We start from the raw sequence: 51822 nt of genomic DNA, 5'->3' as shown, positions 1-51822 counted from the left end.
CTAAGCCGCTTCATTCTGCTGTTCATTAGCTAAAATACTTTCTCTATATACATTCATTGGTTTTTTATAGTCCAGGGTTTCATGAAACCGTTGATGATTATAAAACTCAATATAGTCATCAACATCTTCTATTAACGCTCTAATTGAACCATATTCATTTAAATAAATACGCTCACATTTTGCACTTCGCCAAAACCGTTCAATACAAATATTATCCGTTGCTCGTCCTTTTCCATCCATAGAAATAGTAATGCCTTTGTTTTTTAGTCGTTGGGTATGAATTTCACTGGTGTATTGACTGCCTTGATCCGTATTAAAAATTTCAGGTGTTCCGTAGAGAGAAAGCGCTTCATCTAATACATCCATAACTAAAAAAGAATCCATTGTGTTTGATATTTTATGGGCGAGCACTGCTTTTGAGTGCCAATCAATAATCGCCGCTAAATAAACCATCCCTTCTTTGGTTTTAATATAGGTTATATCTGTACTCCAAACTTGGTTAGCGTGTGATATATCAAGATCTCTAAGCTTATAAGTATATTTTTTATGTTCTTTTATGGGGATCGTTGTATTGACTTGTTTTACCGCTAATACGGCTTTCAAGCCCATCTGCTGCCGATAACTCGCCACCGTGTTTAAACTGACTTTAAAACCACCTTCAAGCAACTGCTGGTGTACTTTAGCCGCACCATAAATAGGGATGTCTTTAAAAATGTGATTAATCTGAGTTTTGATCTCTTCTTTCTTTTTATTCTCTCTTTTTTTGTAATAGAGATTGCTTCTATTTAATCCTAATAATGCACACTGCTGTGTTAGAGGTAGAGTGTTAAGCTTGGGCTCAATCAACTGTTTTCTATCAGATGAGTCCAAGCTTTTTAGCTTTTTTTCGAGCCACTCCTTTTCAACCGTCATTTTTCCTACGATTTTTGTGAGCATCTCATTTTGTTCTTGAGCTGCTAATAGATCCTCTTTGTAATCTTTAACGGCTTTGGAGGGCTCCATTGCTATTTCTGCATTGTCTAAGAATATTTTTTTCCAGTTTTGTAGGTTCTTAGGTGTGATGTTATTTGCACTGGCAATTTCTTGCAGTGTTTTTTCATTCTTTAAAACTTCTAATACCAACTTGCTTTTAAATTCAGCACTGTAGACCGTTCTTTTTCTGCTCATTTAATACTCCAATTTTTTACAAAATAGTAACTAATTTGGAATAAGAGTCTACGTGCTGATTTAAAAGCAAGTTGGTATTAGAAGTTTTAAAGATGAAAAAACACTGCAAGAAATTGCCAGTGCAAATAACATCACACCTAAGAACCTACAAAACTGGAAAAAAATATTCTTAGACAATGCAGAAATAGCAATGGAGCCCTCCAAAGCCGTTAAAGATTACAAAGAGGATCTATTAGCAGCTCAAGAACAAAATGAGATGCTCACAAAAATCGTAGGAAAAATGACGGTTGAAAAGGAGTGGCTCGAAAAAAAGCTAAAAAGCTTGGACTCATCTGATAGAAAACAGTTGATTGAGCCCAAGCTTAACACTCTACCTCTAACACAGCAGTGTGCATTATTAGGATTAAATAGAAGCAATCTCTATTACAAAAAAAGAGAGAATAAAAAGAAAGAAGAGATCAAAACTCAGATTAATCACATTTTTAAAGACATCCCTATTTATGGTGCGGCTAAAGTACACCAGCAGTTGCTTGAAGGTGGTTTTAAAGTCAGTTTAAACACGGTGGCGAGTTATCGGCAGCAGATGGGCTTGAAAGCCGTATTAGCGGTAAAACAAGTCAATACAACGATCCCCATAAAAGAACATAAAAAATATACTTATAAGCTTAGAGATCTTGATATATCACACGCTAACCAAGTTTGGAGTACAGATATAACCTATATTAAAACCAAAGAAGGGATGGTTTATTTAGCGGCGATTATTGATTGGCACTCAAAAGCAGTGCTCGCCCATAAAATATCAAACACAATGGATTCTTTTTTAGTTATGGATGTATTAGATGAAGCGCTTTCTCTCTACGGAACACCTGAAATTTTTAATACGGATCAAGGCAGTCAATACACCAGTGAAATTCATACCCAACGACTAAAAAACAAAGGCATTACTATTTCTATGGATGGAAAAGGACGAGCAACGGATAATATTTGTATTGAACGGTTTTGGCGAAGTGCAAAATGTGAGCGTATTTATTTAAATGAATATGGTTCAATTAGAGCGTTAATAGAAGATGTTGATGACTATATTGAGTTTTATAATCATCAACGGTTTCATGAAACCCTGGACTATAAAAAACCAATGAATGTATATAGAGAAAGTATTTTAGCTAATGAACAGCAGAATGAAGCGGTGATATGTAAGCTTATGCAGAGAAGTAAGGCGTTAAATACGCCTGCTGACTGGCTAGTAAGAGCCAGGCATAACCGTAAATTATCAGCGGATGAAACACTGTGGGATAGCGTCGATAAGCAAGAGGTTATGAGTCGCGTTAGTTTTATTAAGCCACGAAAAAAAGGCGAAAAATCGCGACAAGTTCAGCAAGAAATTAAAGTGTTACGCTGCACTTTCCCCGTAAAAGGGAAAGAAGGTATTGAAGTAACTTTGGTTCAGGCAAAAGAAATCAACCCGCCTAAAGGGAAGTCACCGCTCATATGGCGCTTATTAAGCAATCGAAGGGTAGAAAGTGAAGATCAAGCCTGTGAGTTGATTGACTGGTATCGCTGTCGCTGGGAAATAGAAATGTTTTTTGATATTTTGAAAGTGGGCTGCAAGGTTGAAAAGCTTCAATTATCCAGTAAAGAGCGCATTGAAAAAGCCTTAGTCATGGCCATGGTTATTGCTTGGCGGGTGATGTATCTTATGCGCTTAGGTCGCATCTGTCCTGACTTGCCTGCTGAATTAATCTTTGATCCTTTAGAATGGAAATCATCTTATGGTTTATTGGACAAAAAGATACCCAAAAAAGTGCCTACACTGAATGCCGTGTTAAGAAATTTAGCGACATTGGGTGGTTTTTTAGGGCGTAAATCAGATGGTGACCCTGGTGCGAAAAGTATTTGGATCGGTTTTCAGAGGATTCAGGACTGCGTATATGGTATTCAAATGGCCAGAAAGCTAAAAGGCGTATTTTAGGACTTGTGTGTAAGGAGGTGGTTTCAACGGCTTGTTTGGCTAGGTCTAGTAATTTTTTTGATTCGGTTTTAAGTTTAAAGGAAGCCTTTATTTTTTGTTCTATTTGGATTTGCAAGTCTAAATCTATAATAGGAATAAGTACTTCTTCTATCTTTGAAGGTTTCCAATGTTTAATTATTGATCCACCAGCATCTCGTTCGCTTTGCATTTGTACAACTAAACTATTTAAAACCAGTGTTAAATATTCAGGGCGTACATCATCATTTTTTAGTGTTAAATGCAGTAACGCGCCTGATGTAATAATATTAGTTTCATCTTTAACCGTATAAGCAATACCTACCGTATAAAGAGTATTTTTTTGCTTACCCTGAAGATTTTGGTTTGTCGGCTGTTGAGTGGGAGAGCGATGCTTTAAAAACACGCGCCCGACATCCAGCGTTTGAAATTATTTTTGTTTATTGTGAAGAAGATGGGTCATTAGATATTTATGCGCCTAAAAATACCAAAGCTGTACCTGAGTTGCAGAGAATATTTGCTAGAACAATTCTTAATTTAGAAACGCTCAGTAACGGTAGGATAGATAAGAGGGTTTATGATTTAGATCCTTTGGGGGATGCTGAATTTACCTTTCAAATTGCGCCTGAATCGGGTATTGAGCAGATAACGGTCACTCAGTTACGGCTTACATTAAAGCATGGTAGTAAACGGCGTATTTCTTTAGAAGCAGATACTAAAAATAATCCTCAAGCGGTTTATGTCTTATTGGAAGAGCTGAATCCACCCGCTTATTTTGTGACTCAAACCCGTGTAAAGGTTATTTTTGAACCCACAGTAGGCAGGCGCACCAAGACACGCACCTTTAATATTACTTACCCTAATTCCTGTGCGCTAGGGCATGATGGCGATGATTTAAAAATTCGTGAGATATTGGAGAAGTCGGGTATTGAGCCGCAACCCTAATAGCCAATATTCGTTATGACATTTAATGATGTTTTACTGGAGTTATTAGCGCACCTACGCGCAGAAAATAAGCCAATTATCATTAGCTGGAATACTATTCAAAATTGGCCTGATGGAACATTAGAGTTGCTCTTAAAAGTAGGGCTTCTTATACGTACTTCTGCGACTCAGTCTATTGAGTGTCATGCGTGTGAGAATCGTTGTTTTATGGATATTATCACGCTTATTCATGATGATCCTGCTTTAAGTTGCGCATTTATTGTTTGCGATGATGCTGAGATGCAAAGCCAAATGGGGCGGGTGCAGATTCCTTTGGTGCAGTTACAGCAATGGCAAGCCGATGTTAATCGGCTGTCTAAGGTAATTGCGGGATTGTTAGGGTTAAAAGATAAAATTACCTTCACAGTCAACCAACCTGTGATTAAGTTGGGTATGCTAAAAACGGCTAGAGGTCGGCGCTGGGTGACTTTGAATAGTTTAGATTTCTCGCTGGAAGTCAATCAGCATACTGTTCCTGTTGAAGAGGTTTTATATTTTGAGGGAGAACAGCTTTTTATTGACCAAGATGCTATTGATGATTTGCTCAATCGTGAGCCATTAAGGCAAGGTAAAAGCTATATCCCATTAACTAATAAGCGTGAAGCTCGTAAGCTTGAAACTCAAACGATGTATCAGGACTGGCAAGATGCGTATGTACAGCTTAAAAAACAGAACCCTACTAAATCTAATAAGTGGTGTTCACTTCAAATCGCTAAAATGGATATTGCCAACGCTAGGGACGCTGAAACTATTCGTAAAAACATGGTTAAGTAACAAAGTTGGGCGGAATTTTTGCGCCCAAAATATGAGTTATTAAGTTGTTGTTTTATTTGTAGTATTTATTTTATCTCAATAATTCTATTCTAAATTCAGTTCCCTTGCCTTAACTCAAAGCTATCTTGAAAATCTATATCTTATTGTTTTGTAATCAATATCCCAATTGAGTATTGGGCGGTAACTGGAATTTTATCGCCCAAATCGCCCAGATATTCTCTCTTTTCCATTAATCGTTTAAGAGAGCCAAACATGTCACACAAAATAGTAAGACTTCCCATTGTTAAAGATAAATCAGGTTTATCACGTAGCACTATCTATTTACGCATTTCTAAAAATGAATTTCCTGCTCCTATTTCTCTAGGAGGCAGGGCTGTTGGCTGGATAGAAGAGGAGGTAGATGATTGGGTAGCGGAGAAAATAAAAGCTAGTCGTTGTGAAAAGTAATGGCTAAGCGTCTTAATCCTAATCTGGCAAAAATCCATCGTAATTATACGGTGGAGGAGGTCGCTAATTTATTTTCTGTCCATAAAAACACGGTGCGTTTATGGGTTAAAGAAGGGTTAGAAACTAATGATAATAAACGTCCTATGTTAATTCTTGGTTCTGAATTAAAAATTTATTTACAGGAAAAAAGAAAGAGCAATAAGCGGAAATGTCAGCCGTTTGAAATTTATTGTGTACGTTGTCGAGTGCCTAAGATTCCTGCTGAAAATATGGTTGACTATGAGCCGATAAATCACCAACTTGGGCGTTTAATTGGTCTCTGTCCATCGTGCGGTGGGATTATCAATAAATACTTCAATATCGCCACATTAGAGCAAATTCAGGATAAATTAGACATCACATTACCGAAGGCACTAAAACACATAAACGAGAGTGTTAAACCCCTCTTAAACAGTGACTTTAAAAAGTGAGTTAAAACGATGATAAAACACAATGCAAATAATGAGCGTATTAAGCGTCAATATTTTATATTTCTTAAAGAAGCTAAGCGACAAAATGAGGCTTCAGTTGATGCGGTCGCTAAGGCAGTTAGTCGCTTTGAGTCTTATACAAAATACCGTGATTTTAAGACATTTCATTTTGAGCAGGCGGTAGGATTTAAAAAACATCTTGCCCAGCAAAAAAATCAGCAAACAGGTAAGGAATTAAGTAAGGCAACACTAAATTCTACCTTGAGGCAGTTGAAAACTTTTTTTCAGTGGTTAGCTATGCAAGCAGGGTATAAGTCGCGTATTAATTATACTGATACGGAATATTTTAATTTATCAGAAAAAGAAGTTCGTATTGCAACGGCGCGTAGGGAAACGCCAGTTCCTACAATGGAACAAATTAGGCATGTTATTGAGACTATGCCAAATAATTCAGATATAGAGCGACGCAATCGTAGCCTTATTGCTTTTGGTATTTTAACAGGTGCTAGGGATAGTGCTATTGCTTCTATGAAATTAAAGCATGTTGATATTATAGGTAATAGTGTATTTCAGGATGCGCGAGAGGTGAAAACTAAATTCAGTAAGACTTTTACAACGTTCTTTTTTCCTGTTGGGGATGATATTCAGAAAATTGTAATTGATTGGGTGCATTATCTCAGAGAGGAGTTGCTTTGGGGGAACGATGATCCCTTGTTTCCTAAAACCAATGTGATTACAGGTGATGATAGAACCTTTAAAGCATCGGGGTTTAAAAAAGAGCACTGGAGTACTGCTTCCCCTATACGCACAATTTTTCGTGATGCTTTTGAATCATCTGATTTACCTTATTTTAATCCGCATAGTTTTCGTAAAACTCTGGTTACTCTTGGCCAAAAGCTTTGCCAAACACCTGAAGAGTTTAAATCCTGGAGCCAGAATTTAGGGCATGAAGATGTTTTAACAACCTTATATAGCTATGGTGAAGTACAGCAACATCGGCAGGGGGAAATTTTTCAGCAATTAAAGGCTCCCCGCGTATCTGCTAATATTAACCCTAATGCTGATGATATTGCACAAGCTGTTATTAAAGCGTTGGCAGGTCAAGCAGAGGCTAATTTAGGTGATGTGGCATAATCGACTATTTTAAGTCCTTTTTTTCCCGCCAAACTCATATTGCCCGTGGCAGCTTTATCAATATAATCACTCCACCAAATCATAACAGGCTTTCTGCGCTCAAGGTAGTTGGCTCTGTTATAAGCGTTACGTACTTCGTTCTTGCCAGTATGGGCTAATGCGGCTTCAATTACATCAGCATCAAAACCTTCTTCATTAAGTACGGTGCTGGCTAGTGATCTTAGTCCATGTGCGACTAATTGTTTGTCAAATCCCATTCGTTTTAGTGCCATATTGGCAGTTTGGGCGTTGGTGTGTGTTCTTGGATTTCTATCTGAGGGAAAAATGAATTCACTACGAGAGCTAATAGGGTGCATAACGTCTAGTAATTCTAAACATTGCGGGGTTAGTGGGATAGTATGTGCCTTCTTTTGTTTCATACGCTCTATGGGGATATTCCAAAGCCCATTTTCAAAATCAATTTCATCCCAGCGTGTGCCAGCTGCTTCACTGGGTCTAACCATTGTACGTAATTGCCACTCAATAAGGCATCGTGTTGTTAATTTGATACTTGCTTGAGATATTGTTTTCATTAGCAAGGGGAGTTGCTCAGGTTTCAGGGTCGGTAAATGCTGTTTTGTGGGTAACTGAAAGGCTTTGCTTATACCCGTTAGTGGGTTACTTGAAATAATGCCTGTATTGACAGCGTAAACCATTATTTCATTGAGTCGTTGGCAGAGGCGTTTTATCGTTTCTAAACTACCTTTGGCGGCAATAGGTTCAAGGATTTCAATGGTTTTTATCGCAGTAATTTTATGTATAGGTATTTTGCCTAATTCTGGGAATATATGAAGTTCTAGTGAACGCCAAGTATCTGTTGCATGATTTTGAGTGACAGTTGTTTTTTTTACAGCTAGCCATTTTTCGGCGATATGTTCCAGTGTATTGTTATGGGCTATATCATTTAAACGGTTGGCATCTTCGCGGTGTTCTTTTGGGTCAATCTCTTTTGCGAGTAATTCTCTTGCTGTGGCGCGTTTGTTTCTTGCATCTGCTAACGATATGGCGGGATATGAGCCAAAGCTTAAAGAGGTACGTTTTTTTGTGTAGGGTCTAAAGTAGTTAAATATCCATAATTTAGATCCGTTGGGTTTTACTCTGAGAGCAAGCCCATCACCATCAACTAAATTAAATTCCTTTTCTTTGGGTTTTGCTTGTTTTACTTCTGTATTGGTAAGTGGTTTAGTAACTCTAGCCATTTTAGTAACACCGCATCTAATGAAGTTAAGGTGATGTTACTATGGATGTTACTAAAAAGCTAAGATTTTATGAAACCTTATAGGACTCTATAGGCAATAAAAAACCCGATAACCTAGGATTAACAAGGTGTATCGGGTCTTTTGTGAATCTTGTAAAACATTGTGTTGGTGGAGACGGGGGGAATTGAACCCCCGTCCGCGAGCACTCCGCCTTTGGATCTACATGTTTATTCCGCACTTTGATTTAACTAAAAGCTACCCGTCGAACCAAGATACTTTTAGCGATTTCGATTAGGTTTAGCGAGTCAGAACTCCGAACAAAGGTCTTAACGCGATCTTATGTAAAGTGACTCCTGGATGCCCCGAAAGACTCTACACGCATAAGCACATGTAGCCAAGAGAATGGTGCTGGGTTTAAGCAGCTAAAGCCATTGAGTAGTTTTCGTCATTTGCGAATACTTTAAGTTCAGTAGATTTTACGAGGTGTACTGTCCTCGACATGCACCTAAGGTTTTGCTACCCACGTCGAAGCCAGGTCGTCCCCTTTGGAGTTTTATTATAATAGATTTTTAATGGTAAATATGCTTTTTTTATTTAAAGTGTTAACTGGTTGGCATTTTTCAATGCTGTAGCTTTTCAGTGTACGCTAGTATTTGGTTTTATGCGCTTGGGTGGGGGAGGGCTTTTTTTTAAAAGTCATAATGGAGTTAATTTGAAGAATGGCAAAAGTATTAGTGTTTGGCTATGGAAATCCAAGCCGTGGTGACGATGCTATAGGGACTTTAATGATTGAGTATAAGGTGCGCCATGCTACCTCACGAAATTCTGGGACTCCTGTCGCCATAATTCGTTCACCTACGCAGCGGATGGGAGATGCCCTGAACGCCCTGCGTCCGCAACGACTACGCACAAAAGCCGCTTCGTCATTACTACCTCACTGGCTGGACGGCTATTCGGAATGCAATTCTTGCTCCTCTCGCGTGCTGCTAGCACACGTCGAATCAGCGAATTGCCCTGTCGCCTATCAGGGACTAAAAATCACCACTTCGCTAAGCTCCGTTTCCATGATTTTCAGCGATTGAACAAAACTATCAGTTCGATGGGCTGGAACTAACCCCCCGTGTCAGGATAGTTTTCGCCTTATTTGAAAAATAATAACTCAAACAAGGGGCGGAAAAATAAAACCATGATAACTCAATACCCAAAAGAAAGAAAGATGCCATCATTAACAAAACTGAAGTTTCCCAATAATTATTTATGGTAAAATTGAAACTATGCTACAACTATATGAAAAAAATAGTCTTTTCATTCGTTTCAAATGCTATTGCCTAAGGGGAATTAAGTGGGGGTTTGCTATAAACATCATCAGTGTTCCCCTATCAATTGATGCCGTGAAACTAACCTCGCCACAAGAGAGCTCATAAAGCACTGTAAAGACATTCCTGTTATTATTGCGTTTTGAACTGCCCGAATGGTATACGAGCTGATACGAGATATTCTTGCCTGGAAAAATAATGGATTCACAAAACGATCTCGTTTTTGAGCCTGTTGCTGCCTTATCTCCAGAGCCTCGCTATATTTTTTATCCGATGGATGAATCAATTCTGGCTGTTGTGTTTTTGAAATCTCTTCAAACACGCGCATTAAATTATAGCTCATTGCAGTCAGGCGCATTTGATCTTCAAGTGAGCGGGTATTGGAAGACCAAGCTTTAGTTTCCTTGAAATTACTTTTACTCGATGTTCAAGTTTTTCCATCCCATTGCCATCAAACTCTTACCTTCACCCAGCAGAACAATACTTTAATGATGGTGTTGGCTCTAAGCGCCCTAAATCTCTGCCAATCATATGTTTTCCTGATGGCATCAGCTGAAACACATCCTTTATTAATTCACCTAACTCTTTCAGCTTATCACCAGGATCTGGAAACTCTAGCAATGACGTGATGAACTCAAGCAGTACATCCACTTGAGACTTGCGCTGTAAGCTTCCTACGGTATACGCAGGTAGTTTGCTTTCAATGCGGGCTATTTGCTCTGGGTGAAGGAGAAGGCAATGGTCAAACAAAAGACTCAGAATCAGGCCACGGCTTGATCCCTCTTCATCTAATTGTTTGGCCTCACGCCCCCATCCTTCATAAAGCTTCCAGTCCTCAAAGAAAACCTCAATCAGCCATCTCAACGTATAGGCTTGAATAATATCTTGTGTGCGCCAAGTCAGGTCTGTCGCCACTAAATAGCGATAGTCGTTTTCACCGTCATATTTTAAGGCAATGACAAAGCGCTTTTTACTGTGAGAACTCACCTTTAATCGTGCACTGCTGACAGTCACTTTAATCTCTTTGCCGCCACGTACACGTATTATCTGATCAATGCCTTTGTTAATCGAATTAAAGTAGCTCTCGACTGACCTTATTCTACCTCTATATTCAATTTTTTGGTTTTTACGTAATTGGCTAATCACCTGCGAGCCTCCAGATTCTTTAGCGGCTTCGTCCATAAAGGCTTTTTCACCATACAGCGCATCAGCCAGTACGCCTTTAATTTTAATCAGGCTATGCGCAACTTTAAACTCTTTTAATAAGCCTAATGCAATCTCTGTTTTGGTCGGGTAGGCACTGTCACGTTCAGGCTTAATAGGCCGATCTTTTTTTGCTATACCGCTCTTTTTCAACCGTTTATCTTCTTTATCCCACTGCTTTAAGGCTGGATCCGGCATATAAAAGAAAAAACCGACAGGCACTGTAATGGATGAGGTAACTAGCAGCAATAATACTATCGTTTGTCCATTAACATACCCGCCGGAGCCTTTGTGTTTCTGCTTGTAAACCTTATAAATACGTTTTGTAGACTTAGATCGTGCTCGGTCTGATTCATCAAAGGCCAACACACCAAACAAGTGCCCAACCAAGCGGCTTGAATCCGTGTCAAAGCGGCTCCGGGTTTTAGCTGATTGAGCGCATCATTTAAATCGTCAATATAGCTTTGGATAAAGGTGGCTGGGGCATTCATTAACATGGGCTTACACCGATAAAATTACAACAACCTCAGAATACCTGATTTTACCTTCTCAATATCAAAAACTTGAACATCGAGTTTTAGTGTTATTGAATGTCTTTTCAATCGTCCATCGCTTGAAATACAGCATGGCAATGGTTCCAGGGTTAATAGTCATTGGCAAGGTTGTCACAAACCGGTGAAGTTTTCCGGTTTCTGGATCACGGTAATCCACCACGTTAAATTTGATGCCCTTGTTTTCGTACACACTGTATGCTTCAACCCCTGTATTGATCTCATGGCGGGAGTCAAAAGGGATAGACTCAACCAGAGTCGCAATTGAATTTTCTTTGTAACTACTCAGCGTAATTTAAACTCATAACAGATTGATTTAAAATAATAATTAATGTATCTCTCTGAATTTTAGTCCAATTTTCACCCCTTTTTAAAGGTGAAAATGACTAAAGTCAGGTTAAATTAAAATATATTCATTTGATTTTAAAGTTAAAAAACACGCTGAGTAGTTACTTTTCTTTTAGCATTGAAATCATGTAATTAGCATGTCGTTTCTGCCGATCCCACCAGACAAAGTCGGTGACGGCTTTATCGTAGACATAGAGATGTCTCTGAGAGCTGTTATTTCCCTTGTTTTGCTTTTCAATATGATTTCGTAACACAGGTATTTCTTGATGTCTCTGAGTTCCGTTTGTCACCAGACAAAGAAATCTGAGCAACCCACTTCTGAGATTCAACGCGTAAATCCCCCCGGCCGCATAAACTTTCCCCTTGCTGTTTTTTTCAGTATGGCGGGCATGATCAATAAAATGTCCATCCGCTGCTTCTATGGTGTATTCGTCAAGTTCCGGGAATGCTTTAACCTATCTTCGTCACTTTTATCTCTTCCGCTGGAAATCATGGAAACGGAGCTTAGCGAAGTGGTGATTTTTAGTCCCTGATAGGCGACAGGGCAATTCGCTGATTCGACGTGTGCTAGCAGCACGCGAGAGGAGCAAGAATTGCATTCCGAATAGCCGTCCAGCCAGTGAGGTAGTAATGACGAAGCGGCTTTTGTGCGTAGTCGTTGCGGACGCAGGGCGTTCAGGGCATCTCCCATCCGCTGCGTAGGTGAACGAATTATGGCGACAGGAGTCCCGGAATTTCGTGAGGTAGCATGGCGCGCCTGTCTTTGGCGTTGCCTTGATACGTTGTTTGGGTTTGAGATCAAGAATAAGCGCTTTTACACTTTCATGGCTTCTTCAACTTTGCCGTGGGCTGGGCTGTGGAAAACTATCTGGGAGCTGATTCCGTCTCCTGAAACAGATGGGCGCATATTGGTTGCACTGGATGACTCCATTATCACTAAAGTAGGCAAAAATATCTTCGGCTGTGAAGCCATTTTTGACCACGCGGCCAAATCGAATCAAAGCAAATATCCATGGGCACAAAATATTGTGTCGGTAGGGTTGCTGAAACAGGTCAAAGGTCGCTGGGCGTGCTTATTTTTAGATTTCCGATTTTATCTGCCCTTAAAAACAATTCAGGCAAAAAAAGAAACCGCCACGATAAGAGGGGAAGTAGTTCCTTTCCAGACCAAGATGACTCAGGCGGCTCAAATGCTGATTGCAATTGCAGAACATTTTTCCACCGCTCCGATATTGACAGTCACTGATAGCTGGTTTGGCAACAATGGCCTATGGAAGCCGGTTTACAAAGCTATCGGAAGCCGGTTTAATATTCTCTCTAGGTTAAGGTGCAATAATGTACTGTACGATCGTCCAGAAAAAAGAAAACCCAAGCAGAGGGGGCGGAATAAAAAGTACGGGCAGCGTCTGAGGTCAGCCACAGACATGGCAAAAACAGTACAACAAAAGGCCCGATCGTATACCGTGAATCTCTATGGAAAACAGCGTGAAGTCAGGGCTTATAGTCGCGTTGTCATGCTGACAACATTGAAACGACCCGTTCAGGTTGTCTGGGTGTTTCGTCGCACACAGTGGATTGCTTTGTTTACGACCGATCTAAGTTTATCCGTCACACAGATTATTGAGTATTATGGTGCGCGATGGAAAATCGAATCCGAGTTCAAAGAGCTCAAGCAAGACATAGGGAGTCAGAAAAGTCAGTGTCGAAATGCGCAGGCAGTGACCAACCATTTGAACTTCTGTATGATGGCAACAACGCTGACGTGGATTTACGCGGATCGTTTAAAAACCGATCCGGAACGTCGGCACAAAGTGAAGGGGCGAGCCAGTTTCGCATTTTCAGATATCCGCCGCATCATTGCCGAAGCGGCTTTGGATCCGGATTTTGAAAGGGTTTGCCCCAAATACAGCAGCTCCCCTGTAAATTCGGTGGTAGCCGTTTTATTACGAATGGTTGCTTGATGAATTTCTAAGAAACTTCAGTTTTATATGTGCAGAGCAGCAAAATAAATTTGTCCGTATAATATTGCCTAACTGAAGTTTCCCAATTATTGAGTAGCTGAAATACACAATGCTGGTGTATCGAGGTTTATTTTAGGTGGTTTTGCCATGTTTATAGCAAACCCCTACGTAATTCCCCTTAGGCAATAGCATTTGAAACGAATGAAAAGACTATTTTTTTCATATAGTTGTAGCATAGTTTCAATTTTACCATAAATAATTATTGGGAAACTTCAGTTGCCTAATAATCCTGAGAAATACTTAAACGCGGAATCAATAGCTTGTTAGTTGTCGCGTACGATCGAATTTCTTGGGATAATCTAGTGAACTAACTTTAGGCTACCCAAAAACGACTATGAGTATGCGTTCTGCAAATATAATGGATAAATTTTTTTATTGGTGGAGTACGCGTGTGCTTCGCTTTGCATGGCTGTTGATTGTTTTTTTTGTGCTCTTATGTGCGACCAGCCTGCATTACACGATAAATAATTTAGGCGTTAATACCGATACATCCACGCTGCTATCCCAGGATTTGCCCTTTCAGAAAAACCGCATACGCTGGGAGAATGCGTTTCCGCAAGATGCTGCAACTATTCTTTTCGTTGTGGAATCACCTACCGCAGAGCAGACGAGCATGGCGGCAAATACCCTGGCGACGCGTATTGCTGCGAATCAGCAGTTGTTTGAGTATGTATATATCCCTGATGATAATGCTTTCCTAAAGCAGCAAGGCTTTCTTTATCTGACTCCCGAAAAACTAGAAGATTTATCAGCTAAATTGATTGATGCTCAGCCTTTTATTGGCTATTTATCGCAAAACTATCACCTGCAAGGCTTACTGGAAATACTGGGCAAGGCTTTAGATAATACGGATGATAATTTGCCGATGAATCTGGATCCTTTACTGGAAGGAATAGAACAGTCTTTAGTCGCTGTGCAGCTTGAACAGCCTTTTGCTTTATCCTGGCAGAAATTACTGGACTTTAATCAAGCTAGTGATAGAAATACCTTGCGCAGTATAGTCAGTGCGCGTCCAATTGCTGACTTTAATAGTATGAAGCCGGTAGAAAAATCATTGAATTTTGCACGCGAAATAGCACGCGAGATCCAGGCAAAAGACCCGCAAGTCAGTATTCGCATAACCGGAAAAAAGGCACTCGAAGAGGATGAAATGCGAGTGCTTGCAGAAGATACTGTCTATTCGGGATTACTTGCACTGTCGCTAATTATCATCGTGCTATTTATTGGCTTGCGCTCGGTTAAGCTGGTCTTATGTACCTTGATCGTGCTGATTATGGGCTTAATTCTAACAGCGGGATTTGCTACGATTTCGGTAGGGCATCTGAATGTATTATCTGTTGCGTTTGCGATACTCTATATTGGTCTGGGTGTCGATTTTGCAATACATATCTGTTTAACCTTTCGAGAATGCTGGGAAAACAATATGTCCAGCGAAGATGCGATAAAAAAGAGCATTATCATGCTGGGCTTTTCGCTGTTTCTATGTGCACTAACGACATCGATTGGTTTTTTTGCCCTTATACCGACAGATTATGAAGGCGTGTCTGAGCTGGGGTTAATTTCCGGTGGGGGGATGTTTATAGGTCTGCTTGTGTCATTAACCTTATTACCTGCCTTACTGAAGGTATTTTCAATTAAGCAGCTAAGGCATCAGCAGGTAACAAGCCTGCCCGACTGGGTGAGTAGCTTTCCATTTCGTCATGCACGAAAAATTCGCTATGCATCTATTTTCCTGGCTATTTCCGCGTTATTTTCATTGCACTATGTTTATCTGGACTCAAACCCGGTAAATCTTAGAGACCCTAATAGTGAATCTGTGGTCGCTTTTAAAGATCTATTGAAGTCGAAAACCCGCTCTCCTTTTGTACTGATTGCATTAAGTGACTCATTAGCAAATGCAGAAAAATTAGCGAGTGAAATTCAGGCACTTGATACAGTCAATAAAACCATTACGTTGCAAAGCTTTGTTGCCAAGGATCAGCAGGAAAAGCTGGAAATCATAGAGGATTTAAGTCTGGTGATGGGGCCAGAATCAAATAGCTTTGATCGTCCACTAGAAGCCGCAGACTCACGTCAGGCATTGCTGGAGCTGCAAACAAAGATTGGCACCGCACTTGCGCATCCTACAGGTAAAGCATCTGTAGAGTTACTAGAAAAATTACACCGACATATTACCGAGTTTATTGTGTTTGCCGATGGTGGTGAATTATCCTCAGCTAAATACCAGCAATTTGATGCGAGCGTGTTGGGCTTATTCCCATATACCATGCAGCGATTAAATACTGGTCTACAAGCGTATGAATTTGGTTTGGATGATATTCCAGACTATATAAGTAGCAACTGGCTAAGCCCATCAGGTGTGTATAAAATTATTATTGACCCTAAATATGACTTGAACAAAGCTGAAAACCTGAAGGCTTTTGCTATTGAAGTACAGAGTATAGATGATTCTGTAACCGGGCTTCCTGTTTCTGGTCTAGCTGCCGGAGATGTGATAGCTGAAGTGTTTATTCAGTCATTTACTACGGCAATCCTGGTTATTTTTCTGGTTTTACTTATTATTCTGAAAAGCTTTCGCAATACCCTATTAGTTATCTGGCCCCTAATTCTTGCGGGCTTGCTAACCGCCGCAACTAATGTGCTGCTGGATAATCCATTTAATTTCGCCAATATTATTGCTTTGCCATTATTGATGGGTATGGGGGTTGATAGCGGGATTCATATTATGCATCGCTTGCATGCAGGTTTAGGCCCCAGTGAGCACTTACTGCAAACCAGTACGGCGAGAGGGGTGTTCTTTAGTTCCTTGACCACACTGCTTAGCTTTACCAGTCTGGCATTTACTAATCACCAAGGGATTGCAAGCATGGGACTGTTGCTAGCTATAGGTATTTCTTTTACCCTGATTTGTACACTAGTTGTCTTGCCTGCCTTTAGCGTTAGACGAGTACCGCTTTAGCGGCATTGAGAGTAAGTCTTATGAGTAAAAATAACCCCTATCAGCACCCTGTTAATATTATCTGCCTGGAGAGAATCAGTTGAAAATCGTTTTTGTTGCAGATAATGTAGATGGAGAAAAATCAGGTGGTGTGGTTTCAACTAGGCGGTTTATTGATTACTTTAAAAAAACAGATGATTTAACCGTTGCTAGTACCGGTAAAGCGGAAAAGAATAAAGTTGTTTTTCCTGCTTTTTATGTGCCATTTGCCAAGCAGCAGATGCAGGAAATGGACTTTTTATTTGCCTGGCCAAATAATAAAAAACTTGCTGCGGTGATTAAAGATGCAGATTTAGTGCATATACAGTTCCCGTTTTTCCTCGGCTATCAGGCGTTAAAGATCGCGCGCAAGATGCATAAGCCGGTGGTTTTTGGCTTTCATGTGCAGCCGGAAAATCTGATGTGGAATATAGGTCTGGATTACGAATGGCTGAATGCTTTTTTGTATCGTTTTTTTATAAAGACTTTTTATAATAAGGCAGACCTGGTGATGTCACCTAGTGTTTTTGGCAGACAGATGCTGGAGAAATTTTCTATCCAGGTGCCGGTAGAAATTATATCTAATGGCCTGCCAGAGCATTTTCGCCCCAGAGAGTGCGTTAGAGAGGCCGAATTTGCGGATAAGTTTGTTATTTTAATGGTTGGTCGACTAGCAAAGGAAAAGCGCCATGAATTAGTGATGCAAGCGATTAAGCAATCCAGGTTTAAAGATAAAATTCAGCTAGTAGTTACGGGGCAGGGGGCTTTGCGAGCAGAGTTGATCGATTTGGGTAATACTTTGCCTAATCCTGCTTTTTTTGAATACGTCAGCCAGGAAAAGTTGATTTCGCTGTTTAATACTGCTGACTTATTTATTCATGCCTCAGAGATAGAGTTAGAAGGTATGGCTGTTTTAGAAGCGATAGGTTGTGGCTTGCCAGCTTTGATTTCAGATGCCGAGCACAGTGCTTCAGCTCAGTTTGCATTAAATGATGACTTTTTGTTTTCTGCGGGTGATCTGGCAAACCTGATCAGTAAGCTGGACTACTGGATAGAGCATGAAGCTGAGTTAAAAGCATCAAAGCCAGCCTATCTGGAAAAAGCGCAAACCTATGCTTTTGATGCCAGCGTTCAAAAAGCTAGATCACTTTATCAAGGGCTGGTGGATAGCAGCAAAACCAATACCTGAGTATTCTGTTATTCTATATAACCGTGTTCTCTAAACCATAGTACAGAATCTCGATAGGCTTCTTTAACGGGAGTCGGTTGTAAGCCTAGCTCATTGATTGCACGGGTATGGGTGCCATATTTTCCGCAATTTAATAATCGAATAGAATGATAGTTAAAGCGTGGGTAAACATGAGGAAAAAACTTGCGCTCAATCCAGTCCTTAACTACGGCAATCTTTTGCATAATAAATGTCGGAATTACCAGTTTAGGTTTTTTTACGCCGGTAAACTCTTCCAGCCAGCCTAGTGTTTCACTCAGGCTATGTTGCTCACCAGTTAATAAATAGCGCTCGCCTATGATACCTTTTTCCATGGCTAAAAGGTGTCCTTGTACGACATCTTGAACAGGTGTAAAGTCAAATCCACCAGGAACCGATGCACGCATCTTTCCCTGAGCAAATTCGATGATGGTTTTACCTAATAGGGACGGTTTGAAATCCCAGGGCCCAACAATACCACTTGGGTTAACAATCACTGCTTGCAAGCCGCGTACCACTTCTTTATAGACTTCCAGCTCGGCAAAGGTCTTGGAAATTTCGTAGTCAGTGGTCATTTCATAAGGACTCACTGCCCATTTCTCATTGGACGCTCCGTCTGGGTTATTGCCGACTGCACCGAATGAGCTGCAGTGTACAACGCGTTTAACATCTGCGTGGCGGCAAGCCTGCATTAAGTATCGAGTGCCGAGTACATTGACGTCATACAGTTCATCACGCTCGCCATCACGAATGCTGACAAATGCAGCCAGATGGTAAACATAATCACAGTTCTTGACCGCATTGATAATTGAAGGCTCATCTCGAAGGTCGCCGTAGGCATATTCTACATTCAGACCATCTAATGCAGTATTATTACTGCCTTTACGTATAAGCACGCGAACCTGTTCACCGCGATCTAAGAGTGTGCGTACCAGATTTGCACCCAAATGCCCCGAAGCACCCGTTACCAGTGTTGTCATTATTGTGTTGATGGGTATGGGGGGTAGGTTATAGCCTATCCCCGGTTGTTAGGAAGTCTGTTTTTTATCATGGATAAATAATAGAGCTGAAGTTTCCCAATAATTATTTATGGTAAAATTGAAACTATGCTACAACTATATGAAAAAAATAGTCTTTTCATTCGTTTCAAATGCTATTGCCTAAGGGGAATTAAGTAGGGGTTTGCTATAAACATGGCAAAACCACCTAAAATAAACCTCGATACACCAGCATTGTGTATTTCAGCTACTCAATAATTGGGAAACTTCAGATAATAGAGTATTTTCTGCTAATCTTAGAAGCTTCAAAGTACTTGCAATTCATCCAGGGACGTTGGTGCTGTTAGGATTGCATTTCTAGCTCTTTGCTTTCCTCAAGCATTCGATTATACTCCTGTAGCTCTTTTTTAGTCAGTCCTGCACCCGGGAATATGTATCGCTCTTTTGAGTCCAGCTGCTTTTGTTTACGTAAGGCTTCTGTATGGATATACTCATTCCATTTTTTAATACTTAGCTTCTGGAATCCACCAACGATGGGGTTAAATTCAAGGTGCTGTATATGCGGATGACGTTCCTGTCCGAGCATTTCTTCCTGAAGAATAAACACATCTTCTTTAAGCAGTGGCACGATATAGAAGAAATTAGCGAGGCGAATAACTGTTTTGCGTAAAAACTTGGGGACTGGTTTGTTGATAAATGGAATTTCCAGTGGGCCGAGTAGGAACACGAAAAAACAGCGGGTGGTTTTTTCGTCTATCGGAGTCATAAATAACCAGTGTAAATATTTATCCGCAGTATTCGAGCCCTGATATGGGTAGTGATACCAGAGGGTCATGTCTTCAAGGCCTTCACCTTTCTTTTCGCCAGCTGTTTTAACCGCGCTACTCTGGCTCATGTCAGTTTCATAATCTACATAGATTATGTCGCCTTCGTGACGGGTGCCTAATAAGTGAGGATCAGTAAATGGCTTAAATTTACGGTGTAAAAATGCATGGTTAAAGTCACATACATTTTCTAAAATCATGCTGAAGTGCGCCTTTAAGGTAAAATCTAGCGGCACGAATTCCCATGGGTTTTCCTGTGTAAGCTGAGGGACTTCCGGGATATGGACTTTATCAGCCAGTGCTGGATCGCCAGGGAAAACCCAGATCAGGCCATATTTTTCCTGCACGGGGTAAGAATTAACCTTGATATTAGGCAGGCTATCTTTAGCTTTGCCTTTGCCCAGTTCGTGTGAAATACCTGTGCATTTGCCACAGCCGTTAAATGTCCAGCCATGATATTGGCAGGTGATTTCATTACCCTGAACGATGCCGGATGTTAAGCGTAACTGGCGATGTGGACAGCGATTTTCTATGGCGAAGACTTTGCCATCTTCACCGCGATATAGGGCGATAGGACTTTTCCAGAATATGACTTCTACAGATTTACCTTTTTTAAGCTTGGAGCTCATTTCCATGGCATACCAGTAATTACCGCTTTGTCCAATTGCACGCACTTGTTCGCGGCGACTTTTAGGTTGTTGTTCTTCAGTATTCATATTAATCCAAAAATAATAACGCAATATCTATGTGGTTATTGTAGCAGAAAACGACAGAATTACTTGTTAAATATAGCGATACGTACCATCATTAAAAAGCCCTTTAGCTTTTGCAGCAGGCTGGCTTCGGGGCGTATTTTCTCATGACCTGGAAGCGGGTGGCCTTTTGCCAGTTTGCCGATTTTTTCTTTAACAGCGGGATCCAGTTTGCCTGCCGCAGCCAGTTCAAAAAACAGTGCCTTGGTGTTACCTAAGTCAAAGAAATCTCTTTGCCATTCCCATTTGTAGTCACCACCATAACGAAACCAGGAGCCACCAATACCCTCGACTGTATAATGAGTGCCGTCTTCGCGTTTAGCTGGAGAAACCTGGGTCCATAGCCCGATCACCTCTCCCTGCTTTTCATCAATCAGAATACGGTGATAGGGATACTTCCATTCTTCGAAGCCTTCCATTTGCTCGCCTAAAGCCCACTTTTCAATTTCTTCTCGGTTACGCGCGACAAACTCTTCATTTGGGCCAATATTCCAGCGGTATTCGGCATCATCGATATACATGGCACCAAGGTGCTTTGGCCAGTTGCCATCTTTTTCAGCCTGGCGATTAGCCTCTAGCCAGCGCTCCACCATTTCTTCCATTTCTGCTCTTGGGTATGCAGCCATATTGATTCCTTAGTCCTGATTGATTTTTATTGCGCTGGTGGGACAGTATTTTGCTGCGGCCTGGGCTTTTTTAAGCAGAGTATTGTCCGGCGCTTCTTGTAATACCGTTAATAAGCCTTTGTCATCGACCTGGAATATCTCCGGTGCTTCCGCCATGCAGTTAGCATGTCCCTGGCATAAGTCATAATCAACCTCTACTTTAAAGCAGTTTGGTTTGCTCTCAGTGTTGGCCGCGCTGTTTTCATTTATTGTGGCGGCCTTATCTTGCTGGATATTAGTGCGTTTGGTATAGCGTACCATGCAAGGTGAACCCGGCTGTGCCACCATTTCCGTATAATCATCTTGATAACTTTCAGGCGATTCGACTAATTCAAAGTTATAGCGGCGTAAAAGAATCGCATAAATGGCTTTTAGCTGTAACATGGCAAACGCATTGCCGCTACATTTATGACGACCGCCACCGAAAGCAACCCAGCTAAAGGGCTGTGCATCTTCCTGGCGTTCTTTGGTAAAACGGTCGGGATCAAATTTTTCCGGGTCAGGAAAGATTTCAGCAATACGATGCGACACGCGAGGAGAAACACAGACATATTTGCCTGTTTTAATCACATAGTCCTTAAAGTGCAGGTCTTTGGCAACTTTACGAATTAGCATGATTAACGGAGGGTGCAGGCGCAATACTTCTTTAATCACGCGCTCGAAAATAGGAATTTCTCGTAAAGACTGAAATGTTACTTCACCATCATGGCCGTATAATTGGTCAAATTCTTCCAGTACTCGCTCCATTTCTTTTGGGTTGCGTGCCAGTTCCAGAGTAATCCAGGCGGCTGTACCTGCAGTCGTATGATGCCCAGCGAATAACGTACCTATCAGTAAGCCAGTAATTTCATGCGGAGAGAGCGGAGTACCATCATCATAACGCGTATCAATCAGCATCTGGAAGGCATCATCGCTTTTTTCTGTTTTTCTGGCGCGTTTTTCGATAATCCCGGTAACCAGCTCCTGTAGCCGAATGCGTGCTTTGTCGCGGCGGCGTAAAATAGGGATAGGCAGGTAGGGAAAAATAAATGCAATCGGGTGCATGCCCTTTTCCAGGTCATGATATAGCTGGGAGAATTCTTCATTCAGCTCATAACGGAATTCATTGCCCAGTAAGCAATGACTGGAAGTATAAATGGTCAATTGCTTCATAAAGTCTAGTAAATCGATTTCGCCCGTCTCTCCCCAGCCTTTAATAGCTTCTTCGACTTCCTGAACAATTATTTTTGAGTAGGTGCGCATGGGTTTGTCGCGCAATCCCGGCATCAGCATTTTTAGCTGCTGATCTTTAATATGTGGCGGGGCATCAAATACCACGCCTTTACCAAAAATAGGCGTCATTACCTTATAGGCTTCATTCTGGTCTAGCTGGGCATCTGGCGCGCGGAAGAAAGCTTCATTGCCCTCGGGTCCCGTGAGTAGAATCATTTGCTGATGAAATAAGCGAAATTCCCCAATTTCCCCGAGCTTGCTTCTAAGCATGTTCATATACTCGTAAGGATTTTTTCCGAATTTAAGCATATTACCTATTAGAGGTAGGGCGCCTGGCATTTTTGGGGGCTGTTTGCTAGTCGAAGATTGCTGTTCAGTCATAAAAGGTTTCGCTGGTCAGGATTTTGAAACAGATAAGATGCAGATCAAGATCTAAGCCGTTTCATCACGTTATGAGATTTTTTATTATAAATCTTGTTGATTTTACGCTGTGCTTGCATAATGTACAAACAATCTTATAGAGAAAAATAGGCAATATTTAAAATAGCCTTATACTATATAGGGTATTTTTGAAAAGATCATCAGGCTTAACTAATAGAGGTAATCGATGGATAAGGCAATATTTGAGGAAAAAAGAAGAAAGAAGTTTTTAATTCAATCTGTTATCTGGTTTGTTTTTTTGCTTTCACTAAGCTATTTTTTACCTGCATTAATGTTATTTTATGTGCTTTGTGGCGCTTATGATGTCAGTCGAAATAGCGATATAGATGGTAGGTTATTATATCGATACTTCTTTGGTAATGGTGTTCCAACCTGGGCCTTGTCACCGTTTAATATTTTAATGGATATCGTGACGTTACCGTATATCAACAAGAAAATTTATCAGTTACAAGACTTGCCGGAAGAATGTCAGCCGGAGATTAATGAGTTACTGGAAATCGTTAAGCAAGAAAAAGTGGTAGATGAGCTGGCCAGTCGTGCTGAAAAAATCAGACGCAGCATGATCTTCTTTAAATGGTATGGCAACAATATTGACAATTTCTATAATGTACCGGGATTCCATAAAGACTTTAAATATATTCGTACTATTGGCGTATCCGTGTTTAACAAGAAAGAGTCGACTGATGAGCACTTTGGGCCTTTACGCACCACTTTAAGAGTGCTTTACAATATTAATGATATTACCAGTAGGGACACTTATATTAAGGTACGCAACCATGAAAATCACTGGTGCGAAAGTAAGATGTTTATTTTTGATGATACCTTGCAGCATCGATCCCTAAATGAAACTGATGAGCCACGCTACTGCTTGTTTGTGGATATTGTGAGGCCGAGTAAGTGCCATTTTGTGATGGATTTATTTGTTAAGCTAGTGGCGGTCATTATGCAAAAAATGAATCATATTTTTTACAGTAGCTGGGTACCATTAAACTGAAGTTTCCCAATAATTATTTATGGTAAAGTTGAAACTATGCTACAACTATATGAAAAAAACAGTCTTTTCATTCGTTTCAAATGCTATTGCCTAAGGGGAATTAAGTAGGGGTTTGCTATAAACATGGAAAAACCACCTAAAATAAACCTCGATACACCAGCATTGTGTATTTCAGCTACTCAATAATTGGGAAACTTCAGATGGGTAGTTGTTGCTGACTAATATGCAATCTCAGTAGTGTGAGGGCGATGAAAATAATAAGCCTATTAATTCAATAGGGTGCGACAAACTGTCGCGCGTCAATATGCCACATTTTCAGATAACTTTAATCTGGATAGAATAGCGGCAACTCTTAAATATTTAAATCTTACCTCCATATGATTTTGTTGAGTTCTTAATGCATTTGGCTACCAAACTAGTCAAGTGCATTTTTTTTGCCCGCCACTTTCACTTTCTGTGATGATTTGCAGGGGCTATTAATTGACATTAGGTTGCTACACGGTAAAATTACGAGTTGTTCAATTTAAGCTAGGAAGGCTGGTGCTACAAGAGTACTTAAATTAAGTACTCTTAAATACAATATTATTTTACAAAAGTAGGAAGCTATTAAATGAGTCATACCTTATACGAAGCAAATGCGCAGCGCGTACATCGTTGTGAATTAGCTGTTCCTGGGTCAAATCCAGAAATGTTTGAAAAAGCATTGAAAAGTGGCGTAGATGTTATTTTTCTTGATCTTGAAGATGCGGTTGCACCTGATGATAAATTGCAAGCGCGTAAAAATGTTATTCAGGCGATAAATGATCTGGACTGGGCTGGACATGGAATTACTGTTTCCATACGCATTAATGGTCTAGATACGCAATATATGGTGCGTGACATAGTCGATTTGCTTGAGCAGTGTGGTGATAAAATAGATACAATACTGATCCCTAAAGTGGGTGTGTATAGCGATGTTTATATGGTTGAATCCATGCTTAACCAGCTGGAAATGCAACAGGGTTTAACTAAGAAAATAGGCATTGAATGCTTAATAGAAACAGCTCTAGGTATGGCAAATGTTGAAGATATTGCCAAGCAAGGAGCGATAGGCGGCCGTCTGGAAGCATTACATTTTGGCGTTGCCGATTATGCCGCGTCCAATCGTGCAAGAACTACAAATATTGGTGGTTTAAATCCGGACTACCCAGGGGATCAATGGCATTTTGCGATTAGTCGCATGACAGTTGCCTGTCGTGCTTATGGATTGCGCGCCATCGATGGACCTTTTGGTGATTTTAAAGACCCTGAAGGATTTAAAGATGCGGCAAGAAGAGCGGCAGCTCTTGGCTGTGAAGGTAAGTGGGCGATTCATCCATCACAAGTAGCTCTGGCAAATGAAGTATTTACTCCACCTGCTTCAGAAGTAGAAAAAGCCCGACGAATATTAGCAGCTTTAAAAGAGGCAGCAGCACAGGGTAAAGGTGCTGCGGCTTTAGATGGTCGACTAATTGATGCTGCTTCTGAAAAAATGGCAAATAATGTAGTCAGTACGGCAGCGGCTATTGCTGCAAAAGCATAACATATAGAGAGCTGATGAAAGGTCGCTATTGCGGCCTTTTTTATTGGATAAATTAGATCGTTTTTATAGAGGGTCCTATGGATATTCATGAGTATCAAGCGAAGGAAATCTTGGCTGGTTACGGTGTCAAAATTGCTGAAGGTGGGCTGGCGTATAGCCCCGAGGATGCAGTTCAGCGCGCCCGTGAAATTGGTGGTAATGTCTGGGCGGTTAAGGCGCAGATCCACTCCGGTGCTCGTGGGAAGGCGGGGGGTGTGAAAATTTGCTTTAGCCATGAAGAGGTTGAGGCGGCCGCTGATAGCATGTTGGGCAAACGCATGGTAACGCACCAGACTGGTCCCGCAGGGAAAGTATGTTCGCGTTTATATATAGAAGCCGGAACAGATATTGATAAAGAACTGTATTTTAGTTTTCTGGTGGATCGTGCGCATGAGCGTATAGTCATGGTAGGCTCTGCAGAAGGCGGCATGGAAATTGAAGACCTAGCGGAGAATAACCCCGATGCAATTAGAAAGATCCATATTGACCCAGCCGTGGGCTTGCTGGATTTCCAGGCGCGTAAAATGGCGTTTGCTCTAGGGCTGGAGGCTACACAAATCAGTCATGCAGTGAAGTTTATTCGTGGCTGTTATTGTGCCATGTGTGAACTCGATGGCAATATGTTGGAAATAAACCCACTGGTTGTTACTAAGAGCGGTGAGCTAATTGCCCTGGATGCCAAGATGGGCTTTGATGATAATGCGCTGTTTCGTCGCCAGAAAGTATCTGAATTGCGCGATAAGACGCAGGAAGATCCACGCGAAATGGCTGCTGCTGATCGTGGTTTAAGCTATGTAGGCCTGGATGGTGATATCGGCTGCATGATTAATGGTGCAGGCCTGGCAATGGCAACTATGGATATGATTGAGTTGGCTGGTGGGGAACCTGCGAACTTCTTGGATGTAGGCGGTGGCGCATCATCTGAGCGTACTGAAAAAGCATTTCGTCTAGTGTTGGCGGATGGTAATGTTAAAGCCATGCTGGTGAATATTTTTGCCGGTATTAACCGCTGCGACTGGATTGCAGAAGGCGTGGTGCGTGCGGTCAAGAAAATTGATATGCAGATTCCACTCGTTGTGCGCTTGTCAGGAACGAATGTAGAGGCAGGGCGTAAAATTATCGCTGATAGCGGTTTACCGATTATTACTGCTACAACTTTGGCGGAAGCGGCTGAAAAAGTAGTGCAGGCACGCAATGAGCAAGTAGCAAAAGAAGAGGCAGCATAATGGCGATTTTGATTAATGTGGAAACGCGTATTATTGTGCAAGGTTTTACCGGAAAAATTGGTAGCTTCCACGCCCAGGACATGATTAATTACGGCTCTAATGTAGTCGGTGGTATTACACCGGGCAAGGGGGGGCAAACACATTTAGGCCTGCCGGTATTTAATACTGTTAGAAAGTCTGTGGAACAGGTTGGTGCCGAAGCGAGTATTATCTTTGTGCCGCCTGCCTTTGCTGCTGATTCCATTATGGAAGCAGCGGATGCAGGAATTAAATATTGTGTGGCGATTACAGATGGTATCCCGACCCAGGATATGATGAAGGTTAAGCAATACTTGCGCAAATTTCCTAAAGGTGAGCGTATGATTCTGACCGGGCCTAACTGTGCAGGAACAATTAGCCCGGGGCAGGCGATGCTGGGTATTATGCCTGGACATATTTATCAGCAAGGGGTGGTAGGTATTGTAGGACGCTCAGGTACATTGGGGTATGAAGCGGCTGATCAAATGAAAGAGTTGGGTATCGGCATTTCAACTTCGGTAGGTATCGGAGGCGATCCCATTAATGGTAGTTCGCACCGTGACATCTTTGAAAAGTTTGAACAAGATGACGATACCAAAGTGGTGCTGATGATCGGTGAGATTGGTGGCTCGCAGGAAGTTGATGCCGGTAAGATTGCCAAAGAGCACATGAGTAAGCCTGTGGTCGCTTATATTGCCGGCTTATCGGCGCCAAAATGGCGTCGTATGGGACATGCTGGTGCGATTATTTCCGAGGCTGGCGAAGGCGCGGCTGAAAAGGTGGAGATGTTGCAGGACTTAGGTGTCACAATTGCTCCGAATCCATCGTCTATGGGCGCTACGATTGCTAAAGTGCTGGCAAAATTGTAAGCCTTATTTTTGTTTCATGCAGCCATTAGCCGTATCTTGCGTCAGAGTAAGGTACGGCTTTTTTATTTAAGTATTTCGCGCGAGGCTATTTAGTATCTGAAGTTTCCCAATAATTATTTATGGTAAAATTGAAACTATGCTACAACTATATGAAAGAAATAGTCTTTTCATTCGTTTCAAATGCTATTACCTAAGGGGAATTAAGTAGGGGTTTGCTATAAACATGGCGTAACTACTCAGCGTGTTTTTTTACTTTAAAATCAAATGGATATATTTTAATTTAACCTGACTTTAGTCATTTTCACCTTTAAAAAGGGGTGAAAATCGGACTAAAATTCAGAGAGATACATTAATTATTATTTTAAATCAATCTGTTATGAGTTTAAATTACGCTGAGTAGTTACAACATGGCAAAACCACCTAAAATAAACCTCGATACACCAGCATTGTGTATTTCAGCTACTCAATAATTGGGAAACTTCAGTTTAGTATAAGTGAGGGATAATGCGTAATATCAGGTTTCTTTCGGTCATGGATCGGATGATGATGGTTGATTTACTGAAAACGACCTTTTCAGTGCTGATCGTTTTAGTGGTCATTATTGTTAGTAGAAACTTTATCAAGATCCTTAAAATGGCTGTAGATGGGCTGATTTCTACTGAAGCGATCGCGAGCATTTTAGGGCTGAAAATTGTGCTGGCAAGTGCTAACTTTATGGTGCCTGCGGTATTTGTCAGTGTACTGATGGTATTGGGGCGTATGTATCGAGATCAGGAAATGTCAGCACTATCTTCTGCAGGGGCGGGGGTAGGCCGGCTGTATCTTGCGGTGTTTAAAACTATTATTCCGGTGGTGTTTGTGGCGGCTTGGATGTCCCTATATGTATCACCCTGGGCTGCTAGTAAAGTCGAGCAAATTATTTTTGAAGAACAACAGAATATAGGTGTGCGGGCAATATCTGCTGGAAAATTCAGTGAATACAATAAGAGAGATCTGATTTTCTATGTAGAGAAAATTAGTGAAGATAAGGTTATGCATGATGTTTTTGTGCAGAGTAAACGCGCTAATGAAGTTGGCATCGTGACCGCAGAGATGGCTGAGGTGCGCAATATAAATAAGGATCTGTATATTGTCTTTATCAATGGAGAACGGGTGCAGGGAAATGCGGGAACTGTTGATTTCGTGCTGGAAAAATTTATTGAGTATGGGATGCGTCTGGACAGTGGAGGTGGTGGAATACAGGTTAACCCGATAAATGGGATTGCTACCAGAAATCTGCTGCATACGCGGGATCTGGGAGAGTTGAGTGAGCTGCATCATCGGTTATCTGTGCCCTTAAGTATTATTGTGCTGGTAATTATGGCGGTGCCCTTAGCGCAGGTAAGCCCGCGTAGCGGCGTGTATGGCAACCTGTTTGCTGCTTTTTTAATCTATTTTAGTTTTGCTAATTTTGAAAAAGTGAGTAGTAGCTGGATGGTCAAAGGTGAAATTTCGGCATGGCTGGGGTTTTGGAGTGCTTACTTTCTTGCGGCTTTTATTATTGTGATTCTATTGGTCAGATTATATAGCCTGACCTGGATAGTAATGCAATTAAAAGGGAAGCGGGCATGAATTCATTAGATCGCTATATTATTAAAGAGGTACTAAAGGGCACGCTGATTGCATTATTAATGTTGTATGCTCTATTCAACCTGTTTTCACTCAAGGATGAATTAAACTATCGCGGAGTGGGTGATTATGACCTAAAGCATATTTTAATGTATCTGGGCTTAATGATTCCGCATTACTTATACGAATTAATGCCCTCGGCAGCCTTGTTAGGCAGTCTTTTTGTTTTAGGAGGGATGGCTAATCATCGTGAGCTCATGGCGATGAGAGTCTCAGGGGTATCGGTATTTGGCATTATCCGTTCAGTCATGTTTGCCGGCATGATACTGGTGACTTTTTCCTTTTTGATAGGCGAGTTTATCGGGCCTGATGCAGAGAAAAAGGCGAAAATCTTGCGCAGTGTTGCAAAAACACAGATGCCTGTTGCCAGAACGCAGCAGGGCTTATGGCTGCGCGACGGTAATCAATTTATTTATGCTAAGGTTATTTATACTGAAGGTGATATAGCCAATATTACTATTTATGAACTTGATGAACAACGGCATCTGCAGAAGCTAACTTATGCTAGAAGAGGGCGTTACCTGGATAAGCAGCGCTGGCTGCTTAGTGATGTGAATATATCTATAATTTCTCCGCAGGGTGTTAGAGGAGAGAGCGTAAAGGACTTTATCTGGACTTCAGTTATTGACCCCGGAGTAGTCGATGTGGTGGTGGTTGATCCTGAGAATATGTCACTGAGTGACTTGTCTAAGTACGTCGAATTTCTGCAGGAAAACAAGCAGGATGCAGCAAAATATGAATTGGCCTTTTGGGCCCGATTAATTAATCCTTTTATTACCCTGGTCATGTTACTGGTTTCTGCCCCATTTGTTGTCGGAGTGGGACGTGGGATTTCATTAGGGCCGAGAATGATGGTCGGTATTCTAATCGGTATGAGTTTTAATATTATCGATAATGCGGTGGGTCAGATGGGGATTGTTTATGGGTTAAATCCCTTGTTTGTTGCTGTCTTGCCGAGCTCCCTGGTGTTAATGGGCGCTTTTTATGCGATTAGCCGATTGCGTTAGAGACTTGCGGTGACTTGGGTAAAAGTTCTTTTCTCATCTTACGAAACTCTATTAAAGTAGGTTGGAATAGCTTTTGAGTTTTCCGGCAATGACACGCGCAAAGATATAAAAAACATTGTGGAAGTCACTGTACAAAACAAATATATTGCAACTTTTTGGTGGAAAATGCTATGCTATTCTACCCTGCGATTCGATATGAATAATATCAGATTTGGAACTTAGATCCTGCCATGTTTTACCATCTTTTTGCCATACGCGCCAGAGTATGCCGAGACCAAAGCAAAGCCAGGAAATACAGGCGGTAATATAGCGTATTAAGGCCTGTTTCCAGGTGATGTTTTTTTGTTCATGGTTCACCAAGCGTAACTTCCATGCCCGTAGGCCTAGTGTTTGCCCTCCATGCGTCCAGAACCAGCCATAAAATAAAAAGCTGACACTGAGTAAATAAAGACGAAAAGCAAGTAGGCTGGACTGAATGCTTACACTGCCATCATTAAGGTAGTGGAACAGTGCAGTGGTCAATAAGAGTACTGCAATGACCAGGATAAGGTCATAAAAAATGGCAGCGATATAACGAAACAAACCTGGCCTTGCAGGGGATGCAGTTAAGCCAGGTTCTTTAGGTTGTTGCGTAGCCAATTAAATTTTGAAAATGGCTAATCTTTGCCCTAGATGTAAGCAGTAGGCAATTAGAATAGCGAACATGCCGAAAGAAAATATAAAAGGCGGTTTATGGAAAAGCAGAATAAAAAGGTCAGATATCACTATCGCTGCTATAAAAGGATTATCTAGAAAAGCATCAAAAATTTTTTTAGGCATGGTTCCCCCAGTTTTAAGCTCACTTACATAAAGCTTAGGAGTTTGAAGTAAGTGATAAAAGTTGATTTTTATGATTATTTTAATATCAGCTGATAATTCTACTATATAATTTAGCATTATTGTAAAAATATCGGGTGCGTAGTCATGGGTGTGCTTATAAGTTGCGCAGTTTTTTGTTGTTAGCTAGGCGCTGAAACTAGCGCAAAACAGACTAGCTAGCTATTTCAGCAAAGCCATTCGCGGCAAAAAATCAGTGCTAGAAATACGCAGTCGTGCAGGCGCGCCATGCTACCTCACGAAATTCCGGGACTCCTGTCGCCGTAATTCGTTCACCTACGCAGCGAATAGGAGATGCTCCAGCCGCCCTGCGTCCGCCACAGACTGAGCACAAAGCAGCTCAGTCATGGCTACCACAAATGGCTCTACGGCTATTCGGGATAAAATTTCAGCCTACCTCGCGCGCTATCGCGCACTTCGGATTGGCAAATTTCCCTGCGCCTTCTGGAGACTATCAGCCCGTCCGGGGCTGACAGCGACCGTGTGAAGTACCATGGCTGTAGTATATGTTATTTTGTTGCTGGCAAAAAAGATTTATTCAACGGGTTGCTATGTTTTGCGCCAAGATACGAGGAACATAGACTATAATTATGTTAACGCCTTGATCGCAGGCTGTAGTTATCAAATGATAGACGGGAATATAGTCTATAAAATACCTTAGGGTAAGATAATAAAGGAAGAGAAAAATTTTAAGTTTTATAAAAAAAATAATAAATAAAGCGCAAAGTGTTGAGCAAAAAGATGTCGAGCCTAAGCCTAAGCCAAAGGCCGAAACAGGTCTGCAACCGGTAATCTACACACGTTCCGAACATAATATCTCGCGCAATCAAATCAGCAGCAATGCCTTGAAGGTGCTGTATCGCCTGAAAAATGAAGGCTATGATGCTTACCTGGTCGGTGGGTGTGTGCGAGACTTATTACTCGGACGCGAGCCAAAAGATTTTGATGTTGCAACTAATGCGAGTCCGGAACAGGTAAAACAGGCGTTTCGTAATTGCCGCTTAATAGGGCGGCGGTTTCGACTGGCGCATGTGTTTTTTGGCTGTGAAATTATTGAAGTGGCAACCTTTCGAGGGGTAAGTGAGCAAGTGCAGGATGTGCAGAAAACCGACCAAGATGGCCGTTTATTACGTGATAATCATTATGGCACGATAGACGAGGATGTGATCCGGCGTGATTTTACCGTTAATGCGCTGTATTACAATATCAAAGATTTTTCTATTGTTGATTATGTAGGTGGCATGGATGATCATCGCGCTGGCATGATGCGCCTGATTGGTGACCCTGAAACGCGGTATCGTGAAGATCCGGTACGCATGATAAGGCTGGTGCGTTTTGCAGTAAAGCTGGGGTTTTCGATTAATCCGGAATGTGGTAAACCTATTTATCAGTTAGCGGGATTGCTCGCAAATATTCCGGCAGCCAGATTGCAAGACGAGACTCTTAAATTGTTTTTATCGGGTTATGCCGTAGAAACATTTGAAATGTTGCGCCATTATGATTTATTTGCACATTTATATCCGCTTGCTGAAAAAAGCCTAAGCAGTGAAGAGCAGGGATTTCCCAAGCTTTTTATTGTCAGGGCTCTGGAAAATACAGATAAGCGCATAGCTGAAGGTAAGAGTATTGCGCCCTTTTTTCTTATCTCTACTTTTTTATGGGATGCGGTTAAAAATCAGGCCAGGGAAAATATCGCCGAAGGTATGCCCGAATCAGTTGCGCATCAGCAAGCGGCCAGCCAGATTATTTCACAACAGCTAAAAAGTACCGCATTTCCCAAATATATTGGTATGGCAATGCGTGATGTATGGGGCTTGCAATCCCGTTTTTGTCATCGTAATGGTACGCGTGCCTATCGTCTTTTAGACCACCCTAAATTCAGGGCGGCTTATGATTTTCTGCTATTACGCGCAGAAAACGGTGAAGCAGATCCCGAACTAGCAAGCTGGTGGACAGATTTTCAGGTTGCGTCTGCAGCAGGGCGAAAGAAAATGCTGGCGAGTATTAGCAGAGCTCCGCTTAGAAAGCGCAGACGTAGACGTAAGCCGGCAGTAAAGAAACAGCAGAATGACTAAGGAAATCGTATATATAGGACTGGGTAGTAATTTAGCAACTCCGGCAGCGCAGATACATACCGCACGTCAGGTGATTTCAAAACTGGATAGCGTATTAGAACAGGGTTTTTCAAGTTTATACTGCAGCCCTCCCATGGGGCCTCAAGATCAGCCGGATTATGTGAATGCTGTGATGGCAATAGCAACAGACTTGCCGGCGATTGATTTATTGCGCTGCTTGCAGCAAATAGAAATGGATCATGGACGGGTGCGTAAAGATGAGCGCTGGAGTGCAAGAGCACTGGATCTGGATATCTTGCTCTACGGACAGCATATTATTGATCAGGCAGACTTAATCGTGCCGCATTATGGCCTAGCTAAACGTGCCTTTGTTTTATATCCACTGCATGAAATTACTCCTATGCTCAATATACCTGGAGTAGGTGATATAACTAAATTACTTGAATCATGTCCTTTAGATGGATTGGTGAGAATGACGTCATGAGTCAATATGCAGACAATTCCCGGGTTAAACAAAAAACTATTGTTGACCTGCAGCAGATGAAACTGGCAGGGCAGAAAATCAGCAGCTTAACAGCTTATGATGCCAGCTTTGCTATCCTGTTAGATCAGGCAGGTGTTGATGTCCTACTGGTGGGAGATTCTTTAGGCATGGTGGTGCAAGGGCAGGCGAGTACTTTGCCGGTAACTATGCAGGATATGATCTATCATACCCGGGTTGTCAGTCGGGGGTGCCAGCAGGCATTTATTATTGCAGACTTACCGTTTATGAGTTGTGCGATAGCTATGCAGGCGGCTGAAAATGCTGCCCAATTAATTCAGCAGGGTGGTGCGCACATGGTCAAGCTGGAAGGCGCAAAAACTGCAATAATTGAATTTATGGTGCAACAGGGTATTCCCGTGTGTGCGCATTTAGGTCTACTGCCCCAGTTGATTAATCAATCAGGCAAATATGCCGTACAGGGCAAAGAAGAAAAAGCGGCTGCCAGGGTTCTTGCTGATGCCATAAAAATTGAACAGGCAGGCGCGCAAATGTTAATAGTGGAATGTATTCCAGCTGCACTGGCGCAACAAATTAGCGAGCAACTGACCATACCGGTGATTGGCATTGGTGCCGGAGTGCATTGCGATGGGCAGGTGCTGGTCGTCTACGATATGCTCGGTATCAGCCAGGGTAGAAAGCCGCGCTTTACAAAAAACTATATGTTGCAGGCAGATTCAATTGCCGGGGCAGTTCAGGCTTATGTGACAGAGGTAAAAGAGCAGATATTTCCCGCGCAAGAACACAGCTTTTAAGATGCTCTGTATTAACAAAATTAAGCCATTACGTGTGCAGATTAAGCAATGGCGCATGGCGGGAGAGTGTATTGCATTCGTGCCTACCATGGGTAATCTGCATGCTGGGCACTTGCAATTAGTCAAGGCAGCTAAAGCGCAGGCAGACCGGGTTGTGGTCAGTATTTTTGTTAACCCGACGCAGTTTAATGAGCAAGATGATTTTGCGAATTACCCGCGCACAGAAGAAGCTGACCTGGCAAAGCTACAGTCGGTAGGTATCGACCTGCTGTATATGCCAGAGAGGGAAGAAATGTATCCAGCAGAAATTCTCACCAGGGTTAGTGTTAGTCAGGTTTCGGAAGAGCACTGCGGCGCAGCACGACCAGGACACTTTGATGGGGTGGCAACTGTAGTGACTAAACTATTTAATATAGTCCAACCGGATAAAGCCTTTTTTGGCGAGAAAGACTTTCAGCAATTAATGATCATACGTGCGATGGTGACTGACCTGAATAGCTCGGTGGATATTATAGCTGTAGCAACGTTTCGCGAGTCCGATGGATTGGCCATGAGCTCCCGTAATACGCACTTATCAGAAGTGCATCGGCAACAGGCTGTGCAGTTATATCAAGCGCTTTGTCAGGCAAAACAGGCGGTTTTAGAGCAACAAACAAGCTTTGCTAAAATAGAGCAGAGCTATTTGCAGGTATTAATTGAGCAGGGTTTTAAGCCTGATTATTTCACTGTATGCAGGCGGCACGATTTAAAAGCTGCGACAAGCAAAGACACGCAGCTGATTATTCTGGCTGCTGCACGACTGTGTAATACACGCCTGATTGATAATATACAGTTAGATCTGGAGCTCTAGGGATATATAGATAATTATAATGTATATCATTGGGTTATATTATAGATTTGGGTAATTGAGAAAAGTAATGACTTGTCAATAAGGATATTATTTGTAATAATGATGAGTTCTGAAATTTCCAAAGATCATAAACTGATATGCAAATTACCATGCTTAAAGCAAAATTACACCGGGCAACCGTAACTCATGCTGAATTGGGTTATGAAGGCTCGTGTGCGATTGATGGGAATATACTGGATTACTCAGGGATAAGAGAATACGAACAAATTCAGATATACAATGTCAATAATGGTGAGCGGTTTACCACCTATGCAATTAGAGCAGAAGAGGGCTCGGGTATTTTTTCTATTAATGGTGCTGCAGCACGCCTAGCCTGCCCAGGTGATTATATTATTGTCTGTTCGTATGCTGAGCTTGATGAAGCAGAATTAAAAAATTACCAATCCACTCTGGTTTATTTCGATGATCTAAATAAAATGGTTCGCACCAGCCATTCAATTCCTGTGCAAGCTGCTTGAAACTAGTACAGAGCCACTAAAAAACTAACAACTTTCGTAAATATTCGGCTAACACATACTACCTAGAATCAGCGAGTTAGGCGGCTTCTAAACTGACGGCTCAGCGGATAAAGCCATAAGTCCTTGATTGGCACACTTTGTTTGCCAGCCGGCCCTAACTTGCCACGCCCTTTAGTTTTACCTACGTAGATCCAGTTGGCGGCTTTGTAACAAGTCCCTGCAAATTGCTCGGTATCAACAAACGTTTCCAGTAACACCGGACGTATGCCATAACGCTCTTCCCATTGCGTAGGAAGCCGACGAACTATCATGGATAACACGTGGATGCGAGATTTTTGGATTTCACCCAGGGCATCATCAGAAAACGGGCGTTGTTCACGACTAACGGTAGGTTTCTTTGTCGCTGTTCGTGGCTCCAGCCAATAAATTGATCACGTGGTGCAGTTTGCCAGGCGGCAGCACCAAAGCCGAGCGCTGCAATAACTTGCTCGTCAAGGGTGACGAAGTAGCGAAGCTGTGCGCCGGGTAGCGGCTTATGGCCCAGGTAGTGGTAGCGATGTATGTACTCATTCCATAACCGTGAATGATCACGGGTGATCACTGAACAAAGCTGGAGGGCGGAAAGTTCATGAACAGGTCGGAGGATAGCAGGTTGGGGGGCTGTTTGTTCAGTAAAACAGAGTTTCTGTCGCGGGGGTGGTTTACGCCGTGGCGGCGGCAGGGTGATAAGCCCATCCTCTGCCATGCGCAGCATGGCAACACGACATGACATGTCTTTAAGTCCTCCATCAGGCTTGTACCAGTCAAGCATTCTGCAGGTCAATCGCGAAAGTTCGGCACGCGTGCGCCCGGCATCCTCGGCAATCAATTTCCGCGTCTGTTCCAGTTCCTGCTTGCTAAAGTTTCGTCCACAATACCGTTTCATGGTGGTTGGGGCTGTTCTGATTCGGGTGGAGTCGCAGTCAATTCAGGCAAGGGTTTGCTCAACTGCTGTTTACGCTGCTCGCTCATCATCCAGGGAATAAACGGGCGGATGTCTGATGGAGGCTGCCCGCCATTGTTCGCACAGGCATTCAGGTAGTCGTGAAGCCAGTGATGTGGGTTCAATCCCCATAACAGAATTGTCTGAAAGAGTGAAAACATCATGGCGGCGAGTTTTGCACTCCATTGGCTCCCTGAGCCATAATAATTTTTACGCCCCATCCCGGGATTACGCATGCGCCGCTCGGCGATATTGTTGTCCATGGGCACCTGAGGATTAGCCACAAATACCATTAACCCTTCCCAGTGGTTATTCAGGCTGTTTAGAACCTTGCATTGAATGCGCGGTCATCAGTGTTCCCATTGAAAGAAGAAGTACCTAAACAAAGCAGCCTATAACCTACCTGAAGGTAGCACCACTCGAATATTTCCATCTTTTTGATTTTAATCACTTATAACAGAAATAGACACTCTGTAGGCACCGTAAAAGAACAACAAATAATTTCAAATAAAGCTTGCATTTGCCGAAAAATTTTTCTAAAAATTTCCGTTTTAATCACCTCAGCCACCTTTATCCAAAGCTATATTGACGATTTAAATGATGCGCTCAATCAGCTAAAACCCGGAGCCGCTTTGACACGGATTCAAGCCGCTTGGTTGGGCGCTTGTTTAACGTGCATACTGCTAATGAACTCTGTTTGCTGGGCTAAGTTTGAGCGAGCAAGCCTTGGAGATTGCAAAGTAGCCGCATTATCCTGGGTGTTTCGTAAAGCAAGTATACCCTGGGACTGTTTGCTACGGGTGAGTGTGGTCTTAATTTTAAAACGTTATGGCATTACTGAAGGTGTGTTGGCCTTTGATGAATCAGACCGAGCACGATCTAAGTCTACAAAACGTATTTATAAGGTTTACAAGCAGAAACACAAAGGCTCCGGCGGGTATGTTAATGGACAAACGATAGTATTATTGCTGCTAGTTACCTCATCCATTACAGTGCCTGTCGGTTTTTTCTTTTATATGCCGGATCCAGCCTTAAAGCAGTGGAATAAAGAAGATAAACGGTTGAAAAAGAGCGGTATAGCAAAAAAAGATCGGCCTATTAAGCCTGAACGTGACAGTGCCTACCCGACCAAAACAGAGATTGCATTAGGCTTATTAAAAGAGTTTAAAGTTGCGCATAGCCTGATTAAAATTAAAGGCGTACTGGCTGATGCGCTGTATGGTGAAAAGCCTTTATGGACGAAGCCGCTAAAGAATCTGGAGGCTCGCAGGTGATTAGCCAATTACGTAAAAACCAAAAAATTGAATATAGAGGTAGAATAAGGTCAGTCGAGAGCTACTTTAATTCGATTAACAAAGGCATTGATCAGATAATACGTGTACGTGGCGGCAAAGAGATTAAAGTGACTGTCAGCAGTGCACGATTAAAGGTGAGTTCTCACAGTAAAAAGCGCTTTGTCATTGCCTTAAAATATGACGGTGAAAACGACTATCGCTATTTAGTGGCGACAGACCTGACTTGGCGCACACAAGATATTATTCAAGCCTATACGTTGAGATGGCTGATTGAGGTTTTCTTTGAGGACTGGAAGCTTTATGAAGGATGGGGGCGTGAGGCCAAACAATTAGATGAAGAGGGATCAAGCCGTGGCCTGATTCTGAGTCTTTTGTTTGACCATTGCCTTCTCCTTCACCCAGAGCAAATAGCCCGCATTGAAAGCAAACTACCTGCGTATACCGTAGGAAGCTTACAGCGCAAGTCTCAAATGGATGTACTGCTTGAGTTCATCATGTCATTGCTAGAGTTTCCAGATCCTGGTGATAAGCTGAAAGAGTTAGGTGAATTAATAAAGGATGTGTTTCAACTGATGCCATCAGGAAAACATATGATTGGCAGAGATTTAGGGCGCTTAGAGCCAACACCATCATTAAAGTATTGTTCTGCTGGGTGAAGGTAAGAGTTTGATGGCAATGGGATGGAAAAACTTGAACATCGAGTGATAGGCGACAGGGCGATTCGCTGATTCGACGTGTGCTAGCAGCACGCGAGAGGAGCAAGAATTGCATTCCGAATAGCCGTCCAGTCAGTGAGGTAGTAATGACGAAGCGGCTTTTGTGCGTAGTCGTTGCGGACGCAGGGCGTTCAGGGCATCTCCCATCCGCTGCGTAGGTGAACGAATTATGGCGACAGGAGTCCCGGAATTTCGTGAGGTAGCATGGCGCGCCTGCTTAGCCTGCATTTTAAAAAGCGGACTAAAGATCCGCAACCCAATGTGCTCAAGTCGTTATGTGCACTTAGTAATACCAGGCGCCCCAACCACCCCAGGCATTCCAGTCCATGGCTGCATCCCGGTTCATTTCGGCCGTGCGCTGCTCGACGTTGAGTTTTGCATATTCCTGATAATTTTCCTGCGTACCCATATACAGGCATTTACAGAATTCAGCATCCGCATAGGCATCATAAACAGCTCCATTTTGGATATGGCTAATCACTTCTCGCTGTTTCATGGATTGAACATGCGCCAGCTTTCCGGGTGAATCTGCAAATTTAACTTTAAACCCGGCAGCCGCCAGCTTTTGCTCATCGCTAGTTGCATTGCTTTTTTCTATCATGGCACAAGCAGACAGCGTAGATCCAGCAAGTAACAGCATGCCTGCTGTTTTTAAAATATGTTGCATATTAAAATCTCCTTATCATGTTTCATAAATATTAATCTGGGTGAGGCTAGAAAAAATATAGCTTAACGTGTTTAGTATAGCAATTATTATTTCTAGTTCAGACTCATCGTGCTTAAAAAATTAAAGATTATGGTATCTATTTAAGTCAAATAAGCCTGCTCGTAATCCACGGTATTTTTCATGCTCTGCATTAAACCAGTCTACATAATGCCAGATTTCCGGATTGGTGCGTCGTATACCAAATTGCCTGTAAAATGCTTCTTTGTCATCGCTGTTACGCGCATGTTTAATGCCGTCAACAAATGACTGTAACTGATCTTTTTCTACATGAAAGAAAAAGTTCGGATAACTTCCTAAAAATCCAGGTACTACGGTTAGCGTGTCAAGGTCAGGCTCACTGCGTAAATCTTCTGATAGCATAAATGAGACATTTGCCAGTGCCTTATTCAATAATAACGTGTAAATCAGCTTGGTATTTTTGTCTTTATCTGTGACCTTGACTATGGACATTTCCGGCAACAAGCCTAGCTCTGCGCCTTTAAGTTTAGAGAGTTTGCTCATGGCAAGATCCGCTTGTTGCTGGAATGCTGTTGTCTTAGGCTTTATGCAGGCTTCCTGCTCACATGGGTTTATGGATTCTTTCTCACTCACTGCCTTACCTAGTCGCTGTCTAATTTGTGCAAATAACTCCTGCTTGTAGTTGTTCGTTTTATAGACCACAGCCGTCTCATGACCCGCACTGTAATAAGGTGTATTCAGATAAGTAGCAATGTCACCGCTAATACCCCTATACCAACTTTGATGTACCTTTTTCCGATGATCTGCGGGTAGCAGTCTAAGCAAACCACCTTCTCCATCCATACGTAAGAAGCCCATATACAGCCGGGTTGCAAGTTGATGATCGATAGAACCATAGACATTAAAGCCGGCAACCAGTAAATAGTGGATGCGCTCAAACAGCGGATAATCAAACAACCAGCCTGTTAAAGGTGTTTCTCCGACTAGACCTTCAACCACTGTTGCACTATCAAAGTGTCTGAAAATAGTGAGCGCGGCATTCTGATTATGACCATCGCCATCCCAGATATCATCGATGCCAAAACCACCGTATTCATCTATCAATTGATTGGAAAATTTATCTTTATTTTTAAGATATTCTTGTGCAAGGTTATTATATTTTCGCCAGCCAAATACCCCTAATTTGTCTCCAGCAGCACCAGGCAGGCTTAATATAGGATCCTGCTGTTTCAGAAATAGTGCAAATTTCTCCGCTATTCCGGTATCTTGCTTACGTCCATCCGGTTCCAGGAAAACCACCCAGAACCTATCACGTATTACATTTAAAGCAATTTGCCCTCTACATACAGGACCTTTAATAAACCCAGAAATAAAATATTGGGCATCATCCAGCAAAAAATGATAGCGCGCATGTCTTGGCAACTCAGAGAATGATGAAAATGGATTAGCTGCGACTTGAGGCAAATATGAGGGCAGCTTTGTAACCTTATAGTTCTCAGTAAAGAATAATTCCTTATACCGCTGCATTTTTTCTTCACTGAATTCATAGACAAAATGTGTCTTATCCACGATAACACCTTCTACCGGACGTAAGCGATAATAAAACCTGGCAACACCAGGGGCATCATAGGGAAGTACCGTAGCTATTTCCTCAATCGCCTGACCTGAAGGGGTTGTGGAGCGTACTAAGCGATAAAATTCCTTTTTGGGGTGTCTCTGGAAGTGAATATGCCCCAGAAACAGATGTTCAAAAATATACCGCGAAACCAGTTGTTGCTTTAAACTCTGGCGATTGAAAAAATGTTCCCACTCTGCAATTGCTTTAACTGCAACATTTGATGGCACGGGGTCAGCATCAAATTTAGCACCCTCCTGTAACCATTGCATAATGGTATATTCCTGCTTTAGTGATAGGCCGGGCATGGCGTAGGGCATTCCCCACCCTGGATGATCCCGTTTAAACCCCGCGAATTCGGCTACTGTGGGGCAGGATAATTCTCGACCCAGACCAAGATCGAATGAATCAGCTAATTTCCCTGACTCGGGCAGCGGGTTGCCCCGTTTTAATATTAAGAATTTAGCTAACAAGGAATTATTTATATTTGCCTGAGCTGAATTTACCCGTTCATTCAGAACTGGATAAAAGTCTTTTTCCCGCCAGCCTGCTGTCGATGTTGCATCAATAAACAAACGTGTAGGATCGATAGCTTCTAATCTAGCACCATACACAACTTGTTTGGTAGCGCCCCGGTCTAACCCGGTAGTGGATCCTAGTTTTAATTGACATGGCGCATCATAACAAGCATGACAGGCGACACATCTCGTGTCTAAAATAGGTTTAATATCCTGGTGATAGGAAATGGCATCTTTAGCCAGCGAATTATCTGCTGCGAGTGTGCGCAGCTTAGGTTCCGATGATCCATATAAAGCCTCAAAGTCTGGCGATTGGACTGTTTGGTAAACGGTTGTACAACCACTGATAATAATAAAAACAACAGCAAATAAGGTATGAGCTTTGGTACTGATATATTTTGGCATGGCTTGACCGTTATAATTGTTTTTATTGGGGCATCTGTACAATACAGTATATTTTAATTTCCCGTAATATTCTCAGCATTATAATAAAAGCGTCTGCTTGCTTGAATTAATATGTCACGCAGATAATACATTTACAAGAGCTGTTAAATCAGCAATCACCAATTTCAATGCCAGCTGGAATTTTCTCAATCTCCAGTAGACGTCCCTTTTCGGTAGTCGATATGGATAAAATAACATCAGGTGATCCTATATACCCTGCGCCTTTTTCCGGCCATTCAAAAAAGCAAATACTTTGCTCCTGCAAATAATCAGCAATACCAATCCACTCCAGTTCTTCAGGGTCGACCAAGCGATATAAATCAAAATGAAAAAACAACCGCTGTTGCAGCTGGTATTCCTCGACGATATTATAAGTCGGGCTTTTTACGGTTCCAGTATGCCCGGCTGCGCGCATAAATCCGCGAACTAGAGTCGTCTTGCCGGCACCTAAATCACCACTGAGAAAAACTACACATTTTTCAGGTAGTGCATGAAATAATTTCGCACCAAATGCTTCAGTTTCTGCTGCTGACTGTAATGAAAACTGCACTTTAATTAACCACCTGTCTTAAAAATTGTATGACTTCACTGGCATGCAAGCCCCGCTGCCCCTTTTTTTCTACTGCTATATCCGCTGCTAAACCATGTAAATATACACCTTGCTGCGCGGCCTCAAGCAAGGAATATTTCTGTACCAGAAAACTGCCAATCAAGCCGGATAAAACATCGCCCATACCTCCTGATGCCATCCCCGGATTGCCAGTGGTATTCACATAGACATCTGCACCTGCACATACCAGAGTTCCTGCACCTTTTAAAACGCAGATACCACCATATTGATGCTGTATCGCTCGCACTGCTGCATATCTATCCTGCAATATATCAGCGTTAGTACACTGTAATAAACGTGCTGCTTCACCCGGGTGTGGCGTCAGAATCCAGTTATCCGCATAGGCAGGAGATTCAGCCAGTAAATTTAACGCATCCGCATCAATCACTCGAGGTACATCCAGAGCAATTAAAGTTGGCCAGATACTTTGCGCCCAGTCACGTTGCCCGAGGCCTGGACCTAAAACCAGAACCGTTACCTTAGCACACAGGCTGTCAATATCAGCTATCTGCTCTAAGGCATGTCCCATTAATTCAGGGCAAAACAAATGCGTTTGTAATGCATGTGCTTTGCGTGTAGCCACACTAACCAGCCCCGCGCCACTATTTAAAGCAGCTCTCGCCGCTAAATGGATTGCTCCCGCATAGCCATAATCGCTACCCACTACCAGCACATGTCCGAAATCCCCCTTATGCGCGCTAGCTTTTCGCCAGGCGAGTTTAGCGGGTTGTATTAAATATTCATGCACAGCTTGTGCTTGAACAATAGCATCTGGTACTTCTAAATCAGCAAAAATCACCGTGCCACAATAGTCTGCCGCAAGACCCGTAAATAAGCCTTTTTTTAACACAATAAAGCTAATGGTAAAATTGGCAATTATGACACAACCCATAATATTACCCGTATCTGCATTTAAGCCAGACGGTATATCAACCGCTAGAACAGGAATATCCAGCGCATTAATATAGCCAATGGTATCTGCAAATTTTCCGCTGACAACTCGATCTAATCCAGTACCTAGCAATGCATCGACTACCAGATCAGTCGATTTATCCAACAATTTAACATCGATTGTTATTATGCCACCCGCAGCTATATAGGCATCTTTTGCCCGTGCTGCATCACCTTGAAGTTTATCTTCTGCCACCAGGGAAATTAGTTGTACATGATACTCTGCGCGTAGCGCGATGGTAGCAATTAAATATCCATCACCTGCATTATTACCGGCACCACACACAACGGATATTTTCTGGGCTTGTGGGTAATAATCCTGTATCGCCTTGAACCCGGCTTCTGCCGCTTTAGTCATCAATTGAAAGCCTGTTATACTAGGTACAGCTTGAGCCATACGATCTATATCTCTGGCTTGCTGTGCAGAATACAGTTGAGTAGGTAAAGTTTGCATAAGGTCGTGGCTTAAAATCAATAAATGAAAGTATTATAGAATGGATACCGCAAGCATTGAACTCTCCCTGCAAATTAAACAATGGGGTTATGAATTAGGCTTTCAGCAAGTGGGTATCACCGACACCAACCTACAACAGGCAGAGCAACGTCTGCATAACTGGCTTGCACAGGGCTACCAGGCTGATATGGGCTATATGTCCAAACATGACTTAAAGCGTAGCCGCCCCGCCCTGTTACAACCGGACACGGTAAGTATTATTTCGGTGCGCATGGATTATTTACCCGAAGCCCATGAGCCGATGGAAACCAACTTAAACAACCCGGTTGCCGCGTTTATTTCTCGTTATGCCTTAGGACGTGATTACCATAAAGTGCTGCGTAAACGCTTACAAAAACTTGCCCGGCGTATCGAACTGGAAGTAGGCACCTTTGGTTATCGTGCTTTTGTGGACTCTGCGCCAGTACTGGAAAAAGCCATCGCGGAAAAAGCAGGTTTGGGCTGGATAGGCAAACACAGCAATATCATTAATAAAAAAGCGGGCTCGTGGTTTTTTCTGGGAGAAATTTATACTACCCTGGCTTTGCCGGATGATACTCCCAGTCAAAACCACTGTGGGCAATGTACCGCCTGCATAGATATTTGCCCCACACAGGCAATTGTCGCACCGTATCAAGTAGATGCCAGGCGATGTATATCCTATTTAACCATAGAATTAAAGGGTTCAATTCCAGAAAACTTAAGGCCTTTAATGGGCAATCGTATTTATGGCTGTGATGACTGCCAGCTCATTTGCCCGTGGAATCGCTTTGCGAAGATCAGCAGCGAAGCCGATTTCAGCCCTCGGCATAATCTCAATGCACAACATCTGATTGAATTATTTAACTGGACTGAAGCTGGGTTCTTACATAAAACCGAGGGTTCGGCCATAAGACGTATAGGCTATCAGCAATGGCTACGTAATATTGCGGTTGCACTGGGTAATGCTCCTGCGTCTAGCTCAATCAGGCAGGCACTGAATGCTAAAGTACAGCACTCATCTGAGCTGGTCAGAGAGCATGTATTGTGGGGTTTGCAAAGGATGGAGGGTTAAGCTTATTCAGCTTTAATAGTAGAAGCTGCCACATTAGCGGACTAAAGTCCGCTCTACTAATGAATAACTGAAGTTTCCCAATAATTATTTATGGTAAAATTGAAACTATGCTACAACTATATGAAAAAATAGTCTTTTCATTCGTTTCAAATGCTATTGCCTAAGGGGAATTAAGTAGGGGTTTGCTATAAACATGGCAAAACCACCTAAAATAAACCTCGATACACCAGCATTGTGTCTTTCAGCTACTCAATAATTGGGAAACTTCAGATGAATAAGAACCAGGTCTCCTGCCTTTACCTTATTGAATAGATCCAGCACATCTGCATTACGTATTCTAATACAGCCATGTGATTCGGGCTTGCCTTGCATTAAATGATCCGGGCACCCGTGTATATAGATATAGCGCCAGGCACTATCCACCAGACCATAGCGATTGAACCCGGCTTCCAGACCTCCTAGCCACAATATTCTTGTTAAGATCCAGTCCCGGTCGGGATATTTTTGACTCAGTTCAGCGCTATAAATTTCACCTGTCGCACGTCGCCCGACAAAAACACTGTTTAAGGGCTGCTCTTTACCGATCCTGGCTCTGATTTTATGCCAGCCCCTAGGTGTGCATTCCGAACCCATACGCTCACCCGCCCCGTTTTTAGCCGTCGAGACTCGGTAGCTATTGACAACTTTTTTATTGTCAATAATATCCAGCGTCTGCTTCGCGATACAAACTACGATATATCGATTGGGTAGAGTATTTGACATGGTAATCATTGATCGTAGGGCGTGGCTTTAGCCCGCCATGTACTGAGAATATTATAATAAGGCGGGCTAAAGCCACGCCCTACGGTTTGTGTATCTACCTCACTTATTTTTTAAATAACGCAATCGACTCAACATGCCCCGTTTGCGGGAACATATCCATAACCCCAGCTTTAACCAAAGTGTAGCCTAATTCATTAACTAAAATCCCGGCATCTCTGGCTAGGGTAGACGGATTACAAGAGACATACATCACTAATTCCGGATCCCATTTTTTCAGATTATGCAGCACCTCAGATGCGCCTGCGCGAGAAGGGTCGAGCATCACCTTATTGTATTTTTGTCTTGCCCAGGCCTGATCACTGACATCTTTACTTAAATCGGCTGCAAAAAACTCGACATTAGAAAGATTATTTAATAGGGCATTTTCTTTGGCATGATTAACCAATGGCTGATCACCTTCTATACCTACAACATGTCCTGCTTTAGTGGCGATAGGCAAGGTAAAATTTCCCAGACCACAGAATAAGTCCAGCACTTTATCCTGTTCATTAAAGTCCATTTCCTGCATCACTCGATTGACCATTTGCCGGTTAATCTCATAGTTTACCTGGGTAAACATCGCAGGCTTGAAGCGAAAGGTGATACCCTGATCTGGCAGAGAATAAGTAGGTATTACTTCTGGCTCACCCTCTATCGGCACGATCGTATCCGGGCCTTTTGATTGCAGACACATGGAAATATCGTGCTGATGGCCAAAAGCACGCATGATTTCCTTATCTTCATTAGTCGCGGGTTCCAGTACGCGAAAAGCAAGCACACAATCGTCATCACCTATCGCTACTTCAATCTGCGGGATTTTATCTTTAATACTTAACTGGCCTATCATGGCTGATAAGTCCATTAATTTTTCACCGATAATAGGATGCATCACTTTACAGCTCTCAATTTCTGCCAGGAATTGATTGCGCCGCTCTCTAAACCCAACCAGCACACGGCCTTTTTTTGCTACATATTTAACACCCATCCGTGCTTTGCGGCGATAGCACCAGTGCGGCCCTGTTAATGGCTCCCAGATCTCGTTAACCTCAACTTTGCCGATACGTTGAAACTGGTCTAGTAATAAGTCTTGCTTAAACATAATCTGAGCTGCATCGCTGACATGCTGAAAACTACAGCCACCACAGCGACCAAAATGGGGGCACTCTGCTTCAACTCGCTCAGGCGCACGCGTGAATAGAGTTTCTACTTTACCTTCGGCATAGTCTCTACGGCTATCGGTATAAATAAATTCCAACTCTTCACCGGGCAAGGCTTCATCGATAAACACTACTTTGCCATCCACATGAGTCACTCCCCTGCCATCATGTGCCAGGGATTCTATGCTTACTTTAACCGGACCTTCGGGTAACTTTCTTTTCTTATGGTATCGTCTACGTGGCATTATATGTTTGTTCTGATTGTATGATTAAGCTTACTTGTAGAGCGGACTTGAGTCCGCAATTCCTGCAGTTCCTAGCGGACTCAAGTCCGCTCTACAGTGTTGCATTTCACATTTACTTGGCCTTGCCCTGCAAAGCCAAACGAATGATATCCTCACAGCTTTTATCTTCCTGCGCGATATTCTGTACCATTTTACTCGCATCCTGCGCTTTATAACCCAGAGCACATAAGGCACTGATAGCTTCTTGTTTCGCACTGCTTCTTGCTAAACCGCTGCCCTGCTCCGGATTGCTACTATCGCTAGTGGCAGAACTCTGTGCCGGTAGCTTATCGCGCATTTCTATAATCAGGCGCTCAGCAGTTTTCTTCCCTACACCCGGCAGCCGGATTAAGGCCGCAGTATCATTATCATGAATACAGCGATGAAATTCATCTGCACTTTGCCCGGACAATATAGTCAGAGCCAGTTTTGGCCCGACGCCATTAACCTTAATCAGAGTACGGAACATCAGCCGGTCGGCTTCAGTGGAAAAGCCAAACAGGATATGTGCATCTTCGCGTACCACCAGATGCGTATGCAGATGTACCGATTCCCCCATAGCAGGGAGGTTATAAAAGGTAGTCATCGGGGCTTCGATTTCATAGCCAACGCCTTGCACATCCAGCACAAGTATTGGCGGTGTTTTAGTCACTAACTTACCGCGTATAAATCCAATCATGAAGGCACGCCCTGATTTATTCGTCTTTGTGTTTGTTGCAAATTTGCATGGCAAAGGCTAATACCTAGCGCATCACTGGCATCTATTTGCAATTCACCGCTTATGCCTAGCAAAATTTTAACCATTTGCTGTACCTGTGATTTGTCAGCCGAGCCTTTACCTACCACCGCTTGTTTTACTTGTCGTGCCGCATATTCAAATACTGGAATATCAAATAACTGTACCGCACAAATTGCAGCGCCACGTGCCTGGCCCAATTTCAGGGCAGAATCTGCATTCTTATGCATAAACACCTGCTCTATTGCCATCTCGGTTGGCTGATATTGCTCTACTATATCGCTGATGCCAGCAAAAATTTGCTTTAAGCGCAGCGGGAAATTATCACCTTTAATACGCAAACAGCCACTGGCTATATATTGATAGCCAGTGGCTGTCTCGTCTATTACACCAAATCCAGTCAGGCGCGAACCTGGGTCGATGCCTAAAATTCTGGCCACGTGTTATGCATCGGCCAGTTGATTCATTACGTCTTCACTAATATCTGCATTTGAATAAACGCTTTGCACATCATCCAGGTCTTCGAGTACATCCACCAGACGCAGTATTTTTTCTGCATCTTTAGCATCTAATTGAGTTAAAATTTCTGCCTGCATGGTGACTTCACCACCTTCAGGCTCATAACCAGCCGCAACCATTGCTTCTTTGACATTTAGATATTCTTCCCATGCAGTCATGACATCTATCGAGCCATCATCATGAGTAATCACGTCTTCAGCACCCGACTCTAAGGCAACTTCCATAAGTGCATCTTCATCAACGCCGCAGGCATAGCTGATAATACCTACCTTATTGAACATATATGCAACGGAACCATCGGTCCCCAGATTACCACCGGCCTTGGAAAACGCATGCCGAACTTCAGCAACAGTACGATTACGATTATCAGTTAAACAGTCAGCCAGTACTGCGATACCACCAGGGCCATAGCCTTCATAGCGTACTTCTTCATAATTAACGCCATCCATTGCGCCAGTTGCTTTTTTTATCGTATTATCAATCGTATCGCGCTTCATATTAGCGCCTAGAGCTTTATCAATCGCTGAGCGCAACCTAGGGTTACTAGCTGGATCTGCACCACCTGATTTTGCCGCAACCGAAATTTCCCGAATGATCTTGGTAAATAATTTACCTCGTTTAGCATCCTGCCCAGCTTTGCGGTGTTTAATATTTGCCCACTTACTATGTCCTGCCATTGCTACTCTCTATAACGGTTGGGGGGGTAAAAAAGATAAATTCTAACATAAACAAATTAAAAATGCGGAGTAGGCTTTAGCCTACACAGCATTGATAAACATGTAGGCTAAAGCCTACTCCCTATTTACTATATCAGGCATCAGTGTTCCCATTGAAAGAAGAAGTACCTAAACAAAGCAGCCTATAACCTACCTGAAGGTAGCACCACTCGAATATTTCCATCTTTTTGATTTTAATCACTTATAACAGCAAATAGACACTCTGTAGGCACCGTAAAAAAACAACAAATAATTTCAAATAAAGCTTGCATTCGCTGAAAATCAGGGAAACGGAGCCTAAGCGAAGTGATGATTTTTAGTCCGCGATAGCCGTAGGGCCGTTATTTTGTCGGAGTCTGAGCGTTAGCGAAGGTGGAGACAAAATAAAAGGCCATCCGACACGGCGTCAAGTCATTTGGAGCCTATGTTCCGACCCCTTGTTGGGTCGGGACGAGGTGACGAGGACGAATCGGGGCCGCCGGAGGCATAAGTGGTCGCGTTAAGTTTTTGCTGCTTGCTTGGGCTGGGATGCCCAAAACAAGCTTTCGCAAAAATAGCGACTCCCCGATACCGAAAAAATTTTTCTAAAAATTTCCGTTTTAATCACCTCATAAACGGATATCACCCACGCTGTCAGCCCCGGACGGGCTGATAGTCTCCAGAAGGCGCAGGGAAATTTGCCAATCCGAAGTGCGCGATAGCGCGCGAGGGAGGCCAAAATTTTATCCCGAATAGCCGTAGAGCCATTTGTGGTAGCCATGACTGAGCTGCTTTGTGCTCAGTCTGTGGCGGACGCAGGGCGGCTGGAGCATCTCCTATTCGCTGCGTAGGTGAACGAATTACGGCGACAGGAGTCCCGGAATTTCGTGAGGTAGCATGGCGCGCCTGTGCTTAAAGACCTACCACTCTCTGAACATATTCACCAACACTGCAATGAAAGTATGGAACGTGCCCTGTTAGCAGAACGTCATCCTTTGTGGGCTCGTTCATGCCCAGAGTTGAAGGATATCGACTTTATTCGCCTTGGGTTATTACGCTGTATCAGTGTAGTCGATAGTGGTCGCCATTTCCTCCAAACCAATGAACAGATTTATGGCCAGCTGCTTCCCCACTCAACGTATTTTAAATCACTGAAGTCGCATAGACGAACAAGCAGGCGCGCCATGCTACCTCACGAAATTCCGGGACTCCTGTCGCCGTAATTCGTTCACCTACGCAGCGAATAGGAGATGCTCCAGCCGCCCTGCGTCCGCCACAGACTGAGCACAAAGCAGCTCAGTCATGGCTACCACAAATGGCTCTACGGCTATTCGGGATAAAATTTTAGCCTCCCTCGCGCGCTATCGCGCACTTCGGATTGGCAAATTTCCCTGCGCCTTCTGGAGACTATCAGCCCGTCCGGGGCTGACAGCGGCAGAGCTATCATCTTCACGCTGAAACACTGCTATCGCAAGGCATTGATTATCTTAAAGCATTCCCGGAACTTGACGAATACACCAGAGAAGCAGCGGATGGACATTTTATTGATCATGCCTTCCATACTGAAAAAAACAGCAAGGGGAAAGTTTATGCGGCCGGGGGGATTTACGCGTTGAATCTCAGAAGTGGGTTGCTCAGATTTCTTTGTCTGGTGACAAACGGAACTCAGAGACATCAAGAAATACCTGTGTTACGAGATCATATTGAAAAGCAAAACAAGGGAAATAACAGCTCTCAGAAACATCTCTATGTCTACGATAAAGCCGTCACCGACTTTGTCTGGTGGGATCGGCAGAAACGACATGCTAATTACATGATTTCAATGCTAAAAGAAAATTCAATTGCGACTCTGGTTGAGTCTATCCCTTTTGACTCCCAGCATGAGATCAATACAGGAGTTGAAGCATACAGTGTGTACGAAAACAAGGGCATCAAATTTAACGTGGTGGATTACCGTGATCCAGAAACCGGAAAACTTTACCGGTTTGTGACAACCTTGCCAATGACTATTAACCCTGGAGCCATTGCCATGCTATATTTCAAACGTCGGGGAGTCGCTATTTTTGCGAAAGCTTGTTTTGGGCATCCCAGCCCAAGCAAGCAGCAAAAACTTAACGCGACCACTTATGCCTCCGGCGGCCCCGATTCGTCCTCGTCACCTCGTCCCGACCCAACAAGGGGTCGGAACATAGGCTCCAAATGACTTGACGCCGTGTCGGATGGCCTTTTATTTTGTCTCCACCTTCGCTAACGCTCAGACTCCGACAAAATAACGGCTCTACGGCTATCGCGGACTAAAAATCATCACTTCGCTTAGGCTCCGTTTCCCTGATTTTCAGCGATGGACGATTGAAAAGACATTCAATAACACTAAAAGTAATTTCAAGGAAACTAAAGCTTGGTCTTCCAATACCCGCTCACTTGAAAATCAAATGCGCCTGACTGCAATGAGCTATAATTTAATGCGCGTGTTTGAAGAGATTTCAAAAACACAAGAGCCAGAATTGATTCATCCATCGGATAAAAAATATAGCGAGGCTCTGGAGATAAGGCAGCA

At 42.6% G+C, this 51822-nt stretch carries 58 protein-coding genes, 1 other RNA gene and 1 pseudogene; 30 read left to right on the top strand and 30 right to left on the bottom strand.

Annotation, left to right across the window (positions count from 1 at the left end; all coding sequences use genetic code 11):
- Positions 1 to 1167, bottom strand: a complete 1167-nt coding sequence (locus K6984_RS22290; protein ID WP_087870166.1) for an IS3 family transposase — start codon at positions 1165 to 1167, stop codon at positions 1 to 3.
- Positions 1168 to 1243: 76 nt separating this feature from the next.
- On the opposite strand from K6984_RS22290, the gene K6984_RS22285 reads away from it, so the two are divergent.
- From K6984_RS22285 to K6984_RS22260, 6 genes are all read left to right on the top strand, one after another.
- Positions 1244 to 3136, top strand: coding sequence for an IS3 family transposase (locus tag K6984_RS22285; RefSeq protein ID WP_263458838.1), 1893 nt, complete (start codon positions 1244 to 1246; stop codon positions 3134 to 3136).
- A 381-nt stretch (positions 3137 to 3517) separates the two neighbouring features.
- Positions 3518 to 4096, top strand: coding sequence for a hypothetical protein (locus tag K6984_RS22280; protein WP_221897493.1), 579 nt, complete (start codon positions 3518 to 3520; stop codon positions 4094 to 4096).
- Positions 4097 to 4111: 15 nt separating this feature from the next.
- Entirely contained in the window at positions 4112 to 4909 is a 798-nt protein-coding gene (locus K6984_RS22275; RefSeq protein WP_221897492.1) for a hypothetical protein, read from the top strand.
- A gap of 252 nt (positions 4910 to 5161) precedes the next feature.
- Positions 5162 to 5356 carry a helix-turn-helix transcriptional regulator gene (locus K6984_RS22270; protein ID WP_221897491.1) on the top strand — a complete coding sequence of 65 codons (195 nt, stop codon included), beginning with the start codon at positions 5162 to 5164 and terminating at the stop codon, positions 5354 to 5356.
- Positions 5356 to 5826: a helix-turn-helix domain-containing protein gene (locus K6984_RS22265; protein WP_221897490.1), complete on the top strand. Its 471-nt coding sequence runs from the start codon at positions 5356 to 5358 to the stop codon at positions 5824 to 5826. The genes K6984_RS22270 and K6984_RS22265 overlap by 1 nt, the downstream gene beginning before the upstream one ends.
- 9 nt (positions 5827 to 5835) lie before the next feature.
- A complete protein-coding gene (locus K6984_RS22260; RefSeq protein WP_087870943.1) occupies positions 5836 to 6960 on the top strand; it encodes a tyrosine-type recombinase/integrase in 1125 nt (374 codons plus the stop codon).
- On the opposite strand, the gene K6984_RS22255 is transcribed toward K6984_RS22260, so the two are convergent.
- The 3 genes from K6984_RS22255 to K6984_RS22245 all read right to left on the bottom strand — a co-directional run bounded on the left by K6984_RS22255 (position 6927) and on the right by K6984_RS22245 (position 9108).
- Positions 6927 to 8198: an integrase domain-containing protein gene (locus tag K6984_RS22255; RefSeq protein ID WP_087870944.1), complete on the bottom strand. Its 1272-nt coding sequence runs from the start codon at positions 8196 to 8198 to the stop codon at positions 6927 to 6929. The genes K6984_RS22260 and K6984_RS22255 overlap by 34 nt on opposite strands.
- A gap of 166 nt (positions 8199 to 8364) precedes the next feature.
- Positions 8365 to 8742, bottom strand: a transfer-messenger RNA (tmRNA) gene (ssrA, locus tag K6984_RS22250).
- A gap of 198 nt (positions 8743 to 8940) precedes the next feature.
- On the bottom strand, positions 8941 to 9108 hold the full coding sequence (locus K6984_RS22245) for a hypothetical protein (protein WP_221897489.1): 168 nt from the start codon (positions 9106 to 9108) through the stop codon (positions 8941 to 8943).
- Between K6984_RS22245 and K6984_RS22240 the strand changes: the two genes are divergently transcribed.
- The gene (locus tag K6984_RS22240; protein ID WP_147883717.1) at positions 9065 to 9280 is read left to right on the top strand and encodes a hypothetical protein; all 216 of its coding nucleotides are present in this window, start codon (positions 9065 to 9067) and stop codon (positions 9278 to 9280) included. The two genes, K6984_RS22245 and K6984_RS22240, sit on opposite strands and share 44 nt — an antisense overlap.
- Before the next feature lie 283 nt (positions 9281 to 9563).
- On the opposite strand, the gene K6984_RS22235 is transcribed toward K6984_RS22240, so the two are convergent.
- From K6984_RS22235 to K6984_RS22215, 6 genes are all read right to left on the bottom strand, one after another.
- On the bottom strand, positions 9564 to 9872 hold the full coding sequence (locus K6984_RS22235) for a hypothetical protein (RefSeq protein WP_221896422.1): 309 nt from the start codon (positions 9870 to 9872) through the stop codon (positions 9564 to 9566).
- A 107-nt stretch (positions 9873 to 9979) separates the two neighbouring features.
- Positions 9980 to 11083 (bottom strand): transposase, encoded by a 1104-nt coding sequence (locus tag K6984_RS22230; protein WP_230988242.1) that lies wholly within the window; start codon positions 11081 to 11083, stop codon positions 9980 to 9982.
- A complete protein-coding gene (locus K6984_RS31550) occupies positions 10972 to 11214 on the bottom strand; it encodes a hypothetical protein (protein WP_230988241.1) in 243 nt (80 codons plus the stop codon). The genes K6984_RS22230 and K6984_RS31550 overlap by 112 nt, the downstream gene beginning before the upstream one ends.
- Positions 11215 to 11272: 58 nt before the next feature.
- A complete protein-coding gene (locus tag K6984_RS22225; RefSeq protein ID WP_221897488.1) occupies positions 11273 to 11461 on the bottom strand; it encodes a hypothetical protein in 189 nt (62 codons plus the stop codon).
- Positions 11462 to 11717: 256 nt separating this feature from the next.
- A complete protein-coding gene (locus tag K6984_RS22220) occupies positions 11718 to 11945 on the bottom strand; it encodes a hypothetical protein (protein WP_221897487.1) in 228 nt (75 codons plus the stop codon).
- An 89-nt stretch (positions 11946 to 12034) separates the two neighbouring features.
- Entirely contained in the window at positions 12035 to 12307 is a 273-nt protein-coding gene (locus K6984_RS22215; protein WP_221897486.1) for a hypothetical protein, read from the bottom strand.
- On the opposite strand from K6984_RS22215, the gene K6984_RS22210 reads away from it, so the two are divergent.
- From K6984_RS22210 to K6984_RS22200, 3 genes are all read left to right on the top strand, one after another.
- Positions 12264 to 13577 (top strand): IS701 family transposase, encoded by a 1314-nt coding sequence (locus K6984_RS22210; RefSeq protein ID WP_221897485.1) that lies wholly within the window; start codon positions 12264 to 12266, stop codon positions 13575 to 13577. The genes K6984_RS22215 and K6984_RS22210 overlap by 44 nt on opposite strands.
- Positions 13578 to 13977: 400 nt before the next feature.
- Positions 13978 to 16596: an MMPL family transporter gene (locus K6984_RS22205; RefSeq protein WP_230988240.1), complete on the top strand. Its 2619-nt coding sequence runs from the start codon at positions 13978 to 13980 to the stop codon at positions 16594 to 16596.
- 79 nt (positions 16597 to 16675) lie between these two features.
- A complete protein-coding gene (locus K6984_RS22200) occupies positions 16676 to 17803 on the top strand; it encodes a glycosyltransferase (RefSeq protein WP_221897483.1) in 1128 nt (375 codons plus the stop codon).
- A gap of 8 nt (positions 17804 to 17811) precedes the next feature.
- Here the strand turns inward: K6984_RS22200 and sdmB are convergent, their stop codons facing one another.
- The 4 genes from sdmB to K6984_RS22180 form a co-directional block, all read right to left on the bottom strand.
- Complete coding sequence (gene sdmB, locus K6984_RS22195) at positions 17812 to 18801, bottom strand: sterol demethylase protein SdmB (protein ID WP_221897482.1); 990 nt, start codon at positions 18799 to 18801, stop codon at positions 17812 to 17814.
- A gap of 361 nt (positions 18802 to 19162) precedes the next feature.
- The gene (sdmA, locus tag K6984_RS22190) at positions 19163 to 20383 is read right to left on the bottom strand and encodes a 4beta-methylsterol monooxygenase (protein ID WP_230988239.1); all 1221 of its coding nucleotides are present in this window, start codon (positions 20381 to 20383) and stop codon (positions 19163 to 19165) included.
- 35 nt (positions 20384 to 20418) lie between these two features.
- Positions 20419 to 21021 (bottom strand): nuclear transport factor 2 family protein, encoded by a 603-nt coding sequence (locus tag K6984_RS22185; protein ID WP_221897481.1) that lies wholly within the window; start codon positions 21019 to 21021, stop codon positions 20419 to 20421.
- Between the two features lie 9 nt (positions 21022 to 21030).
- Positions 21031 to 22611 carry a cytochrome P450 gene (locus tag K6984_RS22180; protein ID WP_230988237.1) on the bottom strand — a complete coding sequence of 527 codons (1581 nt, stop codon included), beginning with the start codon at positions 22609 to 22611 and terminating at the stop codon, positions 21031 to 21033.
- A gap of 268 nt (positions 22612 to 22879) precedes the next feature.
- On the opposite strand from K6984_RS22180, the gene K6984_RS22175 reads away from it, so the two are divergent.
- The 6 genes from K6984_RS22175 (at position 22880) to lptG (ending at position 30095) form a co-directional block, all read left to right on the top strand.
- Positions 22880 to 23707, top strand: a complete 828-nt coding sequence (locus K6984_RS22175; RefSeq protein WP_221897479.1) for an aspartyl/asparaginyl beta-hydroxylase domain-containing protein — start codon at positions 22880 to 22882, stop codon at positions 23705 to 23707.
- A gap of 610 nt (positions 23708 to 24317) precedes the next feature.
- A complete protein-coding gene (locus K6984_RS22170; protein WP_221897478.1) occupies positions 24318 to 25268 on the top strand; it encodes an HpcH/HpaI aldolase/citrate lyase family protein in 951 nt (316 codons plus the stop codon).
- Between the two features lie 77 nt (positions 25269 to 25345).
- On the top strand, positions 25346 to 26533 hold the full coding sequence (locus K6984_RS22165) for a malate--CoA ligase subunit beta (RefSeq protein WP_221897477.1): 1188 nt from the start codon (positions 25346 to 25348) through the stop codon (positions 26531 to 26533).
- Positions 26533 to 27420, top strand: a complete 888-nt coding sequence (gene sucD / locus K6984_RS22160) for a succinate--CoA ligase subunit alpha (RefSeq protein ID WP_221897476.1) — start codon at positions 26533 to 26535, stop codon at positions 27418 to 27420. Before K6984_RS22165 ends, sucD begins: the two co-directional genes overlap by 1 nt.
- Before the next feature lie 540 nt (positions 27421 to 27960).
- Complete coding sequence (lptF, locus tag K6984_RS22155) at positions 27961 to 29031, top strand: LPS export ABC transporter permease LptF (protein ID WP_221897475.1); 1071 nt, start codon at positions 27961 to 27963, stop codon at positions 29029 to 29031.
- Complete coding sequence (gene lptG, locus K6984_RS22150) at positions 29028 to 30095, top strand: LPS export ABC transporter permease LptG (protein ID WP_221897474.1); 1068 nt, start codon at positions 29028 to 29030, stop codon at positions 30093 to 30095. The genes lptF and lptG overlap by 4 nt, the downstream gene beginning before the upstream one ends.
- 168 nt (positions 30096 to 30263) lie before the next feature.
- Here the strand turns inward: lptG and K6984_RS22145 are convergent, their stop codons facing one another.
- On the bottom strand, positions 30264 to 30734 hold the full coding sequence (locus tag K6984_RS22145; protein ID WP_221897473.1) for an RDD family protein: 471 nt from the start codon (positions 30732 to 30734) through the stop codon (positions 30264 to 30266).
- A 64-nt stretch (positions 30735 to 30798) separates the two neighbouring features.
- On the opposite strand from K6984_RS22145, the gene K6984_RS22140 reads away from it, so the two are divergent.
- Positions 30799 to 30945, top strand: coding sequence for a hypothetical protein (locus K6984_RS22140; protein ID WP_221897472.1), 147 nt, complete (start codon positions 30799 to 30801; stop codon positions 30943 to 30945).
- A 225-nt stretch (positions 30946 to 31170) separates the two neighbouring features.
- On the opposite strand, the gene K6984_RS34530 is transcribed toward K6984_RS22140, so the two are convergent.
- Positions 31171 to 31305, bottom strand: coding sequence for a hypothetical protein (locus K6984_RS34530; protein ID WP_263458836.1), 135 nt, complete (start codon positions 31303 to 31305; stop codon positions 31171 to 31173).
- Between the two features lie 12 nt (positions 31306 to 31317).
- On the opposite strand from K6984_RS34530, the gene K6984_RS22135 reads away from it, so the two are divergent.
- The 6 genes from K6984_RS22135 (at position 31318) to panD (ending at position 35710) form a co-directional block, all read left to right on the top strand.
- A complete protein-coding gene (locus K6984_RS22135) occupies positions 31318 to 31458 on the top strand; it encodes a hypothetical protein (RefSeq protein ID WP_221897471.1) in 141 nt (46 codons plus the stop codon).
- 199 nt (positions 31459 to 31657) lie between these two features.
- The gene (pcnB, locus tag K6984_RS22130) at positions 31658 to 33046 is read left to right on the top strand and encodes a polynucleotide adenylyltransferase PcnB (protein ID WP_221897496.1); all 1389 of its coding nucleotides are present in this window, start codon (positions 31658 to 31660) and stop codon (positions 33044 to 33046) included.
- Positions 33039 to 33530 (top strand): 2-amino-4-hydroxy-6-hydroxymethyldihydropteridine diphosphokinase, encoded by a 492-nt coding sequence (folK, locus tag K6984_RS22125; RefSeq protein WP_221897470.1) that lies wholly within the window; start codon positions 33039 to 33041, stop codon positions 33528 to 33530. Before pcnB ends, folK begins: the two co-directional genes overlap by 8 nt.
- Positions 33527 to 34342: a 3-methyl-2-oxobutanoate hydroxymethyltransferase gene (gene panB / locus K6984_RS22120; protein ID WP_221897469.1), complete on the top strand. Its 816-nt coding sequence runs from the start codon at positions 33527 to 33529 to the stop codon at positions 34340 to 34342. Before folK ends, panB begins: the two co-directional genes overlap by 4 nt.
- Before the next feature lies 1 nt (position 34343).
- A complete protein-coding gene (panC, locus tag K6984_RS22115) occupies positions 34344 to 35192 on the top strand; it encodes a pantoate--beta-alanine ligase (RefSeq protein ID WP_221897468.1) in 849 nt (282 codons plus the stop codon).
- 137 nt (positions 35193 to 35329) lie between these two features.
- The gene (gene panD / locus K6984_RS22110) at positions 35330 to 35710 is read left to right on the top strand and encodes an aspartate 1-decarboxylase (RefSeq protein ID WP_221897467.1); all 381 of its coding nucleotides are present in this window, start codon (positions 35330 to 35332) and stop codon (positions 35708 to 35710) included.
- A gap of 68 nt (positions 35711 to 35778) precedes the next feature.
- Here the strand turns inward: panD and K6984_RS36495 are convergent.
- Positions 35779 to 36455: pseudogene (locus K6984_RS36495) on the bottom strand (Druantia anti-phage system protein DruA).
- 176 nt (positions 36456 to 36631) lie between these two features.
- Positions 36632 to 37033: an IS66 family transposase gene (locus K6984_RS22100; RefSeq protein ID WP_263458837.1), complete on the bottom strand. Its 402-nt coding sequence runs from the start codon at positions 37031 to 37033 to the stop codon at positions 36632 to 36634.
- Between the two features lie 96 nt (positions 37034 to 37129).
- Here K6984_RS22100 and K6984_RS31545 point away from each other — a divergent pair, with 96 nt between their 5' ends.
- Both K6984_RS31545 and K6984_RS31540 read left to right on the top strand, forming a co-directional pair.
- Positions 37130 to 37966, top strand: coding sequence for a transposase (locus K6984_RS31545; RefSeq protein ID WP_230988235.1), 837 nt, complete (start codon positions 37130 to 37132; stop codon positions 37964 to 37966).
- Positions 37927 to 38643: a hypothetical protein gene (locus tag K6984_RS31540; RefSeq protein ID WP_230988234.1), complete on the top strand. Its 717-nt coding sequence runs from the start codon at positions 37927 to 37929 to the stop codon at positions 38641 to 38643. Before K6984_RS31545 ends, K6984_RS31540 begins: the two co-directional genes overlap by 40 nt.
- 132 nt (positions 38644 to 38775) lie before the next feature.
- Here the strand turns inward: K6984_RS31540 and K6984_RS22090 are convergent, their stop codons facing one another.
- The 5 genes from K6984_RS22090 to K6984_RS22070 form a co-directional block, all read right to left on the bottom strand.
- Positions 38776 to 38931, bottom strand: coding sequence for a hypothetical protein (locus K6984_RS22090; RefSeq protein WP_221897465.1), 156 nt, complete (start codon positions 38929 to 38931; stop codon positions 38776 to 38778).
- 55 nt (positions 38932 to 38986) lie between these two features.
- The gene (locus K6984_RS22085; protein ID WP_221897464.1) at positions 38987 to 39370 is read right to left on the bottom strand and encodes a hypothetical protein; all 384 of its coding nucleotides are present in this window, start codon (positions 39368 to 39370) and stop codon (positions 38987 to 38989) included.
- Positions 39371 to 39490: 120 nt separating this feature from the next.
- Positions 39491 to 41926: a fatty acid cis/trans isomerase gene (locus K6984_RS22080; protein WP_221897463.1), complete on the bottom strand. Its 2436-nt coding sequence runs from the start codon at positions 41924 to 41926 to the stop codon at positions 39491 to 39493.
- 148 nt (positions 41927 to 42074) lie between these two features.
- On the bottom strand, positions 42075 to 42515 hold the full coding sequence (gene tsaE / locus K6984_RS22075; protein ID WP_221897462.1) for a tRNA (adenosine(37)-N6)-threonylcarbamoyltransferase complex ATPase subunit type 1 TsaE: 441 nt from the start codon (positions 42513 to 42515) through the stop codon (positions 42075 to 42077).
- Position 42516: 1 nt separating this feature from the next.
- Positions 42517 to 43980: an NAD(P)H-hydrate dehydratase gene (locus K6984_RS22070; RefSeq protein ID WP_221897461.1), complete on the bottom strand. Its 1464-nt coding sequence runs from the start codon at positions 43978 to 43980 to the stop codon at positions 42517 to 42519.
- 40 nt (positions 43981 to 44020) lie between these two features.
- Here K6984_RS22070 and queG point away from each other — a divergent pair, with 40 nt between their 5' ends.
- Positions 44021 to 45073 carry a tRNA epoxyqueuosine(34) reductase QueG gene (gene queG, locus K6984_RS22065; RefSeq protein ID WP_221897460.1) on the top strand — a complete coding sequence of 351 codons (1053 nt, stop codon included), beginning with the start codon at positions 44021 to 44023 and terminating at the stop codon, positions 45071 to 45073.
- Between the two features lie 249 nt (positions 45074 to 45322).
- Here the strand turns inward: queG and K6984_RS22060 are convergent, their stop codons facing one another.
- The 7 genes from K6984_RS22060 to K6984_RS22035 all read right to left on the bottom strand — a co-directional run bounded on the left by K6984_RS22060 (position 45323) and on the right by K6984_RS22035 (position 50046).
- Positions 45323 to 45835, bottom strand: a complete 513-nt coding sequence (locus tag K6984_RS22060) for a L,D-transpeptidase family protein (protein ID WP_221897495.1) — start codon at positions 45833 to 45835, stop codon at positions 45323 to 45325.
- Between the two features lie 103 nt (positions 45836 to 45938).
- Complete coding sequence (gene rlmD, locus K6984_RS22055) at positions 45939 to 47276, bottom strand: 23S rRNA (uracil(1939)-C(5))-methyltransferase RlmD (RefSeq protein WP_221897459.1); 1338 nt, start codon at positions 47274 to 47276, stop codon at positions 45939 to 45941.
- Between the two features lie 112 nt (positions 47277 to 47388).
- Positions 47389 to 47994 (bottom strand): Holliday junction branch migration protein RuvA, encoded by a 606-nt coding sequence (gene ruvA, locus K6984_RS22050; RefSeq protein WP_221897458.1) that lies wholly within the window; start codon positions 47992 to 47994, stop codon positions 47389 to 47391.
- On the bottom strand, positions 47991 to 48491 hold the full coding sequence (gene ruvC, locus K6984_RS22045; protein WP_221897457.1) for a crossover junction endodeoxyribonuclease RuvC: 501 nt from the start codon (positions 48489 to 48491) through the stop codon (positions 47991 to 47993). The genes ruvA and ruvC overlap by 4 nt, the downstream gene beginning before the upstream one ends.
- A gap of 3 nt (positions 48492 to 48494) precedes the next feature.
- A complete protein-coding gene (locus K6984_RS22040; protein WP_221897456.1) occupies positions 48495 to 49247 on the bottom strand; it encodes a YebC/PmpR family DNA-binding transcriptional regulator in 753 nt (250 codons plus the stop codon).
- A 461-nt stretch (positions 49248 to 49708) separates the two neighbouring features.
- Entirely contained in the window at positions 49709 to 49837 is a 129-nt protein-coding gene (locus tag K6984_RS34525; RefSeq protein ID WP_263458596.1) for a hypothetical protein, read from the bottom strand.
- Positions 49786 to 50046, bottom strand: a complete 261-nt coding sequence (locus tag K6984_RS22035; protein ID WP_221897455.1) for a hypothetical protein — start codon at positions 50044 to 50046, stop codon at positions 49786 to 49788. The genes K6984_RS34525 and K6984_RS22035 overlap by 52 nt, the downstream gene beginning before the upstream one ends.
- Positions 50047 to 50058: 12 nt before the next feature.
- Between K6984_RS22035 and K6984_RS34520 the strand changes: the two genes are divergently transcribed.
- From K6984_RS34520 to K6984_RS22020, 4 genes are all read left to right on the top strand, one after another.
- Positions 50059 to 50181 (top strand): hypothetical protein, encoded by a 123-nt coding sequence (locus K6984_RS34520; protein WP_263458835.1) that lies wholly within the window; start codon positions 50059 to 50061, stop codon positions 50179 to 50181.
- Positions 50174 to 50488, top strand: coding sequence for a hypothetical protein (locus K6984_RS22030; protein WP_221897454.1), 315 nt, complete (start codon positions 50174 to 50176; stop codon positions 50486 to 50488). Before K6984_RS34520 ends, K6984_RS22030 begins: the two co-directional genes overlap by 8 nt.
- A 79-nt stretch (positions 50489 to 50567) precedes the next feature.
- Complete coding sequence (locus K6984_RS22025) at positions 50568 to 50723, top strand: hypothetical protein (protein ID WP_221897453.1); 156 nt, start codon at positions 50568 to 50570, stop codon at positions 50721 to 50723.
- Between the two features lie 154 nt (positions 50724 to 50877).
- Positions 50878 to 51468 carry a hypothetical protein gene (locus K6984_RS22020; RefSeq protein WP_221897452.1) on the top strand — a complete coding sequence of 197 codons (591 nt, stop codon included), beginning with the start codon at positions 50878 to 50880 and terminating at the stop codon, positions 51466 to 51468.
- The last annotated feature ends 354 nt before the right edge of the window (positions 51469 to 51822 follow it).

It is taken from the genome of Bathymodiolus japonicus methanotrophic gill symbiont, assembly GCF_019721995.1.
Lineage (GTDB): Bacteria > Pseudomonadota > Gammaproteobacteria > Methylococcales > Methylomonadaceae > Methyloprofundus.
Note: the sequence above shows the minus strand (reverse complement) of the source record. Positions and strands in the feature narration are given on the sequence as shown.

Excerpts from the sequence above, each read along its gene's own strand:
- K6984_RS22290 (WP_087870166.1), bottom strand. The coding sequence starts at position 1,167 with ATGAGCAGAAAAAGAACGGTCTACAGTGCTGAATTTAAAAGCAAGTTG.
- K6984_RS22275 (WP_221897492.1), top strand. The coding sequence starts at position 4,112 with ATGACATTTAATGATGTTTTACTGGAGTTATTAGCGCACCTACGCGCA.
- K6984_RS22270 (WP_221897491.1), top strand. The coding sequence starts at position 5,162 with ATGTCACACAAAATAGTAAGACTTCCCATTGTTAAAGATAAATCAGGT.
- K6984_RS22265 (WP_221897490.1), top strand. The coding sequence starts at position 5,356 with ATGGCTAAGCGTCTTAATCCTAATCTGGCAAAAATCCATCGTAATTAT.
- K6984_RS22260 (WP_087870943.1), top strand. The coding sequence starts at position 5,836 with ATGATAAAACACAATGCAAATAATGAGCGTATTAAGCGTCAATATTTT.
- K6984_RS22255 (WP_087870944.1), bottom strand. The coding sequence starts at position 8,198 with ATGGCTAGAGTTACTAAACCACTTACCAATACAGAAGTAAAACAAGCA.
- K6984_RS22240 (WP_147883717.1), top strand. The coding sequence starts at position 9,065 with ATGGGAGATGCCCTGAACGCCCTGCGTCCGCAACGACTACGCACAAAA.
- K6984_RS22235 (WP_221896422.1), bottom strand. The coding sequence starts at position 9,872 with ATGCGCCTGACTGCAATGAGCTATAATTTAATGCGCGTGTTTGAAGAG.
- K6984_RS31550 (WP_230988241.1), bottom strand. The coding sequence starts at position 11,214 with ATGTTAATGAATGCCCCAGCCACCTTTATCCAAAGCTATATTGACGAT.
- K6984_RS22215 (WP_221897486.1), bottom strand. The coding sequence starts at position 12,307 with ATGGGAGATGCCCTGAACGCCCTGCGTCCGCAACGACTACGCACAAAA.
- K6984_RS22205 (WP_230988240.1), top strand. The coding sequence starts at position 13,978 with ATGCGTTCTGCAAATATAATGGATAAATTTTTTTATTGGTGGAGTACG.
- sdmB (WP_221897482.1), bottom strand. The coding sequence starts at position 18,801 with ATGACAACACTGGTAACGGGTGCTTCGGGGCATTTGGGTGCAAATCTG.
- K6984_RS22185 (WP_221897481.1), bottom strand. The coding sequence starts at position 21,021 with ATGGCTGCATACCCAAGAGCAGAAATGGAAGAAATGGTGGAGCGCTGG.
- K6984_RS22180 (WP_230988237.1), bottom strand. The coding sequence starts at position 22,611 with ATGCCAGGCGCCCTACCTCTAATAGGTAATATGCTTAAATTCGGAAAA.
- K6984_RS22175 (WP_221897479.1), top strand. The coding sequence starts at position 22,880 with ATGGATAAGGCAATATTTGAGGAAAAAAGAAGAAAGAAGTTTTTAATT.
- K6984_RS22170 (WP_221897478.1), top strand. The coding sequence starts at position 24,318 with ATGAGTCATACCTTATACGAAGCAAATGCGCAGCGCGTACATCGTTGT.
- K6984_RS22165 (WP_221897477.1), top strand. The coding sequence starts at position 25,346 with ATGGATATTCATGAGTATCAAGCGAAGGAAATCTTGGCTGGTTACGGT.
- sucD (WP_221897476.1), top strand. The coding sequence starts at position 26,533 with ATGGCGATTTTGATTAATGTGGAAACGCGTATTATTGTGCAAGGTTTT.
- lptF (WP_221897475.1), top strand. The coding sequence starts at position 27,961 with ATGATGATGGTTGATTTACTGAAAACGACCTTTTCAGTGCTGATCGTT.
- lptG (WP_221897474.1), top strand. The coding sequence starts at position 29,028 with ATGAATTCATTAGATCGCTATATTATTAAAGAGGTACTAAAGGGCACG.
- K6984_RS22140 (WP_221897472.1), top strand. The coding sequence starts at position 30,799 with ATGCCGAAAGAAAATATAAAAGGCGGTTTATGGAAAAGCAGAATAAAA.
- K6984_RS22135 (WP_221897471.1), top strand. The coding sequence starts at position 31,318 with ATGGCTACCACAAATGGCTCTACGGCTATTCGGGATAAAATTTCAGCC.
- folK (WP_221897470.1), top strand. The coding sequence starts at position 33,039 with ATGACTAAGGAAATCGTATATATAGGACTGGGTAGTAATTTAGCAACT.
- panB (WP_221897469.1), top strand. The coding sequence starts at position 33,527 with ATGAGTCAATATGCAGACAATTCCCGGGTTAAACAAAAAACTATTGTT.
- panC (WP_221897468.1), top strand. The coding sequence starts at position 34,344 with ATGCTCTGTATTAACAAAATTAAGCCATTACGTGTGCAGATTAAGCAA.
- panD (WP_221897467.1), top strand. The coding sequence starts at position 35,330 with ATGCAAATTACCATGCTTAAAGCAAAATTACACCGGGCAACCGTAACT.
- K6984_RS31540 (WP_230988234.1), top strand. The coding sequence starts at position 37,927 with ATGGACGAAGCCGCTAAAGAATCTGGAGGCTCGCAGGTGATTAGCCAA.
- K6984_RS22090 (WP_221897465.1), bottom strand. The coding sequence starts at position 38,931 with ATGCAGGCTAAGCAGGCGCGCCATGCTACCTCACGAAATTCCGGGACT.
- K6984_RS22085 (WP_221897464.1), bottom strand. The coding sequence starts at position 39,370 with ATGCAACATATTTTAAAAACAGCAGGCATGCTGTTACTTGCTGGATCT.
- K6984_RS22080 (WP_221897463.1), bottom strand. The coding sequence starts at position 41,926 with ATGCCAAAATATATCAGTACCAAAGCTCATACCTTATTTGCTGTTGTT.
- K6984_RS22070 (WP_221897461.1), bottom strand. The coding sequence starts at position 43,980 with ATGCAAACTTTACCTACTCAACTGTATTCTGCACAGCAAGCCAGAGAT.
- queG (WP_221897460.1), top strand. The coding sequence starts at position 44,021 with ATGGATACCGCAAGCATTGAACTCTCCCTGCAAATTAAACAATGGGGT.
- K6984_RS22060 (WP_221897495.1), bottom strand. The coding sequence starts at position 45,835 with ATGTCAAATACTCTACCCAATCGATATATCGTAGTTTGTATCGCGAAG.
- rlmD (WP_221897459.1), bottom strand. The coding sequence starts at position 47,276 with ATGCCACGTAGACGATACCATAAGAAAAGAAAGTTACCCGAAGGTCCG.
- ruvA (WP_221897458.1), bottom strand. The coding sequence starts at position 47,994 with ATGATTGGATTTATACGCGGTAAGTTAGTGACTAAAACACCGCCAATA.
- K6984_RS22040 (WP_221897456.1), bottom strand. The coding sequence starts at position 49,247 with ATGGCAGGACATAGTAAGTGGGCAAATATTAAACACCGCAAAGCTGGG.
- K6984_RS22035 (WP_221897455.1), bottom strand. The coding sequence starts at position 50,046 with ATGGCTACCACAAATGGCTCTACGGCTATTCGGGATAAAATTTTGGCC.
- K6984_RS22025 (WP_221897453.1), top strand. The coding sequence starts at position 50,568 with ATGGCTACCACAAATGGCTCTACGGCTATTCGGGATAAAATTTTAGCC.